We start from the raw sequence: 46,341 nt of genomic DNA, 5'->3' as shown, positions 1-46,341 counted from the left end.
GGCACCCGGAAGGTTCCGCTTAGTGCTGCTTCGTTCCCGACCTGACACGGTTCACAGATTTCCGTCGCGTGAGACCCGGATATCAACGTCACTTACCAAGGGCAGCTCTGCCAGCTGTCGCCCTCCGCGCAATATCACCCCTGCTATAGCGGACTGCAGGTACAAGGCACCGCTACCGCCCCGGCTGCACGAGTCTATATTTTACCCTGTTTTTGTGAAAATGTCAATGGATGAGGCGCAGGATTTCCGTGTCCGGCGCTCGTATCAAATTGGCTGGGATTAAATTGACTTTTCCCGGGAACCGGGATAAAATAAACTGACGAATAAAAATGAAAAACAGGAGGAATTTGGAAAGATGATAAAGCTCTACGACAAAGGCGTTTATCTTGTGAACGACACAGAGATCATGGAAGATGCGGCCGCAGTGCAGCAGAAGACCGGACAGGCCGTGACCCAGGAAGAAGCAGCAACGCAGACCATGGCATACAATATACTGAAGGACCATAATACCTCCGGAAATATGGAACGCCTTCAGATCAAATTCGATAAACTGACCTCCCACGACATCACATTCGTGGGAATTATCCAGACAGCCAGAGCATCGGGCCTGGAGAAATTCCCGGTTCCCTATGTACTGACCAACTGCCACAACTCCCTTTGTGCAGTGGGCGGAACCATCAACGAGGATGACCATATGTTCGGCCTCACATGCGCAAAGAAGTACGGCGGTGTGTATGTACCTCCTCACCAGGCAGTCATCCATCAGTTTGCCCGGGAGATGCTGGCCGGCGGCGGCAGAATGATCCTTGGATCTGACAGCCACACCAGATATGGCGCTCTGGGAACTATGGCCATGGGCGAGGGCGGACCAGAGCTTGTAAAACAGCTTCTTGGCAAGACCTACGACATTAAGATGCCCGGCGTCATTGGCATTTACCTGGACGGAGAGCCCATCAAGGGCGTAGGCCCCCAGGATGTGGCTCTGGCGATCATTGGCGCTACATTTGCAAATGGCTATGTGAACAACAAAGTCATGGAGTTCGTGGGCCCCGGCGTGGACAAGCTGAGCGCAGATTTCCGTATTGGCATTGACGTTATGACCACAGAGACCACCTGTCTGTCCTCCATCTGGAAGACTGACGAGACCATCCGCGAGTTCTTTGAGATCCACGGCCGTCCGGAGGACTACAAGGAACTGAATCCAGGTGCAGTGGCCTACTATGACGGCATGGTGTACGTGAACCTGAGCGAGATCCGTCCCATGATCGCCATGCCTTTCCATCCTTCTAATGTATATACGATTGACGAGGTCAACGCCAACTTAAAGGATGTGCTCCACGATGTAGAGCAGAAAGCTCTTGTCAGCCTGGACGGCGTGGTGGACTACTCCCTCCAGAACAAGATCGTGGACGGAAAACTCTACGTGGACCAGGGCATCATCGCCGGATGCGCCGGTGGCGGGTTTGAAAATATCTGCGCCGCGGCTGATATCATCCGCGGAAAATATATCGGCGCCGACGAGTTTACATTCAGTGTATACCCGGCAAGTACGCCTATCTACATGGAACTTGTAAAGAACGGTGCGGTGGCAGACCTTATGGAGGCGGGAACCATTGTGAAGACAGCTTTCTGCGGTCCCTGCTTTGGCGCGGGAGACACACCGGCCAACAATGCCTTCTCCATCCGCCACTCCACAAGGAACTTCCCCAACAGGGAGGGATCCAAGCTGCAGAGCGGACAGATCGCTTCCGTGGCTCTTATGGACGCCCGTTCCATCGCTGCCACAGCGGCAAACAAAGGTTTCCTCACACCGGCTACGGCCATGGATGTGGAATACAAAGGCCCCAAATATCACTTTGATCAGAAGATTTATGCAAATCGCGTGTTTGACAGCCACGGTGTGGCAGATCCTTCTGTGGAGATCAAGTTCGGCCCCAACATCAAGGACTGGCCTGAGATGTCTGCCCTTCCGGAGAATCTGATCCTGAAGGTGGTGTCCGAGATCCATGATCCGGTTACCACGACAGATGAGCTGATCCCCTCCGGCGAGACGTCATCCTACCGCTCCAACCCGCTGGGACTTGCAGAATTTGCCCTCTCAAGAAAAGATCCTGCCTATGTAGGCCGGGCAAAAGAAGTGCAGAAAGCCCAGAAAGCCATTGAGGCGGGCGAGTGTCCGCTGGATGCCCTGGAGGAGTTAAAGCCTGTCATGGCAAAGATCCAGGAGACATACCCGGAAGTGGGCAAGGGAAATATCGGCGTGGGCAGCACTATCTTCGCTGTGAAGCCGGGAGACGGATCCGCAAGAGAGCAGGCTGCGTCCTGCCAGAAGGTGCTGGGCGGCTGGGCCAATATCGCTATCGAGTACGCTACAAAGAGATACCGCTCCAACCTTATCAACTGGGGTATGCTTCCGCTTCTTACAAAAGAGGATCATCAGAACCTGAGCTTTAAGAACGGCGACTACATCTTCGTTCCGGACATCCGCAAGGCTGTGGAGGAAAAGGCAGATGTGATCAAGGCATACCTGGTGGGAGACAGCTTGAAAGAGCTGGAGTTCACTATGGGCGACCTGACAGATACAGAAAGAGAGATCATCCTGAAAGGATGCCTCATCAACTACTACAGGGGATAAAGCTGAAAAGGCAGCCTGGAAAATGCAGTGCAGACAGCTCCGTGTCAGACAAAAAGATCTGGCCGGGGCTGTTTTTATACAGGAAGAGAGAACGGAAGACAAAATATTTTCTGTAAATATATTTTTCATGCAACAAAATAGCTCTGGAAAGCATCTTATATATAAAAGAGGCAGACAGGCTGATACGAGGGAGGAAATAGTATGAAGTGTGATGCGGAAGGCTTTGCCGCCATGTACAGTACCGTATATATGGATATGTACCGTTTCGCACTCTGCATGATGAAGAGTTCCCACGACGCGGAGGATGCCGTCAGTGAGGCGGTGGTGAAGGCCTATGAGAGCATTGGTACCCTGCGCAGCGAGGAAGCGTTCAAAAGCTGGATCTTTACGATCCTGGCCAATACATGCAGAACAAAATGGCGGCGGCAGGAAAGGGAGCAGAAAAAGGCAGAGCTGTCTTTCTTTACAGAGGAAGACGCGGCCGCCCCGGAATGGGAGAAGGCGGTGGACGTGAGAAATGCCTTTGCCATCCTGACTGAAGAAGAACAGATCATTGTGGGGCTGTCTGTGTTCGGCGGCTACACAAGTGAAGAGATCGGGGAGGCTCTTAAGAAGAGCCCTTCCACAGTGCGGTCAAAAATGAGCAGGGCTCTGGCCAAAATGAGCCTCATACTGAAGGAGTAGGAAAGGAGAGATCTGCATGGAAAAGAAAGAACAGGAAATGCTTGAAAAGATACGGTCTGCTTCAGAAGAACTCCAGGTACCAGAGGCGCTGGAGCCTGAGCGTGTGAAGGAGATGCTTGAAAGGCGGGAAAGAGAAAAGAAGGAGAGCAAAGGAAACTCCCGGGGATTTCGGCGTTCCATCCAGGGCCGTCAGATCGCGGCTCTGGCGGCAGGGCTGGCGGCGGTGTGCCTGGCGGGAGCGGCCTACACCCTGAGCGTTCGGGAAGGCAGCGCAGATCCTGTGGGTGATTTCTTTGCTCTGCCAGACGAATCCGGCGGCGCAGACGAGGAGACGAAAGAGACAGAGGTCGGGGAACTGGTGGCAGCTAAGAGCTATGATGATATCTATGCGTATCTGGAGGAATATCAGGAAAACCACGAAGTGGATGAGTCAGGCGGGATTCGCGGATTTCAGGCGGAGTCCCGGGACGCAGCAGCGGGAGATGTGGCTTCTGGTTCTGCTGCCCCTTACGTGACAGAGAGCGCTGCGACCGGAGCTGACAGCGGGACATCGTCTTACGCCGGCAGTTATTCGGATACCAACATCCGGCAGGAGGGCGTGGGCGAGGGGGATATAGTGAAGACGGACGGACGATACCTTTACACGCTCAGCGGTGATGGAGAGATTACGATCGTAGATACAGAGGGGGGAATGAAAGAGGCCGGAATCATCAGCGAGGACAGACAGATCCTGGAGTTCTATGTGGCAGACGGCAGGCTCATGCTCCTCACCGATGCAGTGGACGATTGTGCGCTGGATGAGGAGGAGACCGGCGGGGATGTGGCTTACCCGGAAATCGACTATTACAGCGTAAGCAGCGGAACAGCTCTTGTCACCTATGATATCTCTGACATAGGGCAGCCCAGGAAGGTGGGGGAAGTGACCCAGAGCGGGACATATCAGTCTTCCCGCATGGTGGATGATTATCTCTATGTGTTTACTTCATTTTCTCCGAATATGCTTGCCGGGCAGGAACAGAGGGAGGACTACATTCCCCGGGCAGGGGGGAGTCTCATAGGTGAGGGCTCCATTTACCTTCCGGAGACAGAGAGTCCTTCACAGTACCTGGTCATGACATCTACAGATATAAAGGCGCCGGATCGGATCGCCGACAGCAAGGCCCTGTTTGCAGGGTACGGAGAACTCTACGTGAGCAATGAAAATATTTACTGGTATGAAATCACTTCCTGGGACGCAGGACTGAGACTGGAGAAGGGCACTGTGATCCACAAAATTTCATACGGGGAGGGCAAGCTGGAGGCAGTGGGCAAGGGCACTGTGCCGGGCACCATAGACGACTCCTTTTCCATAGACGAGTATGAGGGAAATCTGCGGGTGGTGACCACAGACAGAAATGGCAACGGACTCTATATACTGGACCCGGATCTGAAGGAAATAGGGCGCATCAACAATCTGGCAAAAGATGAGCAGGTTTACTCCGCCAGGCTGATGGGAGACACAGGGTATTTTGTCACATTCAGAAATACAGATCCCCTCTTTTCCGTGGATCTGTCTGACCCGGAAAATCCAGAAATACTGGGTGAGCTGAAGATCCCCGGCTTCTCTGAGTACCTGCATCCATACGGGGAGGGACTTCTCCTTGGCATTGGCATGGATGCAGACGAAGAGACAGGAGTTACAGGGGGCGTGAAGCTGAGTATGTTCAACATCAGCGATCCCTCGGATGTGAAAGAAGAGCACACGCTGGTCCTGGAAAATGTCTACAGCGCGGACGTGTTCTATGACTACAAGGCGATTCTCATTGACCCGGAGAGGAATATGATCGGATTTTCCGCGTACAAGGGGGCGCAGGAAAAGTACTTTGTGTTTTCCTATGACCCGGATCAGGGGTTTACATGCCTGATGGAGGAGCAGATCAACGGGGATGGCCAGAGAGTGTCCAGGGGTCTGTACATAGAAAATGTACTCTACGTAGTCAAGGGAAATATTATAGAGGCATATGGTATGGATGACTATAAGAAAATAGATGACATCATCCTGTAGAGAAACAGATAAAAAGAGAGTGCGCGGATCAAAGATCAGCGCACTCTCTTTTTCAGGACAGGCCCAAATGCCACTGCAAGGGCGATCTTGACAGCGTCTCCGGGGAGATAGGGGATGACACCGGTGAACAGCCCTGCTGTGAAGCTTAAGTTCAGCTGGAAACAGAGCCAGGCTGTGCCAAAGGCGTAGGTCACCGCCATACCCAGCACCATGCCCACTGTACAGGCACTCCGCTTCCAGTGGAAATGCTCGGCAAAGAGCCCGCCGATCACAGTCAGGAAGAGGAACCCGATCAGGTATCCGCCGGTTGGGCCTGCAAATTTCCCGACGCCGCCGGAAAATCCGGAAAAGACAGGAAGCCCGCACAGTCCCAGCAGAAGATAGATGATAAAGCTGGCTGTAGCCTTTTTCCATCCCAACAGGAAGATGGAGATCTCCAGCACGAAATTCGTCAGGGTCAGAGGGACAGGGCTGAAGGGAATCGGAATGGACATGGGAGCCAGTATACAGGTGACAGCGGTCATAAGAGCGGTAAGGACCAGGCTCTGTGTGGAGAGCCGGGAGGCGGACGACGCCTGATTGTTGGTTGAAGACATGGTATGTGATCCTCCTTCCATGGCGCTGCAGGGGGCAGCGCTGTGATAAAAACTGATTGAAGTATATAATAAAAATGAGGAAATTGTCAACTTTATTTTTGCAATTAGTTAACAATTCGGGGAGATGAAAAGATCTAATTATCAGAAATATTTAATACAATTAGAAAATTATAAATTAATTTAAAGAAAAAGAATAAATAGCGTTGACAAATAAAAGCGCAGGTGCTATCATATAGTCAATCCAAAAAGAGATCTAATCCAAAATAAAACTTCTGACGAGAAAGGAAGTTTTAAATGAAAAAGGAAAGATCTCAAAGCATAAATATTATGTATTTCATATGTCGGTGAGATATATAGTATTTACAGGGAAATCAAACGGAAGGAGGCTTAATCCATTGGACAATTCAGAATTTCATTTTCCATATGTCAGTGGTATGGCAGCAGACAGTTCCCAAAGAATAAGCCTTTATGATAGAAGGACCGATAAAGTTTTATAAGGAAAATGATCGGAGTGTACAATATATCGGTATAAAAGATAATCGATAGAGCTGCAGACATATCGGAACAGATACCACATATAGTTCAAAGATATTAGAAGATGCGTGAAGAAGCATCGAATAATATATCGGAATTTATATCAGGGAGCTGTATAAAATATAAGTTATAGAAGGAATAGCTCAATATGGTTACAGACATAGTTATCGTAATAAGGGATGAGGCTGTAACAGCAACGGCTATAGATATTATAATAACTGAGGATGTATTTTATACAGGTGATTATGAGGGCGATATAAATAAGTGATTTTGGAGATCTTGATCCGAACTTTGAGTTATAAATGTTCGAAGGGAAAGAGCAAAGGCTGGGAACCTGATCATCGACATTCATCCTCCGAGATAATATAAAAAATGATAAAATTTCATAAAAGATAGCCACTATGACCAATAAAAGGATCGTAGTGGCTATTTTTGTGATATATTTTGACATTGACTACCCTGTATGATACACTAAAAGAGTTAAAATATATACATTGCTATATAGAAACATATTTGTTGAGGTGAGAATATTGGATAAATATGAATATCGGGTTAAAACAGAGCAGATGCTTGAATACATGGAAAAAAAGCAGTACAAGAAAGCCATGGAGATCGCTGACACGATCGACTGGCGCCGCGTAAAAAATGCATCTATGCTCAACAATGTGAGTGAGATTTATGAATATAACGGGGAGTATCAGAAGAGCAGGGATGTATTGTTCATGGCCTACGACAGGGCTCCGGGGAGCAGGAAGACCGTGTACAGGCTGGGAACACTTGCTTTGAAGATCAATGACACAGATGAGGCTTCGGACTGCTATGAAGAGTTTGTGAGACTGGCTCCGAAAGATCCCAATCAGTTCATCTTAAAATATAAAATACTGAAGGCCCGCCGAGCCCCTCTGTCTGAGCAGATCGAGGCTCTTGAAGATTTCAAGAAGGCAGAGTATGTAGAGAAATGGGCCTATGAGCTGGCAAAACTTTACCATGAGGCCGGTATGACTGCCGAGTGCCTGGAGGAGTGTGATGACCTGATCCTCTGGTTCAGTGAAGGGAAATATGTCTATCAGGCCATGGAACTGAAGATGAAATATAAGCCCCTGACTCCGCTTCAGCAGGAGAAGTACGACAGCATGCGGGGCGTATCTTCCCATGTCTCCCGCAGAGACGCTGCGGCAGAGGATGAAGTCCTTGAAGAGGAGGAGGCCGAAGACACCGCAGAAGAGGCGGAAGAGACAGCCATGGAGGAAGATGTGCAGGAAACTTTTGAGCAGAGAGCTCCGGAGACTTCCGGTACCATTGACGCTGAGACAAGGGAGATCCGTCTGGATGAGCTCCGGGCTGCCAGAGAGCAGGCTGCCGCGGCTGGCGCGGCTGTGGAAGAGACGGCTCGTGAACCGGAAGATCCTGACAGGAGCCAGAAGAAGGTCAAAGAAGAATCCCCCATCCGCAAAACCGTCAAGGGTGCTACGCTGGCGGAGGCGTTGGCCAACGGCGTTAAGGTTGCCAGCGGTATTGACATCGAGGATATTGAGAAGAAAGCAAGCCCCAAGCGGGATGAAGATATGCGCATCACAGGCCAGATGAAGATAGAGGAGATCCTGGCAGCCTGGGAGGCAAAACAGAAGGACAATGCCGAGGCCATTGAGGCCCAGAAAAAGCGGGATGAAGAGAAACTTGCCGAGAGGAAGCGGGAGGCTCAGCGCCGCCGTGAGGAGGAGGCAAGAAGGATAGAAGAACAGCAGCGAGCTGCCGAGGAGGCCAGAAGGATCGCAGAGCAGAAAGCTGCCGAGGAGGCCAGAAGGCTGGCAGAAGAGCAGGCGGAGCAGGAGAGACTTCTTGCAAAGCAGCGGGCTGATGAGGAAAAACGCCTTGCCCGCCAAAAGGCCGAAGAAGAGGAGGCGCTTTTGGATCGCATCGCTTCCGGTCAGGTGACTGCAGAACTGAAGGAAGCAGTAAAGAATGCATCTGCTCCTGAGGAAGAGGCAGAAGAGGAAGAAATTGTTGAGGCAGAGCTGACAGAAGAAGCTGCCGTAACAGAAGAAGCCGACTACGAGGAAGTTCCGGAAGAAGATGCATATGAGGAGGCTGACTACGAGGAGGCCCCGGAAGAAGATGCATATGAGGAGGCCGACTACGAGGAAGCGGCGGAAGATGCATATGAGGAAGATGACTATGAGGAGCCTGCGGCAGAGGAGGAGCCGGAAGAGAAAGAGGAAACTCTGGCTACTGGCATGACTGCGGACCTGAGACAGCTTATGGAAGAGCTGGAGGCAGAGGAGAAGCAGTCCGGCAAAAAGGACGAAGCCACAGACTTTGACGATGAATTCCAGGCTGCTTTTGCAGAAGAGTCCTATGAGGAAGCTGATCTGGAGGATGAGTACGACTACGAAGAAGCGGACTTTGAGGATGAAGATGACTACGAGGCGTCCGATTTCAAAGACGGGGAAGACTACGAGGAAGACAGCTTTGATGAGGAAGACTATGACGAGGATGGCTTCGACGAGGACAGCTTCGATGAGGACGGCTATGAGGAAGAAGACTACGATGAGGATGACCTTGTAGATGACTATGAAGACTATGATGATATAGACGAAGAAGACTACGAGGACGATTTCTTTGATGAGGAAGAGGAAGAGGAAGAGATTCCAGAAGAGCCCGAGCCTAAGCTGACAAGAAAAGAGAAGCGCGCACAGAAGAGGGCAGAGAAAGAGGCTGCCAGACAGGCCAGAAAGACAGAGGAGCTTGTCATCGAAGAGCCTACGGAGGAGGAGATCCAGAGACGGATCCAGAAAGGGAAAGGCGGCGTGCCTTTTGACACCGGGTTTGTGGTGACAGGGCGCTATGACCTGAGCGCCACCAGTGAGATCGGCCTGAAGGCGGGACTTACTGAGGAGCAGAAGCAGCTCTTCTCCTATTTCGTTCCTGTCCGGGGCATGAGCGAGCAGATTGTGGAAGTGCTGGACAATGACCGCAGAGAGCGCAGGAACGGCACATCCCGCACCGGCAATATCCTGGTCATCGGACATAAAGGATCCGGCAAGACGGTCCTTGCTGTGGATATGGTAAAGGCTATCCAGAAGCAGAGGAACCTGAAGCAGGGCAAGGTGGCCATTGTGACAGGCGAGTCGCTGAACAAGAAAGATATCCCGAATATCATCCAGAAGCTCAGAGGCGGCGCCATCATCATTGAGAAGGCAGGAAAACTCAATGCAAGGACAGTTCGGGAGCTGAACATCCTGATGGAGAAGAAGACCGGAGAGCTGCTGTTTGTGCTGGAGGACCAGAAGAAGGCGCTGGAGAGACTCTTTACAGCCAATCCGGAGTTTAAGAAGAAATTTACATCCAGGCTGGAGCTTCCTGTATTTATCAACGATGAGCTGGTTACATTCGGGCAGACATATGCCAAGGAGAATGGATATAAGCTGGATGAGATGGGAATCCTGGCGCTGTACAGCCGGATCGATGTGATGCAGAGAGAAGATCACGCAGTGTCTGTGGCAGAGGTAAAGGAGATCATGGATGCGGCCATCGAACATTCCCAGAAGGCAAATGTGAAACATCTGGCCCGGAGAATGTTCCGCAAAGGAACGGACGAATCCGATCGGATTATCCTGAAGGAAGACGATTTTAGGATCTAAAAACTGTATAAAATGTATAAAAAAGAAAGAGTTTTGACAAAAATGATTGTTCAAAACTCTTTCTTTTTGTGGGGTGATAAAGTATAATAGATGTATTAGAAATTGAACATGAGAGGGTGAAATCATGGCAGTAAAGAAGAACATAAAACCTTATGAGATAGGGGAACTTGACCATTATCTGTTCGGGCAGGGGAACCATTATGAGATATACAGAAAGCTCGGCGCCCACCGTGTGAAGGACAAAGATCAGGAGGGTGTCTATTTTGCTGTCTGGGCTCCCCACGCCGAGTCTGTCTCTGTGGTAGGTGATTTCAATAACTGGGACAGAGAGGCGAATCCTATGGATAGGGGAGAGCCGCTGGGGATTTACACCTGCTTTGTGCCGGACCTTCCGGAGATGTCATTGTACAAGTACTGCATTAAGACCTACAAAGGGGAATATATCCTGAAAGCAGATCCTTTTGCAAATTATGCAGAAAAGCGCCCGGGAACTGCATCCAGAGTGGTGGATCTGTCCCGGATCAGCTGGTCTGACGGCGACTGGATGGAAAACCGCAGGTCGTGGGACCACACAAAAGAGCCCATGTCGATCTACGAAGTACACATCGGATCCTGGAAGAAACACCCGCTGACAGAAGATGATGAGGACGGATTTTACAATTACCGTGAATTCGCCAGGGAGATTGTAAAATACATCAAATATATGGGGTATACCCATATTGAGATCATGGGGATTGCAGAGCATCCCTTTGACGGTTCCTGGGGCTACCAGGTGACAGGATACTTTGCTCCTACATCCAGGTATGGAACGCCGGAGGATTTTGCCTGGATGATCAATTACCTGCACAGGAACAAGATCGGCGTGATCCTGGACTGGGTTCCTGCCCATTTCCCGAGAGATGCTCACGGACTTGCCGACTTTGACGGGACGCCTACTTTTGAGTATGCGGACCCGAGAAAAGGGGAGCATCCGGACTGGGGGACGAAGATTTTTGACTACGGCAAGAATGAAGTGCAGAATTTCCTGATTTCAAATGCCCTGTTCTGGATTGAAAATTATCATGTGGACGGGCTTCGCGTGGATGCGGTGGCTTCCATGCTTTATCTGGATTACGGAAAGCAGGACGGACAGTGGGTCGCCAACAAGTACGGCGGCAACAAGAACCTGGAGGCTATAGGGTTTTTCAAACATCTGAACTCGGTTGTTTTGGGAAGGAATCCCGGGGCAGTGATGATTGCAGAGGAGTCCACGGCCTGGCCGAAAGTGACGGGAGATGTGGAGGACGATGGACTGGGCTTCAGCCTGAAGTGGAATATGGGCTGGATGCATGACTTTACTGAATATATGAAACTTGATCCCTACTTCCGCAAGGGGGCTCACAATCTGATGACGTTTGCAATGAGCTACGCCTACAGTGAGAAATATATCCTTGTGCTGTCCCACGATGAGGTGGTGCATCTGAAGTGTTCTATGCTCAACAAGATGCCCGGACTTGGATTTGATAAATACGCCAACCTGAAGGCGGGATATGCGTTTATGATGGGACATGCCGGGAAGAAGCTGCTCTTCATGGGCCAGGAGTTCGCCCAGCTGAGAGAGTGGAGCGAGAAGAGGGAAATTGACTGGTTCCTCCTCGCGGAGCCGGAGCATCAGGCTGTTCAGAACTGGATGCGTGATCTGCTCCACCTGTACAAGAAAAACAGAGCCCTGTACGACCAGGATGACACCTGGGAAGGATTTGAGTGGATCAATGCGGACGACAGGGACAGGAGCATTTACAGTTTTATGCGCCATGCAAAGGGGGGGAAGAAAAACCTTCTCTTTGTCATCAATTTCACGCCCATGGCCAGAGATGACTATCGCGTGGGCGTTCCCAGAAGAAAGCAGTACAAGCTGGTTATGAACAGCGACGACCTGCAGTATGGCGGAAAGGGCGAAGTCAGGCCGAAGATCTATAAGGCTGTGAAGTCTGAGTGTGACGGGCGACCGTACTCGTTTGCCTACAAGCTGCCTCCCTACGGAGTGGCAATCTTTGAATTTTAAAGAAAGTTGTGATAAGATTTACGGGCGGAGGGAATATCCCTTCCGCCTGTATTTTATGCAGGAGAAAAGGAAAGGAGACACAGGAATGCGTCTGAGAAATATACCCAGAGCAGAGGGTGTACTGGAAGCCCACGACAAGGTGATTAAAAACGAGAAGGAGTACAAGGGGCAGTGGAAGGCTGTCTTTGGAAATGAACATCCCGTTTATATAGAGATCGGAATGGGAAAAGGGCAGTTCCTCACCGAGATGGCGGCCCGGCATCCCGAGAGGAATTACATTGGCATTGAGAGATATTCCAGCGTCCTTCTGCGGGCAGTGGAGAGGCTGGATAAGCTGGAAGAGGAAAAGAAAAGCGAGCAGGAGGGGGGCGCCCGTCTCCTGGAAAATATACGGTTTATCTGCATGGATGCGGCAGAAATCGGGGAGGTGTTTGAAAAAGGGGAAGTCAAAGGGATCTACCTGAACTTTTCTGATCCGTGGCCCAAGAAGAGGCATGCAAGAAGGCGGCTCACATCAAAAGAATTTTTTGCCAGATACGACCAGGTGCTGGCGCCGGAGGGCCAGGTGGAATTCAAGACCGACAACCAGGATCTGTTCCAGTTTTCTCTGGAGCAGGCGGATGAAGCAGGATGGAGAGTGCTTATGAGCACCTGGGATCTCCACGCAGATCCGGCCATGAACCAGGGAAATGTGATGACGGAGTATGAGAAAAAATTTTCGGCAAAGGGCAATCCGATCTGCAAGATGATTGCGGGCAGGTGAAGATAAGGAACCTTTCTGCATAGTATATAGAGAGAAGATCTTGCGAAGGAGACTGGCATATGGGAAGGAGAAGACCGGGAGGAGTATCCAGGTGGAGCTGTGTGATGTACCGGCTCAGAAGGAAGAACTGCTTTGTTGACTGCTTTCACAGATCTATGCATGAAGTGTACCGCATACTCAATCCCAGATGCTGACCCGGGAGAGCGGAAAGGATGTCCTGATGTATCACCTGACAGAGGAGAATTTTGATATAGAAGTCCTGAAAGAAACAGGGGCTGTAGTTGTCATGTTTTACGAAAAATGGTGTCCGAAATGTTCCATGACAAGACCTGTTGTGGAGGAGCTGGAACAAAAATACAGAGGAAAGATCAAGTTTTGTGAAGCGGAATTGTCGGAGACGCCCCACCTTGCAGCATCATATGGGGCGGACATCGTGCCCACCTTTCTGTTTGTGAAAAAAGGCGAGGTAAAAGCCTCTATGAAAGGCGTGGTGGGAGAAAAAATACTGGAGAAGAGAATGAAGGAACTGCTCTGACAGGGCGGTTCCTTTCTTTATTCTTCATCCATTTTTAAGAAAAGTTTCGTGTACAATCCGGCCGGAATGTGTTATATTGGGTACGGTGAAAGGTAGCGCCGCCGTGTGATGGCGCTGCATCGGCCAGAAAATAATTAAAAAGGGAGACAAGGTTTTAAAACCGCAAGAGTATGAAGATGAAAAAAGTTTTGCCGCTTCTGATGGCGGCGGTAATGGTGACAGCCGGCATGCCTATGGCAGTATCTGCCTCGGAGACAGGAGATACTGTACAGGATGCGGGGAGTACAGAGACAGGAACATCTGGAACAGACAGTACAGGCGCGGCCTCCGGCACTTCTGGGGAAACAGGCGCTCAGACCGGTACAGGCAGCGGCGACAGCGGAACTGCGGCTGATGGAACACAGCAGGGCGGCAGCACGGATACATCCGGGACCGTAGATGGAACAGAAACCACAGACGGCACAGAGACAGACGACGGGCAGCAGACAGAGGACGCTGCAGATGAGAATACAGATGCAGCAGAAGAAGAGGAAGACACAGATGAGGGAAATACTGACAGCGGAAAGGTAGTTACACTTGGCGAGAACCTGAATGAGGAGCAGCGGGCTTCCATGTACGAGTATTTTGGAACTACCCCGGAGGAGGTGGAGACCATTGTTGTCACCCACGCCGACGAGGTGCAGTATATGGAAGGCATTGCCACAGATGAACAGATCGGACCTACCACAAACAGCTGTGCCTATGTAGAGCCCACAGAATCAGGTGGGATCAAAGTGAAGACAGCCAACCTGAATTTCGTGACAAGCGCCATGATCGCCAGCACACTGACTACAGCGGGCATGGAGAACTGCAATGTCATTGCGGCATGTCCTTTTGAGGTGTCCGGAACCGGCGCCCTGACAGGCATTATCATGGCTTACGAGACGGCCAGCGGCGAGAACCTGGACGAGGGCCAGAAGGAAGCTGCTATGGAGGAGCTTGTGACAACAGGAGAGCTTGCTGACAGCGTGGGACAGGAGAAAGCCACAGAGGTCATGAAGGATGTCAAGACAGAGGTGCTCGACGAGGGACTTACAGAGCCGGAAGAGATCGGCGAGGCTGTTGATAATATAGCGGAAGAAAATGAGATTACACTGACAGACGACCAGAGAGCACAGGTGGTTGCTCTGATGGAGAAGATTTCCCAGTATGACTACGATGTGAACGCGTTAAAAGACACACTGGACAATCTGACAGGCGATGACGGCATGCTGTCCAATATCTGGAACTCAGTAAAGACTTTCTTCGTAGGGTCAGATGACGGTATCCTGAGCGGAACAAACGATGAGGCGCTGGGATCTGATGTCATCACGGACAGTACAGTCAATGAGGGCGGCTTTAAAGACGGCCTGTTTACAAGAATCAAGAATTTTTTCACAGGTGAATAATATTGTAAAAGCGGACGTAATACTTTTTAAAAGTATTACGTCCGCTTTTACATGTACTGGTGTGCTATTGTGTCTCCATATCCATGCTGTTGTCTCTTTTGTCTGCGCTTCCCTGACAATTCTTCTTGGACAACCAGGAATTCTCTGCCTTTGACAGACTATTCGCATACCCAAAATGAACAGACGCTATACCACTACATTTTAGGGCGGATAGAAGAGGAATATGTCCGGCGGAAAACAGGTAAATGAGAAGAATAAAAGCACTGCAAGGAGCCATCCCAGAAAGACGAGCATGGGGTCTGCCTGGCGGAATTTCCGGAATAAGTGGCCGGATATGACGTAGGAAAAGCAGACGCCTGTCAGAAAGAGCAGGATATCGGCCGCAAGGAAATTCCTCCCCAGGACAAAAGTGTACAGATAGTAGAGGACAACGATCATTGTCATGCCCGCTGTGATGCCGGCCAGCCTGGCGCCGAAAAGCGCACAGGGATTGGGGTGGCGGATAAGAAACTCAATGACAGTTAAAAGCAGTATGGGGAAGAAAAGGAGCTTTAAATGCTCCCACACAGATTCGTTGACGGGAGAAATGAGCGCGGCAAAAGGATTTTCGCCGGAAAAGTCATACAGAAAATGAAAGACGCTTCCAAGGAGCGCCGCTGAGAGCATATAGGGGAAATCTCTCCGTCTGCATATCTGAAGCAATGCCTGTCCCTCCTTTGCCGCCGCAGGAAAATGCAGCAGATTATATTTATATAAAGTATATATATGCGGATATAAAGAAAAAAAGAAGAAACACTCGCTACTAAGTAGTGTTGATAGTAGGATTGAGGATTTCATCTTCGGGTGGAGCGCTGGATACATATTGACCTAAGTCAGTTTGAAGATGACTGGCCAATAACGAAACGGAAAGAACCAGTAAATATGATGAAAACCGTGGTAGTTACATGGATGCGGAGGGGAACTATGTTTATACCACATGGGAAAAGATAGGCAAGCGGTGGGTGAGAATGCAGAATGGGTGATCATGCTGGATAGAGATGATTACAACGTGGATCTGCAGTACCGTTATCAGGAGGAAAACACGGATCCGCAGGTGGAAAAACTCCTGAAGCTTATGGCACAGCTGACAGAATCCCAGATCAATCTCATCTATGACCATTTCGGTGCAGGAAAGCAGCTTAAGGAAATCTGCAATGAAGAGAATGCTGCAAATGGTACCAACAAGAAGCTCCTTTTATCTGTCTACAGGTATCTTCCTGTCACGCTCTGTGCATTCGCCTTAATCTCTTCCGGCGTTCCGGCTGCCACAATCCGCCCGCCGCTCTCCCCGCCGCCGGGGCCCATGTCGATGACGTAGTCTGCGCTGCGGATCACGTCCAGGTCGTGCTCAATGACAATGATAGTGGCGCCCTGGCTGATGAGTGTCTGGAAGACGAGAAGGAGGGTCTGCACGTCCAGAGGGTGGAGGCCGATGGTGGGCTCGTCAAAGACAAAGACGGAGTCCCTCTGGGGGCGGCCCATCTCGCTGGCCAGTTTCAGCCGCTGGGCCTCTCCGCCGGAGAGCCCCGGGGTCTCCTCGCCCAGAGTCAGGTAGCCAAGTCCCAGGTCTTTTAAGATCTGCAGACGCTGACTGACGTTTTTCAGATGACAGCAGACATCCAGTGCGGTGTTCACATCCATGGCCATCAGCTCCGGCAGAGAGAAGGACTTCCCCTCTTTGTTCGCATATCGGATCTGTGCGGCCTCCTTGCTGTACCGGGAACCCCGGCATCCGGGGCAGGTGACTTCCACATCCGGCAGGAACTGCACGTCCAGACTGATGACGCCGGTGCCGTCGCAGACCGGACAGCGCAGCTTCCCTGTGTTGTAGGAAAAGTCCCCTGCCTTGTAGCCGGCTTCTTTTGCGCCCGGTGTCCTGGCAAATGTCTTCCGTAGCTCATCGTGGACATTGGCGTAGGTGGCTACGGTGGAGCGGATGTTGATGCCGATGGGGGTGGCGTCGATGAGTTTTACCTGTCCGATCCCATCCACCTCAAGGGAACGCACGTGTTCCGGCAGTTTTCTGCCCTTGATCTGTGCCTCCAGGGCGGGGATCAGGCTCTCCAGGATGAGGGTGGTCTTGCCGGAGCCGGATACGCCGGTGACAGCAGTGAGCCGTCCTTTTGGGATGTCTGCCTCCAGCGGCTTTACGGTGTGGATGGAACCGGTGGAGAGGTGGATGCGGCCGTGGGAGAACATGTCAGAGGCCGGAGCCTGCTCCCGCCGGAAGCCGTCTGCCCTGCCGGCCAGGAAGGGGCCGATCATGGAGCCGGGATCTGCCATGATCTGGGGAATACTGCCCTGAGCGATGACATGGCCGCCCTTCAGGCCGGCCTCCGGGCCCATTTCCACAATCCAGTCGGCCTCTGACAGGATCTGTGTGTCATGGTCTACCAGTACGATGGAATTGCCGTCTGCTATGAGGTCGTGCATAACCCCTTTCAGCCCTTCGATGTTGGCGGGGTGCAGGCCGATGGAGGGCTCGTCCAGCACGTAGAGCACACCGGTGGTGCGGTTGCGGACGGCCCGGGCCAGCTGCATCCGCTGGCGCTCCCCGGTGGAGAGGGTGGAGGAAGCGCGGTCCAGGGAAAGGTAGCCAAGGCCCAGGTCCATGAGCCGCCGGGCGGGGATGTGGAAGGACTCGCAGATACTCTCTGCCATGGGGCGCATCTCCTCCGGCAGGGAGGCGGGGACACCGGACACCCAGCCAGCCAGATCCACAAGTGGCATCCGGCACACCTCATCCAGGGAGCAGCCCCGCAGCCGGGGCGCTCTTGCTTTTTGGGAGAGTCGGGTCCCGCCGCAGTCCGGGCAGACTTCTTCCTTTAAGAATTTTTCCACCCGTTTCATGCCTTTTTCGTCTTTTACTTTGGAAAGGGCGTTCTCCACAGTGTACACAGCATTGAAATAAGTAAAATCAAGCTCTGCTGCCTGGTTGGAGCTTTTTGCCTTGTAGAGGATATGTTTTTTCTCGGCAGGCCCGTTGTAGACAATGTCCTTCTCCCTGTCTGTCAGCTGGCAGAAGGGCACGTCCGTGCGCACTCCCATCTCCCGGCAGACGTCGGTCATAAGCGACCACATAAGGGAGTTCCAGGGGGCCACGGCGCCCTGGTCGATGGTGAGGGTTTCGTCCGGTACAAGGGTGGAGCGGTCCACTGTCCGGACGGTTCCGGTCCCGTCACAGGAAGGGCAGGCCCCCTGGCTGTTGAAAGCCAGTTCTTCTGCAGAGGGAGCGTAGAAGGAGGCGCCGCAGTCCGGGCAGACCAGCTCCTGCTCGGCGGCCACTTTCAGGGTAGGCGGCAGGCAGCAGCCGCAGGACGGACAGCGGTGGCTGGCCAGTCTGGAGAACATGAGCCGGAGGCTGTTCAGAAGTTCGCTGCCGGTCCCGAAGGTGCTGCGGATGCCGGGGACAGCCGGGCGCTGGTGGAGGGCCAGAGCCGCCGGCACGTAGAGCACGTCGTCCACATCAGCTTTGGCCGCCTGGGTCATCCTGCGCCTTGTGTAGGTGGAGAGGGCGTCCAGATACCGCCGGGACCCTTCCGCGTAGAGGACGCCCAGGGCCAGGGAGGATTTGCCGGAGCCGGACACGCCGGCGATCCCTACAATCTTGTTCAGAGGGATATCTACATCTATATTTTTCAGATTGTGGACCCGGGCGCCCCGTATCTTCATCTTGTCTATCATCTGTCATCATTTCCTTTCTGAGGTGGTTCTGTATTATAGTATAATCCAATCTGAGACAGGAAAAAAGTGTTATTAAAATAACATAAAAAAATCTGTTGTAAATAAAAAACATTCATTATAAAATGTATTTAACAGACAATAATAAGAAAATCATATAAAAATCAGACGAGGAGGAATGTGTATGCTCAAAAATAAAGTGGCAATTGTGACAGGAGGAACCCGCGGAATTGGATATGCAACGGTTGAGAAGTTCCTGGAAAACGGGGCAAAGGTTGTCTTGTTCGGCTCCCGCCAGGAGACAGTTGACAAAGCCCTGGCATCTCTGAAAGCGGAAAACCCGGCATGGGAAGTGTACGGCGCCTGGCCGGATCTGGCGGATGCCGAGGCGGTGGCCCGGGAGATCGGAAAGGTCAAAGAGACATTGGGAAAAATCGATATCCTGGTAAACAATGCCGGCATGTCGGACAGCACACCTATTGACAACTACACGGCACAGCAGTTTGCAAAAGTGATGCAGTTAAATGTAAGCGCCATGATGAACTGCATCATGCCCACAGTGAAAATCATGAAAGAGCAGGGAGGCGGATGCATCCTGAATACCAGCTCCATGGTCAGCATCTGTGGACAGCCCTCGGGCGTGGCTTACCCCACAAGCAAATCTGCCGTGAACGGACTTACCTGGTCCCTGGCAAGGGAGCTTGGCCCAAGCCGCATCCGGGTCAACGCTGTGGCGCCGGGTATTACAAAGACAGACATGGTGGCGGCGCTCCCCAAGGAGATGATAGATCCTCTGATCAACGCCATTCCCCTGCGCCGGGTAGGCGAGCCGGAAGACATTGCCAATGCTTTCCTTTTCCTGGCCAGCGATATGGCCTCCTATGTGACAGGAGAGATCTTATCTGTGGACGGGGCGATGAGGACGTAGAAGAGACAATTGAGAGAACATAAAAGGGAGGCTTGATTTTTCAAGCCTCCCTGCTCTTGTCTATGATCACCAGTTTTGTCGATCACTCCCGGCAGTTCCTTCCTGCCGGAAAGTGTGCTATAGTAAAGACAATGATGAAAAACAGGAGATGCGTGGAAATGACAAAAAAACTGACTTTCAGAGAGACCATATTTGTAGCCAGCATGCTGTTTGGCATGTTTTTCGGGGCGGGGAATCTGATCTTTCCCGTGTCCATGGGGCAGATGGCGGGCAGCCATATCTGGCAGGCCGCGGCAGGCTTTCTCATTACCGGTGTGGGCCTGCCCCTTCTGGGTGTGGCCGCCCTGGGCATCAGCCGGGAAACAGGACTTCTGGGGCTGGGGAGCCGGGTGGGAAGAGGATACGGTATGTTCTTCACCTGTGCGCTCTACCTGACGATAGGGCCATTTTTTGCTATACCCAGATGCGCCAGTGTCTCCTATACTGTGGGGATGGAAGGCATACTTGCGGGGGAGGGGAGCTTCCTTTTTCAGGCAGCGTTTTCCTTTATTTTCTTTGCGGCGGTCCTGTTTTTTGCCCTCAGGCCAGGGCAGATCATGACATGGATCGGGAAAGTGCTGAACCCTCTCTTTCTTGCATTTCTTGCCGTCCTTGTGGTGCGGGCACTGACTGCGCCCATGGGTGGTGTCCGTGAGGCAATCCCCTCCGGAGACTATGTGGAGAGCGCCTTTTCTACAGGACTACTGGAGGGTTACAATACCATGGATGCTCTGGCGGGGCTTGCCTTTGGCATCGTGGTCATCGATGTCATCAGAGGACTGGGAGTGACAGAGCCGGAAGAGGTGGCGAAAAGCACGGTGAAAGCAGGGATATTCAGCTCTGTACTGATGGCAGTCATCTATCTCCTTGTCTCTGTCATGGGAACCCAGAGCACCGGACAGCTGGAAGTGAGCAGCAACGGCGGGGAAGCCCTGGCCCGGATCGCGGACAGCTACTTTGGCGGCGGCGGCGCCTTTATCCTGGCGGTGATCGTCACGGTGGCCTGCCTGAAGACGGCAGTGGGGCTTATCACGAGCTGTGGGGAAACCTTTGCGGAGATGTTCCCGGGAGGGCCGTCCTATCACGTCTGGGCGGTAGTCTTCTGCGTGGGCTCCTTCCTGGTAGCCAACCTGGGGCTGGATGCCATTATTGCCTACTCCCTTCCGGTCCTGATGTTCCTCTATCCCCTTGCCATCGTGCTGGTCCTGCTGACTCTGACGGGCAGATGGTTTGGGAACGACCCGGTTGTCCTAAGGTGGGCGCTGGGCCTTACGGGCGTGGCCGCCCTGTTTGACGGTCTGGGAGCGCTCCCGGAGGGGACAAGGGCGCTGCTCCATCTGGACGGTCTGACTGCCTCTGCCCTGGAGCTCCTGCCCCTCTCCGGGCAGGGGTTTGGCTGGGTGTGCCCCGCACTTCTTGGAACGGCGATCGGCCTTGCCGTACATGCATATGGAGCAGGCGGAAGGGCCGGGAAGCGTGAAAAGACCGGAGGAGAGCGATGACAAAGATCTGGTACGTGGAAGATGATGCGCAGATATCCTGCATGGTAAAAGAATATCTGGAAGAGAGAGACTGCCAGGTAATGGTGTACGACAGGCCAGAGGCAGTCAGAGAGGCTTTTGAGGCGGAGAAGATCCCGGACCTGCTTATTCTGGACTGGAACATACCGGGCGGCAGCGGGATGGAGCTGTGCCGCTGGATACGGGCCAGATGGCGGGAACTTCCTGTTATCTTTCTTACGGTCCGCGGTGATACACGGGATATTGTGAACGGACTGGGAGGCGGCGCCGATGATTATATGACCAAACCGTTTGAGCTGGAAGTCCTCTATTCCCGTATACTGGCGCTGTTAAGAAGAACAGGGGGCAGCCCGGGCCAAATCCTTGTCTGCGGAGAGATCCGGCTGGACAGAAGCCGGATGGAAGTGCGGAGCGGCGGCAGAAAGGTACCTGTCAGTCAGACAGAATACCAGATCCTTCTGCTTCTGATGGAGAATATAGGAAGGACAGTTACAAGACAGAGCCTGCTGGAACAGGTCTGGGACAGTAACGGCAGCTATGTTAATGACAATACGCTGACTGTGGCTGTGAAACGTTTGCGGGAAAAGCTGGGACACCCGGCATGTTTCAGGACAGTCCGCAGCTTTGGATACAGGATGGAAATGTGAGTGGATAAGGGAGGAACAGGATGCGGGTAAAAAAAGAAAAGGCAGGCGTATTTCTGTCTGTCATGGCCGCTTTTCTGGCAGCAGCTGCACTGCTGACAGTACTGATGGGCAGTTATTTTGCGGAAAGGCAGTTTGACCTTCTGGGAGAGGTCTGCCGGGAAGTGGTGCAGCAGTCGCCGCAGTCCGGCAGTGCTGTGATCAATGCGCTGAAGAGTGCAGGTGAGGCCGGTGAAAGGACAGGGGCAGAGTACCTGCAGGGTTACGGCTACAGTGCGGATGATTTTGATAAGGGGTACAGCAGGATGTATGCAGCGGCAGGGACGGGCTTCCTGGCTGCGTGCCTGCTGTTTCTTTCTGCCTTTTTTCTGGAGAGAAGGAGGACGGCCCGGCAGGTGGAAGCGCTGATCCGGTATCTGGAGCAGGCCGGTACCGGACAGCAGGGGCTGCTGGGGCGGCGCCGGGAAGATGCATTTTCCGGGCTGAGAGATGAGATGTACAAGACAGTGACAGCCCTGCAGCAGACAAGGGACAGGGCCCGGGAGACAAAAAATATGTTTGCCGTGAACCTGGCAAATATAGCTCATCAGATGAAGACGCCGGTAACGGCCATCTCTCTGTGCATACAGAGGATGAAGGAGAAGAACACGCTGGAGTATCTGGCCTCCGTGGAGCGGCAGATTGACCGCCTCACCTGTCTGGAGGAGGCGCTGCTTCTGATGTCCCGCATGGATGCCGGAGTGCTGGAGTTTCAGAAAAAAGAGGTGGATGTGTTCACTGTCCTTGAAATGGCGGCGGAAAATCTGGAGGATCTGAGCCTGAGGAAAAAGGTGGCTGTCCATGTGCCGGAGCAGCCGCCGGTCTGCGCCTGGCTGGATCCGGACTGGACTGTGGAGGCGGTTATGAATCTGATGAAGAACTGCCTGGAACACAGCCCGGAAGGAGGCGCTGTTTGCTGTGACTGGGAGGACAATCCTCTCTATGTCCGGATCCGTATATGGGATGAGGGGAAAGGATTTTCCGGGAAAGATCTGCCCCACCTGTTTGAGCGGTTTTACAGGGGAGAAGAGGCCGGGAGGGATGGCATCGGCATCGGACTTTACCTGGCAAAGGAGATCCTGGAAGCACAGAACGGAGCCCTGGAGGCATACAACAGGCCCGGCGGGGGAGCCTGCTTTGAGATCCGGCTGTACCATCGTTAGATAACTTTTTCCATAAAATGCTGTCACCGGAATGTCACTTTGTTCTGTTATGATAAAGAAAAATGGCGATGGACCATCAGACAGAAAAAACAGGGAGGCGGCTATGGAGATTGTAAAATGTGTCGGAGTAAAAAAGGTATACGGAGAGGGAGAGGCTCAGGTGGAAGCCCTGCGGGGCATTGATCTGACTGTGGAGAGCGGGGAGTTCCTGGCAGTGGCAGGCGCGTCGGGCTCGGGCAAATCCACGCTCCTTCACATTCTGGGGAGTGTGGATAAAGCCACGGAGGGAGAAGTCCTTGTGGGCGGAACGGACATTGGCAGGCTTTCTCCCAGGGAAGCAGCCCTGTACCGGAGAAGGAAAGCAGGGCTTATCTATCAGTTCTATAATCTGATCCCTTCCATGACAGTAGAAAGAAATATACAGATGCCCCTTCTTCTTGACAAAAGAAAGCCGGATCCCGCGTATTTCCGTCAGATCGTGGAGATGCTGGGGCTTGAGGAAAAGCTGAAAGCGCTGCCCTGGCAGCTCTCCGGCGGGCAGCAGCAGAGAGCGGCCATCGGGAGGGCTCTCATGGCCAGGCCACTGCTCCTTCTTGCCGACGAGCCTACGGGAAATCTGGACCGGAGAAATGCCAGGGAGATCATGGATCTTTTCCATCTCTTTCACAGAAACTTTCACCAGACTATTCTTCTTGTCACCCATGATGAAAAGCTGGCCCTTGAGGCGGAGCGCATCATCACGCTGGAAGACGGGCAGATCGTCAGCGACAGAAAGGTAAGGTGAGAACTATGTGGAAGGAGTATTCAAAAGGATATCTGAAGCAGAACAGATCAGCCGGGGTTTCTGTCATGGCGGCGGCCCTGCTGGCCGCTTTTTTTCTGTCCCTGCTCTGTAGTCTCTTTTATAATTTCTGGGCCTATGATGTGGAGAGGATCCTTTTGGAAGAGGGGGACTGGCATGTGCGCATTGCGGGATCCTTTGACCGGGAGGATCTGGAGCTGATCCGGGGATTTTCCGGGGTTGACCGGGCTGAGATAAATGAAGGACTTTCGGAAGACAAGACTGTGGTGGAGCTGCGCTTTGAGGATATGGGGGACGTATACAAGGAGACTGCTCTGATCTGCGGGAAGCTGGGGATTGATATGGCGGATGTATCCTGGCACGAGACACTTCTGTCCAGGTATTTTATCACAGATCCCCGGGACAGCGAGCCGCCTCTGCTTCTGCCTTTCTTTGCCGCGGTGCTGCTGGTCCTGTGTGTGTCTCTTGTTCTGGTGATCCGCACGGCCTTTGAGATCTCCATGCAGGCCAGGGTGCGCCAGTTCGGCATCTTCTCCAGCATTGGAGCCACACCGGGACAGATCCGGCTGTGCCTTGTGCAGGAGGCGGCCGCCCTCTGCGCGCTGCCTGTACTCGCAGGGATCCTGCTTGGAACTGCGGGCTGTGCCGGTATTCTGGAGGCTGTCAACAGATTTGCGGCAGATTTGCCGGGCAGACACGAAGCTGTTTTCCAGTACCACCCCGCTGTGCTGCTGGTTACAGCCATATCTGCCGTGCTGACGGTACTCTGTTCTGCCTGGGCGCCGGCGCGGAAACTTTCCAGGATGACGCCCCTCCAGGCGCTGCGTGAGCCGACGGGGCTGCAACTGAAGAAAAAAAGCCGCCAGAGGATCCTGGGAAGTCTGTTCGGGATCGAGGGGGAGCTGGCGGGAAATGCCCTGAAGATGCAGAAGAAAGCCCTGCGCATCTCCAATCTGTCTCTCACGCTGTCTTTCCTCGGATTTACGGCTATGCTGTGCTTTTTTACCCTCTCCGGGATCAGTACCAGATACACCTATTTTGAAAGGTACCAGGACGCCTGGGATGTGATGGTGACAGTGAAAGACACAGATCTGGCAGATTTTTCCCTGTCGGAGCAGGTCAGGAAAATTCCGGGAGTCCGAGGCAGCATTTCCTATCAGAAGGCGGACGGTACGGTGTTGCCGGGGGAGGACTGGTTCAGTGACAGGCTGGTAGAGGCTGGCGGATACAAGGTTCTTGCCGGGACGGAAAGTGACGGGCAGATCCCCTCCCAGGTGGTGGTCATGGACGATGCAAGCTTTCTGGAATACTGCCAGCAGATCGGAGCGGAGCCGGGCGTCTGGGGAACGGTTGTGCTGAACCGGATCTGGGACAGCACCAGCAGCAGTTTCCGGGAGCGTGCGTATATTCCCTTTGTAAATGAAGAAAAAGAAACGCTTGCCATGGGCGGGGAGGACGGAGCCACGCTGGATATACCGGTCCTTTCCTACACAGAGGAAGCGCCGCTCCTCAGGGAGGAGTATGAAGATTATGCCCTGGTGCAGTTTATGCCCCTCTCTTTGTGGGAAACGCTTCCCGGGCAGGCGCTGGACAAAGACAGAGATACCTTTATACGCATACTGGGGCCGGAGGGGGCGGATCTGCAAGCTCTGGATGAGATAGAAAAACAAGTGACAGAGCTGCTGACCCCTTCCCTGGAGGTGGAGAGCGAGAATCGGATCCAGGAGAGGCTGACCAATGACCAGATGCTCCAGGGGGCGCAGATGATAGGCGGAGCTTTCTGTGTGCTTCTGGGAGTTATCGGTCTTGCCGGCATTTTCACAAATACATTCGGATTCTTACGGCAGAGAAAAAGAGAATTTGCCCGGTATCTGGCTGTGGGGATGGACAGCAGGGAGATGAGAAAAATCTTCTGCATTGAAGCGGCGGTCATTGCCGGTCGGCCCATTCTGCTGGGACTTGGCATCACAGTGCCTGTAACTGTCTTTATGACCAGCGCCAGCCACCTGGAGCTCTCTGTCTTTCTTGAGGAAGCGCCGTTTGTGCCAGTGTCGGTCTACGGGGCATGTATCGTCCTTGCCGTAGCCCTGGCCTACTGGCTGGGGGTGAGGAGGCTGACTGGCAGTGACCTGAGCGGATGCTTAAGAGATGACGCTCTGAACTGACGGAAAGAAATACTATATAATATATAAGTTGAAGGCGCCTCTTCCTGCGTGTTATACTTGAAAAACAAACAGGAAGGGAGCCTTTTCATATGCCCAGAGGACAGAACCAGAAACTGAAGCTTTACTATCTCGCGAAGATCATGCTGGAGAAGACGGACGATGATCACTACCTGACCATGCCGGAGATCCTGGAAGCGCTGCGCTCCTATGAGGTGACGGCGGACCGGAAGAGCATCTACACGGACCTGAAGGACCTGGAGCATCTGGGGATCGAGGTGGAGGGGGAGTCCTGGGGCAGATCCTACCGCTACCACGTGGTGGGCCGGCAGTTCGAGATGCCGGAGCTGAAGCTGCTGGTGGACGCCATCCAGTCCTCCCGGTTCATCACGGCAAAGAAATCCAACGAGCTCATACGGAAGCTGGAGAGCCTGGTCAGCGAGTACGAGGCCAGGGAGCTGCAGCGCCAGGTCTACGTGTCCGGCCGCATCAAGACCATGAACGAGAGCATCTACTACACGGTGGACGCTATCTACAGCGCCATTGCCAGCAACAGGAAGATCCTCTTCCAGTATTTTCAGTGGAATGCAAAAAAGGAGATGGAGCTGCGCCACGGCGGCGCCGTTTATAAGATAAGCCCCTGGGGACTTGCCTGGGACAATGAGAACTACTACCTGGTAGGATATGACTCGGAAGCGGACATGATCAAGCACTACCGGGTGGACAAGATGCTGCGCATCCGCATGTCCGACGAGGAGAGAGAGGGGCGGGAGCGCTTCAGGGGGCTGGACATGGCGGCCTACACGAAGAAAAGCTTCGGCATGTTCGGCGGCCGGGAGGAGCAGGTAAAGCTGCTGGTGCACAACCGCCTGGCCGGAGTGATCATTGACCGGTTCGGGAAGGATATCATGATGATACCGGCGGATGAAGAGCATTTCACGGTCCATGTGGACGTGGCGGTGAGCGGCCAGTTCATCAGCTGGGTCTTCTCCCTGGGAGACGGGGTAAAGATCCTGGGACCGGAGCCTGTGGTGGAGCAGATACACCGGGAGATACGCCGGCTCACGGAACAGTACGGAGTGTGAGGTGGCATTTTTATAGGACAGCTTTCGGATTACACTGAGTTTAAAGATAAGAAAACTTGGTTGTAGAAGGGAGCTGTTCTTTTTATGAAAGGTTACAATACAGACAAAGGCTATATGGGATATGTGGAGGGCAGGTACATGTTGTTCGCAAGCGAGGAAGAGTACTACGATTACATGGAGGACTAAAAAGAATAAAAATAAGAAGGAATAAAAATTTCGCAGGAGGTCAGTCTATTTTGTAAAAATAGATTGACTTCTTTTTTTTGTCGTTGTATACTACCTTTCGTAGACGACTTTCGCACAGTGAAGTGAGAAATTTTTAAAGTATAAAAGCAACAGGGAGGAATAAGAGATGCAGTTGAAAAAAGCAGCGGCAATCCTGATGGTGATGACAATGACTGCCGGTCTTGCGGCATGTGGGAGCGAGTCATCGTCAGACGGAAACGGGAGCGGTGATGATCCGGGAAAATATGTGATCGGCATCTGTCAGCAGATGGAGCATCCATCTCTGGATGACGCGACGGCAGGCTTCCAGGATGCATGTAAGGAACTGTTCGGTGAGGACAATGTAGAGTTTGATGTGCAGAACGCGCAGGGGGAGCAGACCATGTGCTCCACCATCATGAATAATTTTGTTTCTTCTGACGTGGACCTGATCCTGGCCAATGCCACCCTGCCGCTCCAGACAGCGGCCCAGGCCACAGCGGACATTCCTATTCTTGGAACCTCTGTGACAGACTACGGCAGCGCCCTTGGCATAGATGACTGGACAGGGATCACAGGGGTGAACATCTCGGGTACCAGCGACCTGGCCCCCATCTCTGAGCAGGAGGACGTGATGATGGAGCTCCTGCCGGATGTAAAGACCGTTGGCATCCTCTACTGCTCCGCGGAGTCCAACTCCAAGTACCAGGCGGAGATGTTTGAGAAGGAGCTGGAGGAGGACGGCGTGGACTACAAGGAGTACACGGCGGCGGACTCCAATGAGATCCAGTCTGTTGTGACCAGCGCGGTCCAGGAGGTGGACGCCATCTACATCCCGACAGACAACACCATGGCAGCCAACCCGGGCATCATCGACAATATCTGCCGGCCGGCAAAAGTCCCGGTAGTGGCCAGCGAGCAGGGCACATGCAGCGTGGCGGGGATAGCCACTCTGTGCATCAGCTACTATGAGCTGGGGTACACCACAGGCGAGATGGCCTATGACATCCTTGCAAACGGCGAGGACATCACGTCCATGGAAGTGCAGACAGCACCGGAGCCGACCAGGATGTACAATCCGGAGATATGTGAGGAGCTGGGCATCACGGTCCCGGAAGGATACGAGCCCATTGAGTCCGCATCTGCGGCAGAATAAGAGAAGAAAGGCAGAGGCAGAAAAATGATAGCAGAATATTTTCTTTCCCTGGACCCCCTGGCGCTGCTGCGGGCAATGCCGGGAACAGCGGCACAGGGGATCATATGGGGCATTATGGCACTGGGAGTTTATATAACCTACCGCATCCTTGATTTCCCGGACCTTACAGTGGACGGGTCTTTAGCTACAGGAGCGGCGACGGCGGTCATGCTGATCCAGGGAGGGATGAGCCCGGCGCTCTCCCTCGTGTTTGCACTGCTGGCAGGCATGGCGGCGGGGATGGTCACGGGCCTTCTCCACACGGGCCTTGGCATACCGGGGATCCTGGCCAGTATCCTGACCCAGGTATCCCTGTATTCCGTGAATCTGGGGATCATGGGGAAATCCAACCAGGGTATCAGCCTGACCCAGCAGGGGCTGGTGGCCTCCTCCAGATATGTGACAGGAGATGACAGAGTCTTTTTCTTCCTGAAGCTGATCCTGGGATGTCTGATCCTGGTGGCCATCGTCTACTGGTTTTTCGGGACCGAGATGGGCGCTGCCATCAGGGCCACGGGCTGCAATCCGCAGATGGCCCGGGCCCAGGGCATCAACACCAACTATACAAAGGTGCTGGCTCTGACCATATCCAATGGCCTGGTGGGCCTGTGCGGAGGCATCCTGGCCCAGTATCAGGGAGCGGCAGATGTAAATATGGGGCGTGGAGCCATCGTCATCGGGCTGGCAGCCGTGATCATCAGCGAAGTGATATTTGGCAGGCTCTGTGCGGGCAAAAAGATTGCCTTTGCCTACACGCTGGCCGCGGTGTTCGTGGGAGCCATCCTCTACTACGTGGCGTACGCGCTGGTACTCTGGCTGAAGATGCCTTCAGACTATATGAAACTGTTCTCCGCGCTTGTTGTTGCGGTGTTCCTGGCTGTGCCCTACTTAAAAGGCCGCTGGGCAGTGAGAAGGAGGGCCTAGGAAATGGGATACATGCTTGAGATAAAAAACATCCACAAGACATTCAACAAGGGGACGATCAACGAAAAGAAAGCCCTCGACGGAGTGGACCTGAACCTGACCCCGGGAGATTTTGTCACCATCATCGGTGGGAACGGAGCCGGGAAATCGACGACACTGAACGCCATAGCCGGAAGCTGGCTGGTGGACGAGGGGAATATCATCATAGACGGAGTGGACATTACCCGGCTGCCGGAGCACAAGAGAGCCGTCTATCTGGGGCGGGTGTTCCAGGATCCCATGACCGGCACCGCCTCCACCATGTCCATTGAGGAGAACATGGCCATCGCTGCCAGGAGAGGACACAGAAGAGGACTCAGATGGGGGATTTCCAGAAAAGAGAGAGAAGAGTTCAAGAAAAAGCTGGCGGCTCTGGGACTGGGGCTGGAGGAGCGCATCTCCACCAAGGTGGGGCTCCTGTCCGGCGGGCAGAGGCAGGCCGTGACCCTTCTCATGGCGGCCATCAAGAAGCCCAAGCTTTTGCTCCTGGACGAGCACACGGCTGCCCTGGACCCGAAGACGGCGAAGAAGGTGCTGGAGATTTCCGACAAAATTATCGAGGAGAACCAGCTCACGGCCATGATGGTTACCCACAATATGAAGGACGCCATCGCCCATGGCAACCGCCTCATCATGATGCACGAGGGACGCGTCATCTACGATGTGTCCGGCGAGGAGAAGCGGCAGCTCCATGTGTCTGACCTGCTGAAGAAATTCGAGGAGGTCAGCGGCGGAGAGCTGGACAATGACAGGATGATGCTGGGGTAGAGCGGATACAGGATATGAAAAAAGAAGCCCGACAGATGACGGGCTTCTTTTTTATGCCTTTTTAAATGATATCGTTTCTTCTGATGTATCCCGGTTCATTGGGGTCAGCCACAACCTCTTTCACGTGAGTGATCTTGGCGTGCTTATCCGCCACAATGTTCTCCAGGTGGACATCCGTGTCCACGATGACATCGGGAAGGAGCACGCAGTTTTTCACGACAGCCCCCTTCTTGATGACGCATCCGCGGCCAATGACAGAGTTCTCGATGGTTCCCTCGATGAGACAGCCGTTTGACACGATAGAGTTCTTTACATTGGAGCCCTCGAAATACTGGGTCGGACAGGAGTCATTGGTCCTCGTGTAGATGGGCCACTCATCCTCGAAGAGGCTGAGAGCCATCTTAAAGTCAATGAGGGAGATGTTCGCGTCATAATAGCTCTTGAAGTCGGTGATGGAGGCAAAGTATCCCCGGTGGGAGACGCCCCGTACATCCAGTTCCTCGCAGGCCACGTTCACGATGTCCGCCAGGCTGTACATGGAGGAGGTCTTGTGAGCCTTGCTCACCAGGTCGATGAAGAGCTCCTTTGACATCACATATGTGTCCATGAAGATGTGACGGTTCTTTGCGGTGCCCCGGTTCATCTCCAGAGACAGGACGCCCTTCTGCTTGTTCAGATTGACTGTGTTGCAGTTCAGGAAGTGCTCCTTTGCGTCGTCTGTGGAGTGATAGAGGAGAGTGATGTCCGCCTCGGAGTCGATGTGGGTCTGGAGCAGCTCGCTGAAATCCTGTGAGTAGATCATGTAGCTGGGCGCAATGACCACATAGTCGCAGTTTACATTGCGGATGCACTCCATATTTTCCTGGAAGGCGGCGATATCGTTGTTGTAGATATCGTGCTCCAGACCTGTCTCCGAGAACAGGATGTGGAGCCTTCCGCGCTTGGAGTTAATGTTATAGTGACGCCCGGTTCCCAGGTGCTCTGCCAGAGAACGGGGTTTTCTGCGGATATATACCTGGATCTGGTCAATGCCGCTGTTGCTCATATTTGAGATGGGGAAATCGATGACGCGGTACCGTCCCAGGAAGGAGAAGGCGCCGATAGGGCGGTAAGCCTGCATCCCCTCTACCCAGATGTGGTTTCCGGAAAAGTTTACAATACCAAATGCTTTCGCCATATTACTCAACCCCCTTTACGCGTTTGGAGACCAGCTCGATATGCTCACTGTCAGCGCTGCCGACCTGTGCCTCTTTTCCAATCTTTACGTTGTCAGCTACGAGAGCGCGCTGGACAACAGCACCTTCCGCAACCTCCGCGCCCGGCATGAGCACGCTGTCGATAATCTTCGCGCCTGCGCCCACTCTTGCCCCGGTAAACAGAACGGAGTTCTTGACGGAACCCTCGATGACACAGCCCTGCGTGATGAAGGCTCTGTCGATCTCGGCATCAGGACCTATGTACTGTGGGAGCGCCACCGCGTCCTCCGTGTATATCTTCCAGGTGGAGTCATTCAGGTCCAGCTCATTGTTCTTGTCCAACAGGTCCATGTTTGCCTCCCACAGGGAGTCGATGGTCCCCACATCCTTCCAGTAGCCCTTGAACTTGTAGGCCACCAGCTTTTTGCCGTCATTCAGCATGGCGGGTATGATGTCCTTGCCGAAGTCATGGCTGGAGTCCGGATCTTTCATGTCGGCCGTCAGCATCTTGCGGAGCAGCTTCCAGTTGAAGATGTAGATGCCCATGGAAGCCAGATTGCTCTTGGGCTCGGCCGGCTTCTCCTGGAATTCCACGATGCGGCCCTCCTCGTCCGTGTTCATGATGCCGAAGCGGCTCGCCTCTCTCATGGGAACCTCGATGACGGCGATGGTGGCATCTGCGTCATGCTCCTTGTGGTAGGCCAGCATCTTTGCGTAGTTCATCTTGTAGATGTGGTCGCCGGAGAGGATGAGAAGGTACTCCGGAGAGTAGGAGTCTATAAAATCAATATTCTGTGAGATGGCGTCTGCGGTTCCCCTGTAGACGTTCAGATCCACGTCCGCTTTCTCGCGGGGCGGGAGTACGTACACACCGCTGTCCCTCGCGTCCAGTCCCCAGCGGCGTCCCGCTGCCACATAGCTGTTCAGCTGAATGGACTCATACTGTGTGAGGACTCCGACTACATCAATGCCGCTGTTGGCACAATTGCTGATGGGGAAATCGATGATCTTGTATTTACCGCCATATGAAACGGCAGGCTTGGCAACCTTATTGGTCAGCTCGTGCAGCCTTGAACCACGGCCGCCGGCTAAAATCATGGCTAACATATTGTTCTGTTTCATAATATGCGCCCTCCTCCTTTACTGTGATATACAATATTATATAATTCTTGAGCGGCACTTTCCATAATAATTTGTGAAAAATTTAAGAAAATTTGTAAAAAATGATGCGAAAACAGGGGTATAATTTTTTTTATCTGTGGAAAATTAAAAAAAATCAACTGAGAGTAGAAAAAAAGTTGCAGTTGGAGTGAATTTAATGTATGGTATTGGGAAAGAGCTGATTGTCTTTGAATTAACAAAGAGACAAAGAAATGAAATGGGGAAAAGTATGCAGAAAAAATTTAAAAAAGCAGTAAGTCTGGAAGCGTTTGTCTTCCTGGCGGTCTTTATTGCCATTTTCGGAGGACTGGCGGCCGTGATGGGCGGAGCCAACATGATGCAGACACTTATGAACACAGCCTATCAGCTTCTGATCGACACGGTATTCAATATCATGGCCATCGCGGTCATCGCCGGCGCGGCTTCGGGAGCCCTCTCGGAGTTTGGTGTGATCGCGCTTGTAAACAAGGCGATCACACCGCTGATGAAGCCGCTGTACGACCTGCCCGGCGCGGCTTCTCTGGGGATCATGACCACGTATCTGTCAGATAACCCGGCGATCCTGGGCCTGGCGGAGGACACCAATTTCCGGAAGTATTTCAAAAAGTATCAGCTTCCGGCGCTGACTAACCTGGGGACGGCGTTTGGAATGGGACTCATCGTTACCACCTTCATGCTGGGCATCAGCCTTCCGGGAGAGAATGTGGGAATGGCGGCCCTCATCGGAAATGTGGGCGCTATCATCGGAAGTATCATCAGCGTGCGGATCATGATGCTCTTTACAAAAAAGGAATTCGGTGTGACAGAGTACTGCATGCCGGAGGCGGAGGGGGAGTCCATTGACGACCTCCTCAACAAGCGTCAGGTACGAGGCGGCAGTGTGGGAGGAAGACTCCTGGAGTCCCTGCTGGACGGCGGAAAGAACGGTGTGGATGTGGGTATGGCCATCATCCCCGGCGTCCTGGTCATCTGCACGATCGTGATGATGCTTACCAACGGCCCTTCTGCCGACGGTACATATACAGGAGCGGCCTACGAGGGAGTGGCACTCCTTCCCTGGCTGGGAGAAAAGATCGACTTCATCCTGACTCCGCTGTTCGGGTTCTCCTCCGCCTCTGCCGTGGCAGTGCCGGTTACGGCCCTGGGAGCGGCGGGAGCAGCCATCGGCCTTGTGCCGGACATGGTGTCCGCAGGATCTGTCCATGCAAATGACATCGCGGTGTTTACAGCTATGTGTATGTGCTGGAGCGGCTACCTGAGCACACATGTGGGAATGATGTCAGCCCTGAAGTGCCCGCACATGACGGGAAAGGCGATCATCAGCCATACCATCGGCGGCCTGTGCGCCGGTGTGGCGGCAAACTTCCTGTTCAAACTGGTAACTATGATATAATGGCCACGGCGTGGTTATTATACATGCGGCGGAAAGACATACAGCTCAGCAAAAAAGGACTATGCACCTGCACAGTCCTTTTTGTTTTGCTTTTTTTATTTTGTCAGGACCTCCACGCCGGTCTCTGTGACAAGCACCATATATTCCACCTGGGCGGACAGGCCGTCGTCGATGGTGTAGACAGTCCAGCCGTTCTCCTCGTCGATGAAAAAGTCCGGACTCCCCTCGTTGATCATGGGCTCGATGGTGAACATCATGCCGGGCACCAGGATCATCTCGCTTCCCTTGGGCGTGACGTAGCTGACGAAGGGTTCCTCGTGGAACTCCAGGCCGATGCCGTGGCCGCCGATGTCCTCCACCACAGAGTAGCCGTTGGCCTGTGCGTGGGAATTGATGGCCCAGGCGATATCGCCTAAGTGGCCCCAGGGCTTAGCGGCGGCAAGTCCCAGCTCCACGCACTCTCTCGTGACCCGGACAAGCTTCTCTGCCCGGGGAGTGATCTCCCCGATGGTGAACATGCGGGAGGCATCGGAGAAATAGCCATTTAATATAGTAGAGACATCCACGTTGATGATGTCCCCCTCCCGGAGGATCTCGTTTTCATCCGGTATGCCGTGGCAGACCACATTGTTGATGGAGGTGCACACGCTCTTCGGGAAGCCCTCGTAGTTCAGCGGGGCGGGGATGCCTCCGTGAGAGACGGTGTAGTCGTACACCAGCCTGTCTATCTCGGCGGTGCTCATGCCCGCCTTTATGTGGGCGGCCACATGGTCCAGAACCGCCGTGTTCAGGTCGGCGCTCCTTCTGATCTCCCTTATCTGCTCCGGGGTCTTGAGAAGGGACCTGTCCGGGACGATCTCGCCTTTGGCGGCCAGGGACCAGAGTTTGATGTCCAGTTTATCCATAAGTTCGTTACCAGCTTTCTGTTTGATTTCCGGAAACGCAGGGCGCTCCCTTTAACAGTATACTCGTTTTTGGGCGTCAGGTAAAGAGAGGGAAGGGGCGGAAGCCTGTTTTTTCCTTGTACCCCCTTTGAAAATAGGGTATAATATGTTAGGTATAAAAAGGAAGGAGTGATCAGACTATGTTGCGGATAGGAATGCTTACCAGCGGCGGCGACTGTCAGGCGCTGAATGCTGCCATGCGTGGAGTTGTAAAAGGAGTGTGTTCAAAGAGAAATGATGTGGAGATCTATGGGTTCCAGGATGGCTATAAGGGCCTTATTTACTCAAATTTCCAGATGCTCACTTCCAGAGATTTCTCGGGAATACTGACAAGGGGAGGAACCATTCTGGGGACTTCCAGGCAGCCTTTCAAATTAATGAGGGTACCCGACGAAAACGGGCTTGACAAAGTGGAGGCTATGAAGCACACCTATCACAAGCTGAATCTGGATTGCCTTGTGATTTTAGGCGGAAATGGGACGCACAAGACAGCAAACCTTCTCCGAGAGGAGGGGCTGAATGTGATCACGCTTCCGAAGACCATTGACAACGACCTCTGGGGAACCGACATGACATTTGGATTTCAGAGTGCCGTAGACATAGCGACAGATACCATCGACAGGATCCACACCACAGCCACATCCCATAGCCGTGTCTTTATCGTGGAGGTCATGGGACATAAGGTTGGCTGGGTGACTCTTCATGCAGGTATCGCCGGCGGGGCGGATATCATTCTTCTTCCGGAGATTCCCTATGATATCAAGGTGGTCGTGGATGCCATCAAGAAGAGGGCGGCTGAAGGCAAACATTTTACAATCATTGCTGTAGCTGAAGGCGCTATTTCCAAGGATGACGCAAAGCTCTCCAAAAAGGAACTGAAGGCAAAGAAGGCGAAAGAGAATTATCCGTCTGTGGCTTATGAGATCGCAGAGCGGATCCAGAAGAAGATGGATCAGGAAGTCAGGATCACTGTGCCGGGCCACACCCAGAGAGGCGGTTCGCCTTGCCCTTACGACAGAGTGCTGGCCACCAGACTGGGAGCTGCGGCCGCGGAGCGGATCCTGGAGGGAGATTTCGGCTATATGATGGCGATAAAGAGCGGCGAGATCACGAAAGTGCCTCTTGCGGAAGTGGCAGGAAAGCTGAAATGTGTGGACCCGGAGGCCGGCATCATCCAGGAAGCCAGGATGACAGGTATCAGCTTCGGGGATAGATAATATGAAAGAGACTGATAAGAAGGAGTGCAGCAGATGAGCTACACAGCGTTATACCGGAAATTCCGACCCAGTGAGTTTGAGGATGTCAAAGGGCAGGATGCGATCGTAACTACATTAAAAAATCAGATACAGACAGACAGGATCGGACATGCCTATCTCTTCTGCGGGACAAGGGGAACAGGTAAAACTACGGTGGCGAAGATATTTGCAAAAGCTGTCAACTGCCAGCACCCGGTGGAGGGAAGCCCCTGCGGTCAGTGTGACATGTGCCGGTCCATAGCGGCCGGCACTTCTATGAATGTGATCGAGATCGACGCGGCGTCCAACAACGGCGTGGACAACATCCGGGAGATCCGGGAGGAAGTGGCCTACCGCCCCACGGAAGGGCGGTACAAGGTCTACATCATCGACGAGGTTCATATGCTGTCCATAGGAGCTTTCAACGCGCTTTTAAAAACGCTGGAGGAACCGCCGGAATACGTCATTTTTATTCTGGCAACGACAGAGGCTCACAAGATACCGGTGACCATCCTGAGCAGATGCCAGCGGTATGATTTCAAGAGGATCTCCATCGAGACCATTTCCGGAAGGCTGCGTGAGCTGATCGAAAAGGAGAACCTGGATGTAGAGGACAAGGCGGTGCGCTATATCGCCAGGATGGCTGACGGCTCCATGAGAGATGCCCTGAGCCTTCTTGACCAGTGCACAGCCTTTTATATCGGTCAGCGTCTCACCTACGACAATGTCCTGGAAGTGCTGGGCGCGGTGGATGCGGACGTGTTCAGCCGTCTGCTGCGTGAGCTGCTGGAGCGGGATGTGAAAAAAGTCATCGAGACCGTGGATGAGCTGGTCATGCAGGGGCGGGAGCTGTCCCAGATGGCGGCGGACTTTACCTGGTATCTGCGGAACCTTCTCCTGGTGAAAAGTTCGGAGGAGATGGAGGATGTGCTGGATGTGTCCACGGAGAACCTGGCCAGGATCAAGGAAGAATCCCAGATGATCGAGACGGATGAGCTGATCCGCTATATCCGCATCTTTTCTGAGTTGACGGGCAAGCTGAAATATGCGGCCCAGAAGAGGGTGCTGCTGGAAGTCACCTTTATCCGCCTGTGCCGTCCCCAGATGGAGACAAGCCAGGACACCCTTCTGTCCAGGATACGGGCCCTGGAGGCGGAAGTGCAGAAGATGAGCGAGGTGGGAGTGGCCGCTGCGCCGGGACAGACGGTCCGGGTGGTCAGAGAGGAAGCCAGGGAACCTGCGCCGGCGCCGAAGCTTCCCAAAGCGCTCAGCGAAGACGTGAAGGCAGTGGCGGCAGATTTCAGGTCCGTGGCCCAGGAGGCTTCCCCCATGCTTCGGAGCTATCTGAAGAAGGCCCGCCTGACTGCAGGGGAAAATGACCGGCTCATGATCGTCCTGGAGGACGAGGTGAGCGCTGCCTTTGTGGCGAAACCGGAGCACCGGGAAGAGATCGAGAGGCTGATCGCCGAGAAGACAGGCAAGCAGATGGAGGTGGATGTCCGCCAGGTGGAAGAGGGCAGACGCTTCGAGGACAGCTTTGTGGATATTGAGAAGCTGATCCATATGGATATTACGATAGAAGATTAAGGAGGAATATTATGGCAAGACGCGGAGGATTTCCGGGAGGCATGCCCGGAAACATGGCAAATCTTATGAAGCAGGCGCAGAAAATGCAGCGCCAGATGGAAGAGCAGGCAAAGGAGATGGAGACAAAAGAGTTCACTGCCACAGCCGGTGGCGGGGCAGTGGAAGTGACTGTGTCCGGTACCAAGAAAGTGCTGAAGGTAAAACTGGACGAAGAGGCAGTGGATCCGGATGATGTGGAGATGCTGGAAGATATGATCGTGGCAGCTGTGAACGAGGCCCTTGAGAAAGTGGATCAGGAGTCAGCGGCCGGCATGTCCAAATTTACAGGAGGAATGGGCGGCGGGATGCCGGGCCTGTTCTAGGACAGAAGCGGCGGTGAAACAGAATGGATTACTACAGCAGTCAGATAAGCCGTCTCATTGAGCAGTTTTCCAGGCTGCCGGGGATCGGTCCCAAGTCGGCCCAGCGGCTGGCTTTCCATCTCATCAGCATGCCAAAAGAACAGGTCCATGAGCTGGCCCAGTCCATTGTGGAGGCCAGGGACAATGTGCGCTACTGCGCCAAGTGCTGCACGCTGACAGACCAGGAAGTCTGCCCGATCTGCGCCAATCCGGACAGGGATCACAGGACCATCATGGTGGTGGAGACGCCCAGGGACCTGGCTGCCTATGAAAAGACAGGTAAGTACAGTGGGGTCTACCATGTGCTCCACGGGGCCATCTCCCCCATGCTGGGGATCGGTCCCGGAGATATCCGCCTCAAAGAGCTGATGGAGCGACTGCGGGATGATGTGGATGAGGTGATCATAGCGACCAACTCCAGCCTGGAAGGAGAAACCACAGCCATGTATATCAGCAAGCTTATCAAGCCGGTGGGGATCAAGGTGAGTCGGATCGCAAGCGGCGTGCCTGTGGGAGGAGATCTGGAGTATATAGATGAAGTGACGCTCCTTCGGGCGCTGGAAGGAAGAACGGAGATATAGAGGATGGCAGGAAAGAAAAAAGTGACTTCGACAGATATTGCCCGGGCGGCAGGCGTGTCACAGTCTACTGTCTCCATGGTGCTGAACCGGAAGTACAATGTGTCTTTCTCGAAAGAGACGGTCAAAAAGGTGGAGGAGGCAGCGGAAGAGCTGGGCTATGTCCTGCCGAGACGGAAAACACGGAAAGAAAGCCGCCGGGAGAAACTCCTGGTGGTCTTTTGCTCTAACCTCACCAACCCCTACTATGTCATGCTCCTGCAGGGGATCGAACTGCGGGCAAAAGAGCAGGGATACGGACTCTTTGTCTGCAACACCCAGAGAGATCTGCGGATGGAAGAGCGCTATCTGAAAATGATGAATGAGCTGCACCCGGTGGGGATTATCTACACCTGCAATCCCAGCCACTGTTTTATGGACAGGGTGGAAAAGCTGGCGGATGAGATCCCGGTGGTGATCGTCAACAACCAGAATGAGCATCTGAACGTGGATGCGGTGGAGCTGGACAACTCCAAACTTGGCAGGATCATGGCCCGCCATCTACTGGAGTTGGGACACAGAAAAGTTGCTTATATAGCACCTCCGTTGACTGTGCGGCAGAAGCAGAGGTCAAAGCGGGTGGAAGGATTTTTAAAAGAATTCGAGAGAGCCGGGCTTAAGGATCAGGTGATCATCAAGGCTGCAGACGAGGAGATCGATCTGGATATTGCTCACATCGACTCGGAGTACAAGATCGGCTACGAACTCACCAGGGAGCTTCTGGAGGAACAGAGGGATGTGACAGCCATTGTGGGGCTGAACGACATGATCGCCTTTGGGATTCTGGATGCTCTCCAGGAGGCCAAGCTGAAAGTCCCCGGAGATGTGTCTGTCATGGGGTGCGACAACACGCTGTTCGCCAGCATGCACAAAATGTCCCTCACCACCATTGAGCACTTTGTCATCTTTAAAGGCCGGGATGCCTGCGATATCATAATGAAGAAGATTGACAGCAGGAGGGAAAAATACACGGAGGTAGAGCCTATCAGCACCTACCATGTGGAGTATGAACCGAAGCTGATCATCCGGGGGACCACGTCCTATCCGAAGAGCAGAAAAAAGAAAAATTAATGTATTTTGAAAAAATATTAATAATAAAATGTAATTCCGTTTCCTTACAGTAATGAAGCAAACTCCGGAAAAGGATGTTTCCGTCCATGTTAACAAGGATTTAACATGAGATATAGAAAAATAGAATTAATAATTGTACATTATTAATTGAAAGAATTATTAATAAAAAAGACCCCCTATTGACCACCTCCTTTCCTATGGGATATAATTTAGACAAATGGGCTTAGGCCAGACGTTCAACGAATCAAGGAGGAAGAAAAATGAAGTTTTTTATCGACACAGCCAAGGTGGAAGACATTAAAAAAGCAAATGACATGGGTGTTATCTGCGGTGTAACGACCAACCCGTCACTGATCGCAAAAGAGGGCCGGGTGTTCGAGGAAGTGATCGCTGAGATCGCATCTATCGTGGACGGACCGATCAGCGGAGAGGTAAAGGCTACTACCACAGATGCTGAGGGTATGATCAAAGAGGGACGCGAGATCGCAAAGATCCATCCGAACATGGTTGTAAAGATCCCCATGACTGTGGAGGGGCTTAAAGCCTGCAAGCAGCTTACAGCTGAGGGCATCAAGACAAATGTGACCCTGATCTTTACTGCAAACCAGGCGCTTCTGGCAGCAAGAGCAGGCGCCACCTATGTATCTCCTTTCCTGGGACGTCTCGATGACATCTCTGTGAGAGGTGTGGACCTGATCCGTGAGATCGCTGAGATCTTTGCAGTTGCCGGAGACATCGACACACAGATCATCGCAGCCAGCGTCCGCAATCCGATGCACGTGACAGACTGTGCACTGGCAGGCGCAGACATTGCCACAGTTCCCTACGCAGTGATCGAGAAGATGACAAAACATCCTCTGACAGATGCGGGAATTCTTAAATTCCAGGAAGACTACAAGGCAGTTTTCGGAGAATAATACACAAGTAAGGAAACGATAAACACCAGGAGGCATTTTTCATGAACAAATTAGAACTTATGAAGACTGCAAACGAGGTCCGCAAAGGTGTCATCACAGCCACCCACAGCGCGAAGTCCGGTCATCCGGGCGGATCTCTGTCAGCAGCAGATATTTTTACCTATCTTTATTTTGAAGAAATGAACATCGATCCAAAAGATCCCAAAAAGACCGACAGAGACCGCTTTGTTCTCTCCAAGGGCCACACAGCGCCGGGATACTACGCTGCTCTGGCAAACAGAGGGTTCTTCCCGGTAGAGGATCTGACTACACTGCGTCACACCGGTTCCTATCTGCAGGGACATCCGGATATGAAGCACATTCCGGGTGTGGACATGTCCTCCGGCTCTCTTGGACAGGGCATCTCCGCAGCAGTTGGAATGGCTATCTCCGCTAAGCTGTCCGGCGATGATTACCGGGTATACACGCTGCTTGGCGACGGCGAGATCCAGGAGGGACAGGTGTGGGAGGCATCCATGCTGGCAGCCCACAGAAAACTGGACAACCTTGTGGTGATCGTGGACAACAACAACCTCCAGATCGACGGGGCTATCACAGAAGTAAACTCACCTTATCCGATTGATAAGAAATTTGAGGCATTCAACTTCCATGTGATCAACATAGATGGACATGACTTTGACGCCATCGATGCTGCCTTCAAAGAGGCAAAGACAGTGAAGGGCCAGCCTACAGCTATCATCGCAAAGACAGTGAAGGGCAAAGGCGTATCTTTCATGGAGAACCAGGCATCCTGGCACGGAGCCGCTCCCAACGATGAGCAGTACAAGACTGCTATGGAAGAATTAGAAAAGGCAGGTGAAGCATTATGTCAGATGTAAAGAAGATCGCAACAAGAGAAAGCTACGGTAATGCTTTAGTAGAATTAGGAAAGAAACATGCGGATGTCGTTGTTCTGGACGCTGACCTGGCAAACGCCACAAAGACAGGCACATTCAAGAAAGAATTTCCGGAGCGCCACATCGACTGCGGTATCGCTGAGAGCAACATGATGGGCGTGGCGGCAGGTATCGCCACCACAGGCAAGGTTCCCTTTGCCAGCTCTTTCGCCATGTTTGCGGCTGGCCGTGCTTTTGAGCAGGTCCGCAACTCCATCGGCTATCCCAAGCTGAACGTAAAGATTGGAGCTACACATGCAGGTATCTCTGTAGGTGAGGACGGCGCTACCCACCAGTGCAACGAGGACATCGCCCTTATGAGAACGATCCCGGGTATGGTAGTCATCAACCCCTCCGACGACGTGGAAGCGAAAGCAGCTGTTGAGGCAGCTTACGAGCATCAGGGACCAGTATATCTGCGTTTCGGCAGACTGGCTGTGCCGGTGATCAACGACAATCCGGATTATAAATTTGAGCTTGGAAAAGCTGTGACACTGCGGGAAGGAACAGATGTGACCATCATCGCTACAGGTCTTCCTGTATCCGAGTCCCTGGCGGCAGCTGAGAAGCTGGCGGCAGATGGCATCAGCGCGGAGGTCATCAATATCCACACCATCAAACCTCTTGACGAGGAGGCTGTGATCAAGGCAGCAGCCAAGACGGGAAAGATCGTGACAGTGGAGGAGCACTCCATCATCGGCGGCCTGGGAAGCGCTGTCTGCGACGTAGTGGCTGAGAAAGCACCTGCAAAAGTGATGAAGATCGGTATCAACGATACGTTCGGAGAGTCCGGTCCGGCTGTCGAGCTGGTCAAGAAATACGGCCTGGACAGCGAAAGCATTTACACAAAAGTAAAAGAGTTCCTGAAATAAGAGGACAGGATATACAGAAGAGGAGCTGGCTTTTTGGCCGGCTCTTTTTCTATATATAGACACAGAGAAAAAGAGAAACAGTCCGAAAACGTCGAAGGCGGAGGGAAAATAACGTAAATTTCCATGGACAGGCTCCACTAAATGCTAAAATGCGCAAAAACCGTGTGCTATGATAAGCAAAAATATCCAGTGAGGTGAGAGTATATGGAAAGAAAATTTCCCAAAAATGTCAGGCAGGTAGGAAATGTTTCGGATATTCCAAAGATTTATTTGGAAGACTACGTGGATACCTACCTCGATCAGTTGAGGTCGCGGGCCAAGGAAGAGCCCACAGGCGCGCTGCTGCTGGGGGAGAATGCAGTGGTGGAAGGACTGGAATGTGTCTATATAACCGGAGCGGTTCGGATCGAAGAGGTGTCGGAGGAAAATGGCGAAATCTGTATCAGCGACCCGGCCAGGGAGGCGGCTCTCAGAGAGTGTGCAGAGTATTTCCCCGGCAGGGATGTAGTTGGGTGGGCTCTGGCCGCGCCCGGCAGACCCCTTGTGCTCAGCGGCAGTATGGTGCAGATCCACGAGCAGCTGGGCCTGAAGAAAAACAGTATTTTTATTATGAAGCATCCCGAGGAGGATGAGGAGATTTATTTTGCATATAAATTTCACGAGCTGATGCAGATGGGCGGATATTACATATTTTATGAAAAAAATCCGGATATGCAGAATTATATGATCAATACGCGCAAACAGATCGGCGTTACACCCAGTGAAGTGGTTGAGGATCGAGCTGCAAAGAATTTTCGTTCTGCAGTAAAGGAAAAACTCGAGGCGCAGGAGCAGAGGAGCAATTCCCACCTTGTATACCTGACGAGTGTTCTGCTGGTAGTCGTTGTGCTGGCCATCGGTATCTCAGCCATGAATAATTATGACAAAATGAACTCCGTACAGTCCTCCATAGAGACCCTCTCGAAATCTGTACAGGGAAGCAGTGAAAACACAGTGACTGCCGAGGAGGATGTAACTACAGATCAGCAGGAGGAACAGCCGGACGACGCAGACGCCTCAGATGCCGCCGCAGATACCGGGGATGTGCAGACCGGGGATACCGGGGTATCCATCCAGGAGGGGGAGAGCGGAGAGGAGTACTATACCGTGCAGAGAGGTGACACGCTGGATAAGATCAGCCTGAAACTTTACGGGACCACAGATGAGGCGGAGGCTATCTGCAAAATGAACGGCCTTACAGACGGGAACCTGATCTTCATCGGCCAGAAACTGCTGCTTCCCTGATATGAAGGCTGTGACCGGTGAGGCGTGCCCTCGTTGGGATTGCTACTTGAGAACTGGAGGATGTATGTTATAATAACCACATGGACAGCAAACCATAGAAGAAAATGAGGTTGATGTATGAGGCAAAAGATAAGAGACAGATTTCGCATCCTGAGGGACAGAGAGCAGGATCCCGGACAGCAGCCGGGAGAGCTGGAACATGATCCCACCATGCAGGAGCTGGATGCGCAGGTGAAGGACTACAGAAAAAGGACCCGACGGCGGATGATCATCGCAGCTGCGGCTGTGGTCCTGGTTCTGGTGGGGGTGTTTTTAGTGATCAATCTCCAGACCTACACTTCCGTGAGGATCATAGATGTATACGAGGCAGAAGACGCCGGAAACAGCAGTTACCGGGAATTCGGGGACGGAGTGCTCAAGTACAGCCGGGACGGCATTGTCCTGATGGACAGTAAAGGGGAGGAGGTGTGGAACCAGTCTTATCAGATGCAGAATCCGATGGTTTCCGCATTCGGAGATGCCGCGGTTGTGGCGGATAAAGGCGGGAACAGCATGATCGTGGTAGATCAGGAGGGGGTGAAAGGTGAGATCGAGACCACGCTTCCCATAGAAAAAGTGGCAGTGTCCTCCCAGGGAATTGTGGCGGCAGTACTGCACGGGGATGGTGACCCCCAGATCGTCTGCTATGACGCGGCGGGGAATATCCTTGCAGAGCTGGACACCACAGTGACCGGAAACGGCTATCCGCTGGATATCAGTCTCTCGGAGAATGGACAGCTTCTCCTGGTATCTTACATGACCGTGCAAAACGGCCGTACAGTTTCCAATATTTATTATTACAATTTTGGTGAGGCGGGAGCTCAGGCAGAGAACTATGAGGTGCTGACAGATACATATGAAGATGTGATAGCGCCCACTGCCTTTTTTATGGATGGGGATACATCCGCCGTAGTGGGGAATGACAGAGTGCTGATCTACCGGGGGCAGGATACACCCACCCTTCAGAATACCATTGAGCTGGATAAGCAGATTAAAAGTGCTTTCTACAGTCCTTCTTATATAGGACTGGTGCTGAAGAATGAGGGGGAGGCAGGATATGAGCTGCGCCTTTATAATAAGAGCGGCAGCATGGTCATGTCGGAGAAATTTACCGGAGACTACTCGAATGTGAAGATATGCGGCATGCAGGTCATCATGTACGGCGGGACGCAGTGCAGTGTGTTCACCCGGGCTGGCGTTCACAAGTTTGAAGGGGAGATGGATGAGGCGATCCTGGAAATGTTCCCTGTTTTTGGAGTCAATAAATACATAGTGATGAATGCAAACGGGATGGAAGTTGTCCGGTTTGTAAAATAAGGAGAAAATATGGATTGGGTGATCATAGCTACAGGATTGATTTTCCTCATATGCGTAATCGTAGGCCTATACAGAGGAGCGGTCAAGATCGCGGTTTCCCTGGTGGCCACAGTCGTTACATTTATTCTGGTGTTTTTCCTGACGCCCTACGTCAGCCAGGGGATCATGTCAGTTACACCGCTGGATGAGATGATCGAAAGTCAGGCGGAGCAGTCTATCATAGGGATGGCGTCCTCTGTCCTCCAGGGAGAAGGAGATGAAGGCGAGACAGGGCTCACGGTGGAAAACGTGCGGCGGGTCCTGGAGTCTGCCGGCATCACAGAAGCCCAGCTGAACGCGGCGGGCATTACGGTAGAGGATATTGTAAATGGAAATGTTACCAGCGATGAGCTGGCGCAGTATGGCATATCCAGCAGCCTTCTGGACGGATTGCAGGGGGACGACGGAGATGCGGAGAGCGTGCTGGAAGGTGTGGAGATCCCGCGGGATACCCAGATCGCGGCGATAGAGGGGGCGGATATACCAGGCGTGTTCAAAGCACTTCTTCTAAATAACAATAACAGCGAGATGTATGAGGAACTGGGGGCAGAGAACTTTATAGAATATATCTCGGCTTACGCGGCAAGGCTGATCATCAATATTCTTGCTTTTATCCTGACGTTTGTGATCATAACGGTGGTGATGCGGGCCATCATCTTTGCGCTGGATATTGTGGCAAATCTTCCGGTGCTTGGTTTTTTCAACCGTCTTGGCGGGGCGCTGCTTGGGGCGGCAGGCGGACTGATCATCGTGTGGATCCTCTTTATGATCATTACGATGCTGTATACCACCTCCTTTGGGCGGGAGGCTTACGACGTGATCCAGGGAAATGATATTCTCCGGGTGATCTATGAGTACAACCCTGTCCTGAAGATGGCGGTCTCCTTTAAATAAAAAGCCTGAACATAAATAAAATCAAAAAAATGAAAAAAAGCATTGACAGTATGCAAGTATGATGATATTATAAAAATCCACCACGCAAGAGGGTGGATTTTTTGCCGGATAAGAGCAGCGCGGGAGCGTGGTTTAGCAACATCCGCAAAAAAATGTCTTTCAAAAAGAAAGAAAAACTTGAAAAAAGTTGTTGACAAATCGGAAGCGACATGATAGGATATAGAAGTTGTCGCTGAGATGCGAAAACAGAACAAAGAACCTTGATAACTGAACAATAGACAACGACCCTGAAAATTTCTAAGAG

General features: G+C 52.7%; 38 protein-coding genes and 1 other RNA gene. 32 read left to right on the top strand and 7 right to left on the bottom strand.

What is annotated here, in order from left to right:
* Positions 1 to 192: signal recognition particle sRNA large type (ffs, locus tag Q5911_RS10355), an RNA gene on the bottom strand; the annotation flags it as partial.
* A 163-nt stretch (positions 193 to 355) separates the two neighbouring features.
* On the opposite strand from ffs, the gene Q5911_RS10350 reads away from it, so the two are divergent.
* From Q5911_RS10350 to Q5911_RS10340, 3 genes are all read left to right on the top strand, one after another.
* Positions 356 to 2,635: a hydratase gene (locus Q5911_RS10350; RefSeq protein ID WP_303182632.1), complete on the top strand. Its 2,280-nt coding sequence runs from the start codon at positions 356 to 358 to the stop codon at positions 2,633 to 2,635.
* 201 nt (positions 2,636 to 2,836) lie between these two features.
* On the top strand, positions 2,837 to 3,319 hold the full coding sequence (locus tag Q5911_RS10345) for an RNA polymerase sigma factor (protein WP_076779670.1): 483 nt from the start codon (positions 2,837 to 2,839) through the stop codon (positions 3,317 to 3,319).
* A gap of 16 nt (positions 3,320 to 3,335) precedes the next feature.
* On the top strand, positions 3,336 to 5,363 hold the full coding sequence (locus Q5911_RS10340) for a beta-propeller domain-containing protein (protein ID WP_303182631.1): 2,028 nt from the start codon (positions 3,336 to 3,338) through the stop codon (positions 5,361 to 5,363).
* A 35-nt stretch (positions 5,364 to 5,398) separates the two neighbouring features.
* Here Q5911_RS10340 and Q5911_RS10335 read toward each other — a convergent pair whose 3' ends face one another.
* Complete coding sequence (locus Q5911_RS10335; RefSeq protein ID WP_303182630.1) at positions 5,399 to 5,959, bottom strand: biotin transporter BioY; 561 nt, start codon at positions 5,957 to 5,959, stop codon at positions 5,399 to 5,401.
* 1,112 nt (positions 5,960 to 7,071) lie between these two features.
* On the opposite strand from Q5911_RS10335, the gene Q5911_RS10330 reads away from it, so the two are divergent.
* The 6 genes from Q5911_RS10330 to Q5911_RS10305 all read left to right on the top strand — a co-directional run bounded on the left by Q5911_RS10330 (position 7,072) and on the right by Q5911_RS10305 (position 14,903).
* A complete protein-coding gene (locus tag Q5911_RS10330; protein WP_303182629.1) occupies positions 7,072 to 10,134 on the top strand; it encodes a hypothetical protein in 3,063 nt (1,020 codons plus the stop codon).
* A gap of 124 nt (positions 10,135 to 10,258) precedes the next feature.
* Positions 10,259 to 12,178 carry a 1,4-alpha-glucan branching protein GlgB gene (glgB, locus tag Q5911_RS10325; RefSeq protein ID WP_076779664.1) on the top strand — a complete coding sequence of 640 codons (1,920 nt, stop codon included), beginning with the start codon at positions 10,259 to 10,261 and terminating at the stop codon, positions 12,176 to 12,178.
* Positions 12,179 to 12,263: 85 nt separating this feature from the next.
* The gene (gene trmB, locus Q5911_RS10320; RefSeq protein ID WP_303182628.1) at positions 12,264 to 12,941 is read left to right on the top strand and encodes a tRNA (guanosine(46)-N7)-methyltransferase TrmB; all 678 of its coding nucleotides are present in this window, start codon (positions 12,264 to 12,266) and stop codon (positions 12,939 to 12,941) included.
* A 59-nt stretch (positions 12,942 to 13,000) separates the two neighbouring features.
* Complete coding sequence (locus Q5911_RS10315; RefSeq protein WP_264176908.1) at positions 13,001 to 13,135, top strand: hypothetical protein; 135 nt, start codon at positions 13,001 to 13,003, stop codon at positions 13,133 to 13,135.
* Between the two features lie 26 nt (positions 13,136 to 13,161).
* Positions 13,162 to 13,476, top strand: coding sequence for a thioredoxin family protein (locus Q5911_RS10310; RefSeq protein ID WP_076781091.1), 315 nt, complete (start codon positions 13,162 to 13,164; stop codon positions 13,474 to 13,476).
* 176 nt (positions 13,477 to 13,652) lie between these two features.
* Positions 13,653 to 14,903, top strand: a complete 1,251-nt coding sequence (locus Q5911_RS10305; RefSeq protein WP_303182627.1) for a DUF1002 domain-containing protein — start codon at positions 13,653 to 13,655, stop codon at positions 14,901 to 14,903.
* Between the two features lie 201 nt (positions 14,904 to 15,104).
* Here Q5911_RS10305 and Q5911_RS10300 read toward each other — a convergent pair whose 3' ends face one another.
* Positions 15,105 to 15,605, bottom strand: a complete 501-nt coding sequence (locus Q5911_RS10300; protein WP_083582580.1) for a DUF6512 family protein — start codon at positions 15,603 to 15,605, stop codon at positions 15,105 to 15,107.
* A gap of 274 nt (positions 15,606 to 15,879) precedes the next feature.
* On the opposite strand from Q5911_RS10300, the gene Q5911_RS10295 reads away from it, so the two are divergent.
* Complete coding sequence (locus Q5911_RS10295) at positions 15,880 to 16,260, top strand: hypothetical protein (protein ID WP_157888455.1); 381 nt, start codon at positions 15,880 to 15,882, stop codon at positions 16,258 to 16,260.
* Here Q5911_RS10295 and Q5911_RS10290 read toward each other — a convergent pair.
* A complete protein-coding gene (locus Q5911_RS10290) occupies positions 16,146 to 18,626 on the bottom strand; it encodes an excinuclease ABC subunit UvrA (RefSeq protein ID WP_303182626.1) in 2,481 nt (826 codons plus the stop codon). The genes Q5911_RS10295 and Q5911_RS10290 overlap by 115 nt on opposite strands.
* Positions 18,627 to 18,807: 181 nt before the next feature.
* On the opposite strand from Q5911_RS10290, the gene Q5911_RS10285 reads away from it, so the two are divergent.
* From Q5911_RS10285 to Q5911_RS10240, 10 genes are all read left to right on the top strand, one after another.
* Positions 18,808 to 19,551: an SDR family NAD(P)-dependent oxidoreductase gene (locus tag Q5911_RS10285; RefSeq protein ID WP_076779655.1), complete on the top strand. Its 744-nt coding sequence runs from the start codon at positions 18,808 to 18,810 to the stop codon at positions 19,549 to 19,551.
* A gap of 158 nt (positions 19,552 to 19,709) precedes the next feature.
* A complete protein-coding gene (gene brnQ / locus Q5911_RS10280) occupies positions 19,710 to 21,092 on the top strand; it encodes a branched-chain amino acid transport system II carrier protein (protein ID WP_303182625.1) in 1,383 nt (460 codons plus the stop codon).
* Entirely contained in the window at positions 21,089 to 21,757 is a 669-nt protein-coding gene (locus Q5911_RS10275) for a response regulator transcription factor (RefSeq protein WP_303182624.1), read from the top strand. The genes brnQ and Q5911_RS10275 overlap by 4 nt, the downstream gene beginning before the upstream one ends.
* A 20-nt stretch (positions 21,758 to 21,777) precedes the next feature.
* A complete protein-coding gene (locus Q5911_RS10270; RefSeq protein ID WP_303182623.1) occupies positions 21,778 to 22,956 on the top strand; it encodes a sensor histidine kinase in 1,179 nt (392 codons plus the stop codon).
* 103 nt (positions 22,957 to 23,059) lie between these two features.
* Entirely contained in the window at positions 23,060 to 23,740 is a 681-nt protein-coding gene (locus Q5911_RS10265; protein ID WP_226395143.1) for an ABC transporter ATP-binding protein, read from the top strand.
* Positions 23,741 to 23,745: 5 nt separating this feature from the next.
* On the top strand, positions 23,746 to 25,923 hold the full coding sequence (locus Q5911_RS10260) for an ABC transporter permease (RefSeq protein WP_303182622.1): 2,178 nt from the start codon (positions 23,746 to 23,748) through the stop codon (positions 25,921 to 25,923).
* A gap of 89 nt (positions 25,924 to 26,012) precedes the next feature.
* Positions 26,013 to 27,005, top strand: coding sequence for a helix-turn-helix transcriptional regulator (locus tag Q5911_RS10255; protein WP_303182621.1), 993 nt, complete (start codon positions 26,013 to 26,015; stop codon positions 27,003 to 27,005).
* Positions 27,006 to 27,357: 352 nt separating this feature from the next.
* Positions 27,358 to 28,365 (top strand): ABC transporter substrate-binding protein, encoded by a 1,008-nt coding sequence (locus tag Q5911_RS10250; protein WP_303182620.1) that lies wholly within the window; start codon positions 27,358 to 27,360, stop codon positions 28,363 to 28,365.
* 24 nt (positions 28,366 to 28,389) lie between these two features.
* Entirely contained in the window at positions 28,390 to 29,328 is a 939-nt protein-coding gene (locus Q5911_RS10245) for an ABC transporter permease (RefSeq protein ID WP_076779642.1), read from the top strand.
* Between the two features lie 12 nt (positions 29,329 to 29,340).
* Positions 29,341 to 30,135, top strand: a complete 795-nt coding sequence (locus tag Q5911_RS10240) for an ABC transporter ATP-binding protein (RefSeq protein WP_303182619.1) — start codon at positions 29,341 to 29,343, stop codon at positions 30,133 to 30,135.
* 61 nt (positions 30,136 to 30,196) lie between these two features.
* Here Q5911_RS10240 and glgD read toward each other — a convergent pair whose 3' ends face one another.
* The gene (gene glgD, locus Q5911_RS10235; protein WP_303182618.1) at positions 30,197 to 31,312 is read right to left on the bottom strand and encodes a glucose-1-phosphate adenylyltransferase subunit GlgD; all 1,116 of its coding nucleotides are present in this window, start codon (positions 31,310 to 31,312) and stop codon (positions 30,197 to 30,199) included.
* A 1-nt stretch (position 31,313) separates the two neighbouring features.
* Positions 31,314 to 32,453: a glucose-1-phosphate adenylyltransferase gene (locus Q5911_RS10230; protein ID WP_076779633.1), complete on the bottom strand. Its 1,140-nt coding sequence runs from the start codon at positions 32,451 to 32,453 to the stop codon at positions 31,314 to 31,316.
* A gap of 268 nt (positions 32,454 to 32,721) precedes the next feature.
* On the opposite strand from Q5911_RS10230, the gene Q5911_RS10225 reads away from it, so the two are divergent.
* Positions 32,722 to 33,885, top strand: a complete 1,164-nt coding sequence (locus Q5911_RS10225) for a CD0519/CD1768 family membrane protein (RefSeq protein WP_303182617.1) — start codon at positions 32,722 to 32,724, stop codon at positions 33,883 to 33,885.
* A gap of 95 nt (positions 33,886 to 33,980) precedes the next feature.
* On the opposite strand, the gene map is transcribed toward Q5911_RS10225, so the two are convergent.
* Entirely contained in the window at positions 33,981 to 34,790 is an 810-nt protein-coding gene (gene map / locus Q5911_RS10220; protein WP_303182616.1) for a type I methionyl aminopeptidase, read from the bottom strand.
* Positions 34,791 to 34,969: 179 nt separating this feature from the next.
* On the opposite strand from map, the gene Q5911_RS10215 reads away from it, so the two are divergent.
* The 11 genes from Q5911_RS10215 to Q5911_RS10165 all read left to right on the top strand — a co-directional run bounded on the left by Q5911_RS10215 (position 34,970) and on the right by Q5911_RS10165 (position 46,037).
* Complete coding sequence (locus Q5911_RS10215) at positions 34,970 to 36,046, top strand: 6-phosphofructokinase (RefSeq protein ID WP_281725327.1); 1,077 nt, start codon at positions 34,970 to 34,972, stop codon at positions 36,044 to 36,046.
* A gap of 33 nt (positions 36,047 to 36,079) precedes the next feature.
* Positions 36,080 to 37,651 (top strand): DNA polymerase III subunit gamma/tau, encoded by a 1,572-nt coding sequence (gene dnaX, locus Q5911_RS10210; protein ID WP_303182615.1) that lies wholly within the window; start codon positions 36,080 to 36,082, stop codon positions 37,649 to 37,651.
* 11 nt (positions 37,652 to 37,662) lie between these two features.
* Complete coding sequence (locus Q5911_RS10205) at positions 37,663 to 38,013, top strand: YbaB/EbfC family nucleoid-associated protein (protein WP_076779623.1); 351 nt, start codon at positions 37,663 to 37,665, stop codon at positions 38,011 to 38,013.
* A 23-nt stretch (positions 38,014 to 38,036) separates the two neighbouring features.
* Complete coding sequence (gene recR / locus Q5911_RS10200; RefSeq protein WP_076779621.1) at positions 38,037 to 38,633, top strand: recombination mediator RecR; 597 nt, start codon at positions 38,037 to 38,039, stop codon at positions 38,631 to 38,633.
* Between the two features lie 3 nt (positions 38,634 to 38,636).
* Positions 38,637 to 39,740, top strand: a complete 1,104-nt coding sequence (locus tag Q5911_RS10195) for a LacI family DNA-binding transcriptional regulator (RefSeq protein ID WP_076779619.1) — start codon at positions 38,637 to 38,639, stop codon at positions 39,738 to 39,740.
* A gap of 260 nt (positions 39,741 to 40,000) precedes the next feature.
* Positions 40,001 to 40,657 (top strand): fructose-6-phosphate aldolase, encoded by a 657-nt coding sequence (gene fsa, locus Q5911_RS10190; protein WP_076779617.1) that lies wholly within the window; start codon positions 40,001 to 40,003, stop codon positions 40,655 to 40,657.
* A gap of 41 nt (positions 40,658 to 40,698) precedes the next feature.
* Positions 40,699 to 41,535, top strand: coding sequence for a transketolase (locus Q5911_RS10185; protein ID WP_303182614.1), 837 nt, complete (start codon positions 40,699 to 40,701; stop codon positions 41,533 to 41,535).
* Positions 41,523 to 42,464 (top strand): transketolase family protein, encoded by a 942-nt coding sequence (locus Q5911_RS10180; RefSeq protein WP_303182613.1) that lies wholly within the window; start codon positions 41,523 to 41,525, stop codon positions 42,462 to 42,464. Before Q5911_RS10185 ends, Q5911_RS10180 begins: the two co-directional genes overlap by 13 nt.
* 204 nt (positions 42,465 to 42,668) lie before the next feature.
* A complete protein-coding gene (locus Q5911_RS10175) occupies positions 42,669 to 43,748 on the top strand; it encodes a LysM peptidoglycan-binding domain-containing protein (protein ID WP_303182612.1) in 1,080 nt (359 codons plus the stop codon).
* A gap of 117 nt (positions 43,749 to 43,865) precedes the next feature.
* Positions 43,866 to 45,104, top strand: a complete 1,239-nt coding sequence (locus Q5911_RS10170) for a DUF5711 family protein (protein WP_303182611.1) — start codon at positions 43,866 to 43,868, stop codon at positions 45,102 to 45,104.
* 9 nt (positions 45,105 to 45,113) lie between these two features.
* A complete protein-coding gene (locus Q5911_RS10165) occupies positions 45,114 to 46,037 on the top strand; it encodes a CvpA family protein (protein ID WP_303182610.1) in 924 nt (307 codons plus the stop codon).
* Positions 46,038 to 46,341 lie beyond the last annotated feature (304 nt).

This window comes from Lachnoclostridium phocaeense (assembly GCF_959599685.1).
Taxonomy (GTDB): domain Bacteria; phylum Bacillota; class Clostridia; order Lachnospirales; family Lachnospiraceae; genus Claveliimonas; species Claveliimonas monacensis.
This window is presented reverse-complemented; position numbering and strand designations above follow the sequence as displayed.

Excerpts from the sequence above, each read along its gene's own strand:
- Q5911_RS10350 (WP_303182632.1), top strand. The coding sequence starts at position 356 with ATGATAAAGCTCTACGACAAAGGCGTTTATCTTGTGAACGACACAGAG.
- Q5911_RS10345 (WP_076779670.1), top strand. The coding sequence starts at position 2,837 with ATGAAGTGTGATGCGGAAGGCTTTGCCGCCATGTACAGTACCGTATAT.
- Q5911_RS10340 (WP_303182631.1), top strand. The coding sequence starts at position 3,336 with ATGGAAAAGAAAGAACAGGAAATGCTTGAAAAGATACGGTCTGCTTCA.
- Q5911_RS10335 (WP_303182630.1), bottom strand. The coding sequence starts at position 5,959 with ATGTCTTCAACCAACAATCAGGCGTCGTCCGCCTCCCGGCTCTCCACA.
- Q5911_RS10330 (WP_303182629.1), top strand. The coding sequence starts at position 7,072 with ATGGAAAAAAAGCAGTACAAGAAAGCCATGGAGATCGCTGACACGATC.
- glgB (WP_076779664.1), top strand. The coding sequence starts at position 10,259 with ATGGCAGTAAAGAAGAACATAAAACCTTATGAGATAGGGGAACTTGAC.
- trmB (WP_303182628.1), top strand. The coding sequence starts at position 12,264 with ATGCGTCTGAGAAATATACCCAGAGCAGAGGGTGTACTGGAAGCCCAC.
- Q5911_RS10315 (WP_264176908.1), top strand. The coding sequence starts at position 13,001 with ATGGGAAGGAGAAGACCGGGAGGAGTATCCAGGTGGAGCTGTGTGATG.
- Q5911_RS10310 (WP_076781091.1), top strand. The coding sequence starts at position 13,162 with ATGTATCACCTGACAGAGGAGAATTTTGATATAGAAGTCCTGAAAGAA.
- Q5911_RS10305 (WP_303182627.1), top strand. The coding sequence starts at position 13,653 with ATGAAAAAAGTTTTGCCGCTTCTGATGGCGGCGGTAATGGTGACAGCC.
- Q5911_RS10295 (WP_157888455.1), top strand. The coding sequence starts at position 15,880 with ATGGGAAAAGATAGGCAAGCGGTGGGTGAGAATGCAGAATGGGTGATC.
- Q5911_RS10290 (WP_303182626.1), bottom strand. The coding sequence starts at position 18,626 with ATGATAGACAAGATGAAGATACGGGGCGCCCGGGTCCACAATCTGAAA.
- Q5911_RS10285 (WP_076779655.1), top strand. The coding sequence starts at position 18,808 with ATGCTCAAAAATAAAGTGGCAATTGTGACAGGAGGAACCCGCGGAATT.
- brnQ (WP_303182625.1), top strand. The coding sequence starts at position 19,710 with ATGACAAAAAAACTGACTTTCAGAGAGACCATATTTGTAGCCAGCATG.
- Q5911_RS10275 (WP_303182624.1), top strand. The coding sequence starts at position 21,089 with ATGACAAAGATCTGGTACGTGGAAGATGATGCGCAGATATCCTGCATG.
- Q5911_RS10270 (WP_303182623.1), top strand. The coding sequence starts at position 21,778 with ATGCGGGTAAAAAAAGAAAAGGCAGGCGTATTTCTGTCTGTCATGGCC.
- Q5911_RS10265 (WP_226395143.1), top strand. The coding sequence starts at position 23,060 with ATGGAGATTGTAAAATGTGTCGGAGTAAAAAAGGTATACGGAGAGGGA.
- Q5911_RS10260 (WP_303182622.1), top strand. The coding sequence starts at position 23,746 with ATGTGGAAGGAGTATTCAAAAGGATATCTGAAGCAGAACAGATCAGCC.
- Q5911_RS10255 (WP_303182621.1), top strand. The coding sequence starts at position 26,013 with ATGCCCAGAGGACAGAACCAGAAACTGAAGCTTTACTATCTCGCGAAG.
- Q5911_RS10250 (WP_303182620.1), top strand. The coding sequence starts at position 27,358 with ATGCAGTTGAAAAAAGCAGCGGCAATCCTGATGGTGATGACAATGACT.
- Q5911_RS10245 (WP_076779642.1), top strand. The coding sequence starts at position 28,390 with ATGATAGCAGAATATTTTCTTTCCCTGGACCCCCTGGCGCTGCTGCGG.
- Q5911_RS10240 (WP_303182619.1), top strand. The coding sequence starts at position 29,341 with ATGCTTGAGATAAAAAACATCCACAAGACATTCAACAAGGGGACGATC.
- glgD (WP_303182618.1), bottom strand. The coding sequence starts at position 31,312 with ATGGCGAAAGCATTTGGTATTGTAAACTTTTCCGGAAACCACATCTGG.
- Q5911_RS10230 (WP_076779633.1), bottom strand. The coding sequence starts at position 32,453 with ATGAAACAGAACAATATGTTAGCCATGATTTTAGCCGGCGGCCGTGGT.
- Q5911_RS10225 (WP_303182617.1), top strand. The coding sequence starts at position 32,722 with ATGCAGAAAAAATTTAAAAAAGCAGTAAGTCTGGAAGCGTTTGTCTTC.
- map (WP_303182616.1), bottom strand. The coding sequence starts at position 34,790 with ATGGATAAACTGGACATCAAACTCTGGTCCCTGGCCGCCAAAGGCGAG.
- Q5911_RS10215 (WP_281725327.1), top strand. The coding sequence starts at position 34,970 with ATGTTGCGGATAGGAATGCTTACCAGCGGCGGCGACTGTCAGGCGCTG.
- dnaX (WP_303182615.1), top strand. The coding sequence starts at position 36,080 with ATGAGCTACACAGCGTTATACCGGAAATTCCGACCCAGTGAGTTTGAG.
- Q5911_RS10205 (WP_076779623.1), top strand. The coding sequence starts at position 37,663 with ATGGCAAGACGCGGAGGATTTCCGGGAGGCATGCCCGGAAACATGGCA.
- recR (WP_076779621.1), top strand. The coding sequence starts at position 38,037 with ATGGATTACTACAGCAGTCAGATAAGCCGTCTCATTGAGCAGTTTTCC.
- Q5911_RS10195 (WP_076779619.1), top strand. The coding sequence starts at position 38,637 with ATGGCAGGAAAGAAAAAAGTGACTTCGACAGATATTGCCCGGGCGGCA.
- fsa (WP_076779617.1), top strand. The coding sequence starts at position 40,001 with ATGAAGTTTTTTATCGACACAGCCAAGGTGGAAGACATTAAAAAAGCA.
- Q5911_RS10185 (WP_303182614.1), top strand. The coding sequence starts at position 40,699 with ATGAACAAATTAGAACTTATGAAGACTGCAAACGAGGTCCGCAAAGGT.
- Q5911_RS10180 (WP_303182613.1), top strand. The coding sequence starts at position 41,523 with ATGTCAGATGTAAAGAAGATCGCAACAAGAGAAAGCTACGGTAATGCT.
- Q5911_RS10175 (WP_303182612.1), top strand. The coding sequence starts at position 42,669 with ATGGAAAGAAAATTTCCCAAAAATGTCAGGCAGGTAGGAAATGTTTCG.
- Q5911_RS10170 (WP_303182611.1), top strand. The coding sequence starts at position 43,866 with ATGAGGCAAAAGATAAGAGACAGATTTCGCATCCTGAGGGACAGAGAG.
- Q5911_RS10165 (WP_303182610.1), top strand. The coding sequence starts at position 45,114 with ATGGATTGGGTGATCATAGCTACAGGATTGATTTTCCTCATATGCGTA.